This window comes from Acidaminobacter sp., assembly GCF_030247605.1.
Taxonomy (GTDB): domain Bacteria; phylum Bacillota; class Clostridia; order Peptostreptococcales; family Acidaminobacteraceae; genus Acidaminobacter.
On the sequence record NZ_JAOTSB010000018.1, the window covers coordinates 1 to 57,671 of the forward strand.

The 57,671-nt window shown below is 52.2% G+C and carries 52 protein-coding genes and 1 riboswitch (1 of these 53 running past the window's edge); of the genes, 6 read left to right on the forward strand and 46 right to left on the reverse strand.

The window, feature by feature from the left end; translation table 11 throughout:
• The first annotated feature begins 229 nt into the window (after positions 1-229).
• Complete coding sequence (gene lexA, locus OEL90_RS09455) at positions 230-880, forward strand: transcriptional repressor LexA (protein WP_414635021.1); 651 nt, start codon at positions 230-232, stop codon at positions 878-880.
• A gap of 269 nt (positions 881-1,149) precedes the next feature.
• On the opposite strand, the gene prxU is transcribed toward lexA, so the two are convergent.
• From prxU to miaB, 8 genes are all read right to left on the reverse strand, one after another.
• A complete protein-coding gene (gene prxU / locus OEL90_RS09460; RefSeq protein ID WP_291401380.1) occupies positions 1,150-1,866 on the reverse strand; it encodes a thioredoxin-dependent peroxiredoxin in 717 nt (238 codons plus the stop codon).
• A gap of 269 nt (positions 1,867-2,135) precedes the next feature.
• A complete protein-coding gene (locus tag OEL90_RS09465) occupies positions 2,136-3,542 on the reverse strand; it encodes a uracil-xanthine permease family protein (protein WP_291401379.1) in 1,407 nt (468 codons plus the stop codon).
• Between the two features lie 312 nt (positions 3,543-3,854).
• Positions 3,855-5,195, reverse strand: a complete 1,341-nt coding sequence (locus tag OEL90_RS09470) for an aminotransferase class I/II-fold pyridoxal phosphate-dependent enzyme (RefSeq protein ID WP_291401377.1) — start codon at positions 5,193-5,195, stop codon at positions 3,855-3,857.
• Positions 5,196-5,477: 282 nt separating this feature from the next.
• Positions 5,478-5,729, reverse strand: a complete 252-nt coding sequence (gene hfq / locus OEL90_RS09475; protein WP_291401375.1) for an RNA chaperone Hfq — start codon at positions 5,727-5,729, stop codon at positions 5,478-5,480.
• A gap of 4 nt (positions 5,730-5,733) precedes the next feature.
• Positions 5,734-6,735, reverse strand: coding sequence for a tRNA (adenosine(37)-N6)-dimethylallyltransferase MiaA (gene miaA / locus OEL90_RS09480; protein ID WP_291401373.1), 1,002 nt, complete (start codon positions 6,733-6,735; stop codon positions 5,734-5,736).
• A 24-nt stretch (positions 6,736-6,759) separates the two neighbouring features.
• On the reverse strand, positions 6,760-8,982 hold the full coding sequence (mutL, locus tag OEL90_RS09485) for a DNA mismatch repair endonuclease MutL (protein ID WP_300688192.1): 2,223 nt from the start codon (positions 8,980-8,982) through the stop codon (positions 6,760-6,762).
• A 2-nt stretch (positions 8,983-8,984) separates the two neighbouring features.
• Positions 8,985-11,651, reverse strand: coding sequence for a DNA mismatch repair protein MutS (gene mutS / locus OEL90_RS09490; RefSeq protein ID WP_291401369.1), 2,667 nt, complete (start codon positions 11,649-11,651; stop codon positions 8,985-8,987).
• A 17-nt stretch (positions 11,652-11,668) separates the two neighbouring features.
• The gene (gene miaB / locus OEL90_RS09495; RefSeq protein ID WP_331488126.1) at positions 11,669-13,141 is read right to left on the reverse strand and encodes a tRNA (N6-isopentenyl adenosine(37)-C2)-methylthiotransferase MiaB; all 1,473 of its coding nucleotides are present in this window, start codon (positions 13,139-13,141) and stop codon (positions 11,669-11,671) included.
• Positions 13,142-13,394: 253 nt separating this feature from the next.
• Here miaB and OEL90_RS09500 point away from each other — a divergent pair, with 253 nt between their 5' ends.
• Positions 13,395-14,819: an MFS transporter gene (locus tag OEL90_RS09500; protein WP_300688195.1), complete on the forward strand. Its 1,425-nt coding sequence runs from the start codon at positions 13,395-13,397 to the stop codon at positions 14,817-14,819.
• Between the two features lie 159 nt (positions 14,820-14,978).
• On the opposite strand, the gene rpsA is transcribed toward OEL90_RS09500, so the two are convergent.
• From rpsA to OEL90_RS09570, 14 genes are all read right to left on the reverse strand, one after another.
• Positions 14,979-16,145 (reverse strand): 30S ribosomal protein S1, encoded by a 1,167-nt coding sequence (gene rpsA, locus OEL90_RS09505; RefSeq protein WP_291401365.1) that lies wholly within the window; start codon positions 16,143-16,145, stop codon positions 14,979-14,981.
• A gap of 16 nt (positions 16,146-16,161) precedes the next feature.
• Positions 16,162-17,034 (reverse strand): 4-hydroxy-3-methylbut-2-enyl diphosphate reductase, encoded by an 873-nt coding sequence (gene ispH / locus OEL90_RS09510; RefSeq protein ID WP_291401363.1) that lies wholly within the window; start codon positions 17,032-17,034, stop codon positions 16,162-16,164.
• Between the two features lie 4 nt (positions 17,035-17,038).
• On the reverse strand, positions 17,039-17,629 hold the full coding sequence (locus OEL90_RS09515) for a lysophospholipid acyltransferase family protein (RefSeq protein ID WP_291401361.1): 591 nt from the start codon (positions 17,627-17,629) through the stop codon (positions 17,039-17,041).
• Positions 17,623-18,378: a (d)CMP kinase gene (cmk, locus tag OEL90_RS09520; RefSeq protein ID WP_300688198.1), complete on the reverse strand. Its 756-nt coding sequence runs from the start codon at positions 18,376-18,378 to the stop codon at positions 17,623-17,625. The genes OEL90_RS09515 and cmk overlap by 7 nt, the downstream gene beginning before the upstream one ends.
• A 287-nt stretch (positions 18,379-18,665) precedes the next feature.
• Positions 18,666-19,526 carry a MurR/RpiR family transcriptional regulator gene (locus OEL90_RS09525; protein WP_300688200.1) on the reverse strand — a complete coding sequence of 287 codons (861 nt, stop codon included), beginning with the start codon at positions 19,524-19,526 and terminating at the stop codon, positions 18,666-18,668.
• Between the two features lie 26 nt (positions 19,527-19,552).
• The gene (locus OEL90_RS09530) at positions 19,553-20,089 is read right to left on the reverse strand and encodes a 2-oxoacid:acceptor oxidoreductase family protein (RefSeq protein ID WP_291401355.1); all 537 of its coding nucleotides are present in this window, start codon (positions 20,087-20,089) and stop codon (positions 19,553-19,555) included.
• 5 nt (positions 20,090-20,094) lie between these two features.
• On the reverse strand, positions 20,095-20,919 hold the full coding sequence (locus tag OEL90_RS09535; protein ID WP_330583718.1) for a thiamine pyrophosphate-dependent enzyme: 825 nt from the start codon (positions 20,917-20,919) through the stop codon (positions 20,095-20,097).
• Positions 20,920-22,056 (reverse strand): 2-oxoacid:acceptor oxidoreductase subunit alpha, encoded by a 1,137-nt coding sequence (locus OEL90_RS09540; RefSeq protein ID WP_300688203.1) that lies wholly within the window; start codon positions 22,054-22,056, stop codon positions 20,920-20,922.
• On the reverse strand, positions 22,049-22,264 hold the full coding sequence (locus OEL90_RS09545; protein ID WP_291401351.1) for a 4Fe-4S dicluster domain-containing protein: 216 nt from the start codon (positions 22,262-22,264) through the stop codon (positions 22,049-22,051). The genes OEL90_RS09540 and OEL90_RS09545 overlap by 8 nt, the downstream gene beginning before the upstream one ends.
• A 325-nt stretch (positions 22,265-22,589) precedes the next feature.
• The gene (surE, locus tag OEL90_RS09550) at positions 22,590-23,345 is read right to left on the reverse strand and encodes a 5'/3'-nucleotidase SurE (protein WP_300688207.1); all 756 of its coding nucleotides are present in this window, start codon (positions 23,343-23,345) and stop codon (positions 22,590-22,592) included.
• Positions 23,346-23,385: 40 nt separating this feature from the next.
• On the reverse strand, positions 23,386-23,826 hold the full coding sequence (locus OEL90_RS09555) for a GNAT family N-acetyltransferase (protein WP_291401349.1): 441 nt from the start codon (positions 23,824-23,826) through the stop codon (positions 23,386-23,388).
• Between the two features lie 209 nt (positions 23,827-24,035).
• Entirely contained in the window at positions 24,036-24,761 is a 726-nt protein-coding gene (locus OEL90_RS09560; protein WP_300688209.1) for a pseudouridine synthase, read from the reverse strand.
• Positions 24,758-25,444: an SMC-Scp complex subunit ScpB gene (gene scpB / locus OEL90_RS09565; protein WP_300688212.1), complete on the reverse strand. Its 687-nt coding sequence runs from the start codon at positions 25,442-25,444 to the stop codon at positions 24,758-24,760. The genes OEL90_RS09560 and scpB overlap by 4 nt, the downstream gene beginning before the upstream one ends.
• A complete protein-coding gene (locus OEL90_RS09570; protein WP_300688215.1) occupies positions 25,444-27,561 on the reverse strand; it encodes a segregation/condensation protein A in 2,118 nt (705 codons plus the stop codon). Before OEL90_RS09570 ends, scpB begins: the two co-directional genes overlap by 1 nt.
• 585 nt (positions 27,562-28,146) lie before the next feature.
• Here OEL90_RS09570 and OEL90_RS09575 point away from each other — a divergent pair.
• The 3 genes from OEL90_RS09575 (at position 28,147) to OEL90_RS09585 (ending at position 33,333) form a co-directional block, all read left to right on the forward strand.
• On the forward strand, positions 28,147-29,505 hold the full coding sequence (locus OEL90_RS09575; protein WP_300688218.1) for a nucleobase:cation symporter-2 family protein: 1,359 nt from the start codon (positions 28,147-28,149) through the stop codon (positions 29,503-29,505).
• Between the two features lie 448 nt (positions 29,506-29,953).
• Entirely contained in the window at positions 29,954-32,506 is a 2,553-nt protein-coding gene (locus tag OEL90_RS09580) for an ABC transporter substrate-binding protein (RefSeq protein ID WP_300688221.1), read from the forward strand.
• Positions 32,507-32,508: 2 nt separating this feature from the next.
• Positions 32,509-33,333, forward strand: a complete 825-nt coding sequence (locus OEL90_RS09585) for a Na-translocating system protein MpsC family protein (protein ID WP_300688222.1) — start codon at positions 32,509-32,511, stop codon at positions 33,331-33,333.
• Between the two features lie 238 nt (positions 33,334-33,571).
• On the opposite strand, the gene OEL90_RS09590 is transcribed toward OEL90_RS09585, so the two are convergent.
• The 22 genes from OEL90_RS09590 to OEL90_RS09695 all read right to left on the reverse strand — a co-directional run bounded on the left by OEL90_RS09590 (position 33,572) and on the right by OEL90_RS09695 (position 53,916).
• Complete coding sequence (locus OEL90_RS09590; protein ID WP_291401332.1) at positions 33,572-33,790, reverse strand: SHOCT domain-containing protein; 219 nt, start codon at positions 33,788-33,790, stop codon at positions 33,572-33,574.
• Between the two features lie 224 nt (positions 33,791-34,014).
• Positions 34,015-34,506, reverse strand: coding sequence for a ferritin-like domain-containing protein (locus OEL90_RS09595; RefSeq protein ID WP_291401330.1), 492 nt, complete (start codon positions 34,504-34,506; stop codon positions 34,015-34,017).
• A gap of 146 nt (positions 34,507-34,652) precedes the next feature.
• A complete protein-coding gene (locus OEL90_RS09600; protein ID WP_291401328.1) occupies positions 34,653-35,978 on the reverse strand; it encodes a pyrimidine-nucleoside phosphorylase in 1,326 nt (441 codons plus the stop codon).
• A 19-nt stretch (positions 35,979-35,997) separates the two neighbouring features.
• Positions 35,998-36,822, reverse strand: a complete 825-nt coding sequence (locus OEL90_RS09605; RefSeq protein WP_291401326.1) for a purine-nucleoside phosphorylase — start codon at positions 36,820-36,822, stop codon at positions 35,998-36,000.
• 70 nt (positions 36,823-36,892) lie between these two features.
• Positions 36,893-38,110: a phosphopentomutase gene (locus OEL90_RS09610; protein WP_291401324.1), complete on the reverse strand. Its 1,218-nt coding sequence runs from the start codon at positions 38,108-38,110 to the stop codon at positions 36,893-36,895.
• Positions 38,111-38,399: 289 nt separating this feature from the next.
• The gene (gene xerA / locus OEL90_RS09615; RefSeq protein ID WP_291401322.1) at positions 38,400-39,287 is read right to left on the reverse strand and encodes a site-specific tyrosine recombinase/integron integrase; all 888 of its coding nucleotides are present in this window, start codon (positions 39,285-39,287) and stop codon (positions 38,400-38,402) included.
• Positions 39,288-39,625: 338 nt separating this feature from the next.
• Positions 39,626-40,417 (reverse strand): sporulation transcription factor Spo0A, encoded by a 792-nt coding sequence (spo0A, locus tag OEL90_RS09620; protein WP_300688233.1) that lies wholly within the window; start codon positions 40,415-40,417, stop codon positions 39,626-39,628.
• A 17-nt stretch (positions 40,418-40,434) separates the two neighbouring features.
• A complete protein-coding gene (gene recN / locus OEL90_RS09625) occupies positions 40,435-42,099 on the reverse strand; it encodes a DNA repair protein RecN (RefSeq protein WP_300688236.1) in 1,665 nt (554 codons plus the stop codon).
• A 10-nt stretch (positions 42,100-42,109) separates the two neighbouring features.
• Positions 42,110-42,559, reverse strand: a complete 450-nt coding sequence (locus OEL90_RS09630) for an arginine repressor (protein WP_291401317.1) — start codon at positions 42,557-42,559, stop codon at positions 42,110-42,112.
• Between the two features lie 267 nt (positions 42,560-42,826).
• Complete coding sequence (locus tag OEL90_RS09635) at positions 42,827-43,642, reverse strand: TlyA family RNA methyltransferase (protein ID WP_300688239.1); 816 nt, start codon at positions 43,640-43,642, stop codon at positions 42,827-42,829.
• The gene (gene dxs, locus OEL90_RS09640) at positions 43,635-45,578 is read right to left on the reverse strand and encodes a 1-deoxy-D-xylulose-5-phosphate synthase (protein WP_300688241.1); all 1,944 of its coding nucleotides are present in this window, start codon (positions 45,576-45,578) and stop codon (positions 43,635-43,637) included. Before dxs ends, OEL90_RS09635 begins: the two co-directional genes overlap by 8 nt.
• Positions 45,579-45,651: 73 nt before the next feature.
• Positions 45,652-46,095, reverse strand: coding sequence for a divergent PAP2 family protein (locus OEL90_RS09645; protein WP_291401311.1), 444 nt, complete (start codon positions 46,093-46,095; stop codon positions 45,652-45,654).
• 99 nt (positions 46,096-46,194) lie between these two features.
• Positions 46,195-47,091, reverse strand: a complete 897-nt coding sequence (locus OEL90_RS09650) for a polyprenyl synthetase family protein (protein ID WP_291401309.1) — start codon at positions 47,089-47,091, stop codon at positions 46,195-46,197.
• Complete coding sequence (gene xseB, locus OEL90_RS09655; protein ID WP_291401307.1) at positions 47,088-47,327, reverse strand: exodeoxyribonuclease VII small subunit; 240 nt, start codon at positions 47,325-47,327, stop codon at positions 47,088-47,090. Before xseB ends, OEL90_RS09650 begins: the two co-directional genes overlap by 4 nt.
• A 5-nt stretch (positions 47,328-47,332) precedes the next feature.
• Positions 47,333-48,544 (reverse strand): exodeoxyribonuclease VII large subunit, encoded by a 1,212-nt coding sequence (xseA, locus tag OEL90_RS09660; protein WP_291401305.1) that lies wholly within the window; start codon positions 48,542-48,544, stop codon positions 47,333-47,335.
• A gap of 148 nt (positions 48,545-48,692) precedes the next feature.
• On the reverse strand, positions 48,693-49,715 hold the full coding sequence (locus OEL90_RS09665; protein ID WP_291401304.1) for an O-sialoglycoprotein endopeptidase: 1,023 nt from the start codon (positions 49,713-49,715) through the stop codon (positions 48,693-48,695).
• Positions 49,705-50,124: a transcription antitermination factor NusB gene (nusB, locus tag OEL90_RS09670; RefSeq protein ID WP_291401302.1), complete on the reverse strand. Its 420-nt coding sequence runs from the start codon at positions 50,122-50,124 to the stop codon at positions 49,705-49,707. The genes OEL90_RS09665 and nusB overlap by 11 nt, the downstream gene beginning before the upstream one ends.
• A 257-nt stretch (positions 50,125-50,381) precedes the next feature.
• On the reverse strand, positions 50,382-50,771 hold the full coding sequence (locus OEL90_RS09675; RefSeq protein ID WP_291401300.1) for an Asp23/Gls24 family envelope stress response protein: 390 nt from the start codon (positions 50,769-50,771) through the stop codon (positions 50,382-50,384).
• A 191-nt stretch (positions 50,772-50,962) separates the two neighbouring features.
• Entirely contained in the window at positions 50,963-51,409 is a 447-nt protein-coding gene (locus tag OEL90_RS09680) for a CD1247 N-terminal domain-containing protein (RefSeq protein ID WP_291401298.1), read from the reverse strand.
• A gap of 105 nt (positions 51,410-51,514) precedes the next feature.
• Positions 51,515-52,072, reverse strand: coding sequence for an elongation factor P (gene efp / locus OEL90_RS09685; protein ID WP_291401296.1), 558 nt, complete (start codon positions 52,070-52,072; stop codon positions 51,515-51,517).
• A gap of 22 nt (positions 52,073-52,094) precedes the next feature.
• Positions 52,095-53,159 carry an aminopeptidase P family protein gene (locus tag OEL90_RS09690; protein WP_291401294.1) on the reverse strand — a complete coding sequence of 355 codons (1,065 nt, stop codon included), beginning with the start codon at positions 53,157-53,159 and terminating at the stop codon, positions 52,095-52,097.
• A 454-nt stretch (positions 53,160-53,613) separates the two neighbouring features.
• Entirely contained in the window at positions 53,614-53,916 is a 303-nt protein-coding gene (locus tag OEL90_RS09695; RefSeq protein ID WP_291401292.1) for a DUF5658 family protein, read from the reverse strand.
• Positions 53,917-53,935: 19 nt separating this feature from the next.
• Positions 53,936-54,018: riboswitch (cyclic di-GMP riboswitch) on the reverse strand.
• Between the two features lie 315 nt (positions 54,019-54,333).
• Here OEL90_RS09695 and OEL90_RS09700 point away from each other — a divergent pair.
• Positions 54,334-55,506, forward strand: coding sequence for an MFS transporter (locus OEL90_RS09700; protein WP_291401290.1), 1,173 nt, complete (start codon positions 54,334-54,336; stop codon positions 55,504-55,506).
• 196 nt (positions 55,507-55,702) lie between these two features.
• Here OEL90_RS09700 and OEL90_RS09705 read toward each other — a convergent pair whose 3' ends face one another.
• Positions 55,703-56,173: a hypothetical protein gene (locus OEL90_RS09705; RefSeq protein WP_291401288.1), complete on the reverse strand. Its 471-nt coding sequence runs from the start codon at positions 56,171-56,173 to the stop codon at positions 55,703-55,705.
• Between the two features lie 251 nt (positions 56,174-56,424).
• Positions 56,425-57,671 carry the 3' portion of an NADP-specific glutamate dehydrogenase gene (gene gdhA, locus OEL90_RS09710; RefSeq protein ID WP_291401286.1) on the reverse strand. The gene runs 91 nt beyond the window's last position, so only the last 1,247 of its 1,338 coding nucleotides appear in the window; its start codon lies beyond the right edge, outside the window; its stop codon occupies positions 56,425-56,427.

Consider the following 57,671-nt stretch of genomic DNA (forward strand, 5'->3'; position numbering starts at 1 on the left):
TGTTGCCATATCGCAAAAAATGGATTAATGATGAAGGATGCAGACAAGACTCATATTGTCTTAATCATGACTTAAACCGAATACGGATGAGCGATTCATCCAATGACTGAAGTCACGGGTGTTCTCGCCACACTTATAAAAAACAGAACTAATGTTTGAATTTTTACAATTGCTGTGTTATACTTGTTATAAATTAACGGGAATGGAGGGACTTGAAGTGAAAAATTCCATGTCGCCGCGCAGACGTGCTGTATATGATTTTATACGGCAAGAGATCAAGGCCAAAGGATATCCGCCTTCAGTCCGTGAAATATGTGAAGCGGTCAATCTGAAATCCCCTTCGACAGTTCATGGTTATCTTGGGGATCTTGAAAAAATGGGCATGATTCGTAGAGATCCAACCAAGCCCCGCGCCATTACTATTGTCGAGGATCATGACAATCGAAACAAAGAAAATGGATCTGCTGCGGAAGTCAGCGCGCAGCAAATCATGGATTTACAGCGTCACACCGCATTTGTACCGGTAGTTGGGCAGGTTACCGCTGGTAAACCAATTCTAGCCGTTGAAAATATTGAGGATCGCTTCCCTATCCCCTCATCGTTCATATCTGAAGGCGACTATTTTATGCTGCAGATTCAAGGGGAAAGCATGATCGACGCCGGAATTTTCGACCGGGATTACGTGCTCGTCAAACAACAGCAGGATGCGGCAAACGGCAGCATCGTGGTGGCATTGATTGACGACAGCGCTACTGTCAAAACCTTTTATAAGCAAAAGAGAAATTATCGCCTCCAGCCTGAGAATCCGGCTATGGAGCCTATTATTGTCGACGAAGTGTCCATTCTTGGGGTCGTCAAAGGCGTTTTTAGGAAAATGTAATTAGACATTCAGGCAAACCAAGTGGTCCGCTGCATGAGAGATCTTCTGCAGCGGACCTTTTATTTTGTGTAACAAAAATATAAGTGTCCCTCCCCAACCTGAAGTTGACTGCGACAAGCCACAAGCCACAAGCCAAGAGGACTGCAGTCATTGAGGCCTCTTATAATTTCTCCAAACAAAAATCCCCGAAGCACATCGCCTCGGGGATTTTTCACTTGTATAGCCACAGGTGCAAAAGAGCTGCAGATAACTCAAAGCGTCACAAAGTCCTACTTGCCCTCTTCGACTTTCCAAACTTTCCAGACGTTGCCCACAAGATCCGGACCCGGCTTGAGGGTAGCTCTGCCTGGCTGCCAGCCGGCTGGTGTTGCTTCTGTGCCTTTTGAAGCTCTGACAAGCTGGAAGGCTTGAATCTGACGGCGGGATTCTGCGACATTTCTGCCAACCGGAGGCGTCATGACTTCATAAGCCTGTACAATGCCATCCGGGTCAATGATGAAGCGTCCGCGCATTTGAACGCCGGCATCCTCATTGTAAACACCATAGAGGCGTCCGACATTGCCGTTTTGATCTGAGAGCATTGGATATGGGATCCCGCCCTCAACCATTTTAGACAACTCATGGTCTTCCCACATTTTGTGGACGAAGACGCTGTCGACACTGATGGACAGGACTTCTACGCCAAGCTTCTGAAGCTCTGGGAATTCGTCAGCGACCGCTGACACTTCAGTCGCTCAGACAAATGTAAAGTCGCCCGGATAAAAGCAAACAAACACCCATTTACCTTTATATTCTGAGAGCTTATAATTTGAAAACTGACCATTTAAGTATCCTGGCAACTCGAAATCCGGTGCAGGTGCGCCGACTTTAATCATAGATTGCTTGGCCTCCTTTTTCTCCAATTCCGTTATTTTTGTTTCCTCTGCGGCTGGTGCAAGTGAAGTGCCGGAAGGTCTTTGGCATCCGGCTTTGAATGGTGTTGGCACTGTTACATCTCCCCTTTCGCAGTTTTATAAAAAACATCAGTGCAAAAAGATCCTGGCCAGACTAGTCGGCCATAGAATTTGTTGATCAAGACTTATTTACCCATAAAAAATATTAATAATCTGTAATTATTACATTATTATACGGAATGTTGCCCCGCTGCATCTGAAGCACTTCAAGGCACGAAAAAGCCAGGTCCCGAAGTTTAAGGCGAATTGACGTTGCCCATAACTCCAAAGGACCTGGCTATATTAATCATTGTATGCCTTTATTATTTGCCTGCAGCTTTCGCTTCACGCTTTGATTCGATCTCGTCACGCTCTCTTTGCTCATCCGCAAGAGATTTCTTAGGAAGGATGATATTCAGCGCGAAAGCAACGATCGTTGCGATAACAACCGGGGAGCTGCCAAAGACCATGGAGACCCACTTTGGATAGTTCGCGAGGAACTGAGGAACTGCAGTGATGCCCATACCAAGTGCAAGAGCAAGGCCGACAATAGTCGTGTTTCTCGTTGTCATTTCCTGCTGGGTGATCAAACGCACACCAGACATGGTAATGATAGCGAAGACGCCGATGGTCGCGCCGCCGATAACCGCCTGTGGAATGGTCGTCATGAGTGCGCCAAACTTAGGAATGAAGCCTGCGACCAGAACGAAGACTGCAGCGAACAAGAAGACAACGCGGCTGACAACTTTCGTTGTGGAGACGATACCGACGTTCTGGCTGTATGTCGCAACTGGCAGACCACCAAAGAAAGCGCCAACTATGGAAGCCATGTTGCTGGCAATGATGCCGCCGCGGAGCTCAGTATCCGTAACTTCGCGGTTCATACCGCCAATAGTGGTAGCGGACAAGTCGCCGACTGCTTGGATCGAGTTGACAATAAAGATAACAGCCATGGAGACGATCGCTGCCGGGTGGAATTCAATTGGGAACTGGCCGAGAGCCGGAAGTGCAAACCAGGACTTTTGGCCGATGGCTGCGAAATTGACCATACCAAGCGGGAGCGCAATAGCATAACCGACGAGAATACCGATCAAGATCGAGGACAGTTTAACGATGCCCTTGCCAAATTGGCCGACGATCAATACTGTAATAAGTGTAGCGAAACCGACGATGAGCTGGTTAGGTGCGCCAAAGAGCTCAGGCGCTGTTGCTTTGAGACCTGCGCCGCCGCCAATGTAGTTGACAGCTGTCGTATAGAGGGAGAGACCGATACTCATAACGACTGTGCCCGCAACAATCGGCGGGAAGTATTTTCTGAGTGGTTTGATAAAGATTCCGACCAAGATCCCTATGACACCGCCGATAATCTGTGCGCCGAGGATCCCCGGGAGTCCGTATTGTGAGCCAATAGCGGTCATAGTAGGTATGTAAGCAAAGCTGACACCCATGATGACTGGGAGCTTGGAGCCGACGATCATGACTGGGAACAGCTGAATCAGCGTAGCAATAGCTGCGAGGAACATTGCACTTTGAACGAGTGTGGCGGCGTCTGCACCTTGGCCGGCGATGCCTGTTTTAGCAGCGAGGGCATTGACAGTACCTGAAATGATCAGGGCTGGCGTAATGTTGCCTACGATCATAGCAAGGACGTGCTGGAAAGAAAGCGGCAGTGCGGTCAGGAAATCAGGTTTGCCATAAAAATCAAAGATCGATGTGGACTTAGTGCTCATAAAATCTCCCCTCCAAAATGGTGTTGACATAGAATTATGAGTGCGTTTGCGTTAAATAAAAAGAGTCAGCATCAATGCGCGTGCATTAATACTGACCCTGTAAAGCCTGAATCTTTGCTGGGTTCCAGCAGTTTTGATGAAGTTTTGAGTGACAGATACCGCATCAATCGGTTTCTGCTATGGGGCTAGTATATCATAGCAACAAAAAGGTTACAAGATTATTTCACAGAAAAATGTGAAAAGTTCAAACGGAACGCGTATCACCTGCACGGCGGAAGGCTTGGAGGAACATGACTAAAGTTGAAATTGATCTTAAAGGACGCCGTCTTCCCTCATAGCCAGCAGGCTTCGAACCGCGCCATATTGAGAATGGGCGAAGGTCAGACCGCCCTGGAAGAAAACGTCGAAAGGCTCACGAATTGGCGCGTCAGCGCTGAGCTCAATCGAGGAGCCTTGAACAAAGGCGCCGGCAGCCATGATGACATCGCTGGTATAACCTGGCATGGCCCAAGGGAGCGGAACCACATGGGCATCCACGGGTGCCGCGCTCTGGATGCCGCGGCAGAAGCTGATGACCCGGTCGGCGCTGCTCAGTCGGACGGCTTGAATGATATCACTGCGGTTTGCGTCCCATTTTGGATTGACATCAAAGCCGAGGCGCTCATAGAGGCGGGCGCAGAAGACCGCGCCTTTCAGTGCGGAGGCAACGACGTTTGGCGCCATGAAGAGGCCTTGAAGAATAGTGCGGTTCTGTCCAAAAGTCAAGCCGCACTCTCCGCCTATGCCCGGGGTAGTCATGCGATAGGAGACGAGTTCTACCAAGTCTTTGCGTCCGACGATATAGCCGCCGCTGAGGGCCAGGCCGCCGCCGGGATTTTTTATGAGGGAGCCGGCCATGAGGTCCGCGCCAACGCTGGTGGGCTCCTGGGTATCAATGAATTCGCCGTAGCAATTGTCGACCATAACAATGACATCCGGATCAATGGCTTTTATATGACGAATCATGCCGGCGATTTCCGGCACGGTCAGGGAGCGGCGCCAGCTGTAGCCGCTGGAACGCTGGAGGTAGATCATGCGGGGGCGCTCGGCACTGACGCAGGTGGCGATACGCTCCAAGTCGAGGCTTCCGTCCTCCAGTAGGTCGATCTGGGCATAGCGGATGCCATATTCGGACAAAGAACCCTGCCCTCTTGCCGATGGCTGCCTGTCAGCAAAACTTCCGGCACCGGCAGCTTTAACCACTGTCGAATCATTTTTTGTCGTGATCCCAATCACCTGATCCAAAGTGTCATAGGGTTTGCCCGTGACGCTGATCATCAGGTCGCCGGGGCGCAGTGTTCCCTGCAGGCAAAGGGCCAGCGCGTGAGTGCCGTTGACAATGAGGGGGCGCACCAGGGCAGCCTCTGCGTCGAAAACGGTGGCGTAGATTTTCTCAACAGTTTCGCGACCAGGATCATCATAGCCGTAGCCGGTGTTCCAGGCGAAATGCATGTCACTTAAGCGGTGCTCCTGCATGCCTTTCAGGATTTTGATCTGATTATAGGACGCCTTCGCGTCGATGTCAGCATTCAGAGCGGTAATGTCCTGCTCCACGTCTTGGACGAGGGTCAGAACATCTTCCGGGATGCCGAGAAGTTCAAGATAATGTGGCAAAAGGCAGACCTCCCTTTGGGATTTTGTTATGCGAGGTATTTCTTTACGGGGTGAAGTGGACATGAAACGTTTTTGAGTGTCGTTTAACCTGGTTCAAAATATTACCCGAAAAATTACCTTCTTATTATTCACTTTTTTGTCACCGTCGTCAAGGCGCGGTCAATGACTTTAGGGACGAATTGGTTGGATAAACGACCATCGGCAAAAAAACATAAAAAAGAGCGCTCCATAAAGGAGCGCCCTTCAGAGTTATGCGCCACAAGAGATTAGGTTGCGGTTAAACTAATCAACGACAGGCGGGTCCTCCGGTCTGCCGGTATTGAAATTGACCGCACGGCTAGGGATAATGGTTGAAATGGCGTGTTTGTAGATCATTTGCTGCTTGCCCTCACTGTCAAGGACTATGGTATAACTGTCAAAACCTTTGACATGGCCCTTGATCTGGTAGCCGCTGATGAGAAAAATGGTGATTTGGGTTTTATCCTTTCTCACCTGGTTGAGAAAAATGTCCTGCAGATTCAATGAGACTTTCATACGATTAACCCTCCCGTGACAATTTTTGACGAATGGCTCTCTCTATCTGATCGATGACCGAATCGAGATCCGTCAGGCCGGCTGTGTCAAACCACTGAAGGGTCGGATATCGCTTGAACCAAGTGAGCTGACGCTTGGCGTAGCGCCTGGAGCTTTGCTTGATCAAATCCTTGGTCTCTTCAAGTGTTGCCAGTCCGTCTAGATATCGGAATACTTCCTTGTATCCTATACCCTGCATGGACTGACTTTTATCACTTAAACCCAAGTTTTTCAAAAAAATTATTTCGTCGATGAGGCCCGCCTCAAACATAAGGTCGACTCGCCGGTCAATCCGCTCATAGAGCGCTTGCCTATGGTCAGTGAGTCCGAGCAAAATAAAATTGAAACGCGGATTCGGAACGGGCGCGGTGTCGAAAGCCGGCGTCGCGGCACCTGTGGTCTCAAGCAGCTCCAGGGCGCGGACCACACGCCTTACATTATTGGGGTGGATTCGATCCGCAGCTTCGGGATCCTGGGCTCTGAGCCTATCATGGAGGGCATCCTTGCCCTCCTCTGTAGCTATGGCTTCAAGCCGTTTGCGCAGGGCGGCGTCCCCGCTGGCTCCGGAAAAATCCCGGTCAAACAGCAAAGCGTCGAAGTAGAGACCGGTGCCACCAACCAGAATGGGCAGTCTGCCCCTGGATAGAATGTCCTCCAGGCACTGCTCCGCAGCCGCTTTATAATCAGCGGCTGTAAATGGAAGATTGGGGTCCGCCACGTCCATCATGTGGTGAGGTACGCCCTCCTGCTCTTCTTTAGAAGGCTTCGCGCTGCCTATGTTCATGTGACGGTAAATCTGCATGGAGTCCGCAGACACAATTTCGCCGTCAAGCCTGTGACAGAGCTCAATGGAGATCTTCGTCTTGCCAACTGCGGTTGGGCCTGCGAGCATGACCACGTCTCTGGGGGATGCCGTGGGAGCTGGTTCGGCTGAATGGGCAGAAGTTTTTGAAAGTTGTAGAGTCATATCTCACCTGCTCACGTTAAGTTCTCAAGTTCTGAGGAATTTTTTCTCAATTTCCTGCCGTTCCATTCGCACCACGAGTGGCCGTCCGTGTGGGCAGGTATAAGGCGATTCAAGGGTTCTGAGCTCTTTGATCAATTGGGCCGCTTCAAAGGGCGTCAAGGCGTCGTTGGATTTGACAGCGGCCTTACAGGCCATGCTCATCAACCGGTCTTCAATGGGTTTCTGTGCGGCAGCGCGCAGTTCGTGGGCACTTTCTTTGTCCTTCAGCTGCTCAAAGAACCGCTTGGTACCAGGGACATCAAACAGCATTGGGACCTCTCTTAAGATGAAGTCCGTTTCGCCGAAAGGTTCCAGGGTGAAACCAATTTTTTCAAGGGTCTCACTTCTCTCGCCCAGGAGCAGCGCTGTCGCTTGGTCGCATTCAATCAGAATGGGTTCGACTAAAAGCTGCCTCACGACTTCGCGACGCTCATAGTCGCGTTTCATCTTGGCATAAAGTATTTTTTCATGGGCGGCATGCTGATCTATCAAAAGGATATGATTTTCCTTTTCATACATCAGGAAGGATTTGAAGAGCTGGCCAACATAGCGCGCGCTGTCATAAAGCGTCTCAGTGGGGGCCGTTTCGGTTGGTCTTGCGGCTTCTTCAAGTCCCGCAAATCTTGTCTCCGGGATCACGAGATTTTCGAGCAGCGTCGAGTCGAATCGGATGGGTTCGGAGTGCTTTGTAAAATCACGCCCGCCATAGCTGCTGCCCGACTCCCGGCTGACATTTGAGGTTTGTGTGACAGGCACATTTTTGGAGTTGGTGCCAGTCACGGAGATGGCGCTTGGGTCTGTCTCCGGATCTAAGTCGGTGCCCGTCACCGAGTCAGTATGGGTGCCTGTCACCAAATTCGTTTTGGTGTCTGACACTGATTCTGTTTTGGTGCCTGTCACTGAATTGAGTTTAGTGTCTGACCCCAAAGTGGATTCGGTGCCAGAGCTTGAACTATCTCGCCTTATATTTATGCCATTATATGGTGATTCCGTAGGGCTTTTTGGTCTGTTGAACGAATCCAGAGCAGGTACTGGTGCCGATGGTCCCGGTTCGAAGGCCGGTTTCGCCACAAAACTTTTAACGGGAACCTGCTGCCGCTGCTCAAGGGCCCGCTTCAACTCAACGGATAAAAAGTTCCGAAGGGCATCTTCCCTCTCGAACTTGATCTCCGTCTTTTGGGGATGAATATTGACATCACAGGCATCAGGCTGGATTTCCAGGTAAAGGAGCACCGCCGGAAACCGGCTTCCCGGAAGCAGTCCCTGATAGGCATATTGAATCGCGTCCAGCGTCATGCGGCTCTTCACGTAGCGCCCGTTGACAAAGGTCATCTGATAGTTGCGGTTGCCCCGTGTATAGTCAATCTTGGAGGCCCAGCCTGTCACTTTGACAAGCTCATTTTCAAAGCTGAACTCGAATAAAGAACGTGTCAGCCCACGCTCTAAAGTGGCGTAAGCCGCTGAAAAAACCTTATCATCTCCCGGCGTCTTGAAGACCAGCCTCTTATCGAGGACGAACTGAAAGGAAATCCCGGGATGGGACAAGGCCAGCTTGGTCATCAAGTCACTGATATAAGCGGCTTCTGAGGCCGCAGATTTCATAAACTTCAGCCGTGCCGGCGTATTGAAGAAAAGATCTTTGACGACAACGGTCGTACCGTGGGCCGCAGAGGTTGCTCTGCGGTCAGTCTCCCGGCCGCCGGCCAGGGTCATGTGAAGGCCTTCCTCGTCCTTTTGCCGCCGCGTGGTCAGCTCCAGATACGACACAGCTGCAATGCTGGACAGCGCTTCACCTCTAAAACCCAAAGTCCTGAGGGACACCAGGTCGTCTATGGAGGCGACTTTGCTGGTAGCGTGGCGTTCAAAAGCCAGGGGCACATCCTCCGGATTCATGCCGCAGCCGTTGTCTGTGACGCGAATGTACTTCTTCCCGCCCTGCTCGACCTCGACGACAATACGGGTAGACCCGGCATCAATCGCGTTTTCAACCAATTCTTTGATGACCGCCGCAGGGCGTTCGACAACCTCGCCGGCAGCGATTTTATCCGATACTTGAGGTGACAGTCTTTGGATCCGTTTGGGCTCGGGGAGGGTATGGGCTTCGGTGACCACTGGATGAATCTGTTCTGGTACGGATGAAGTCAAGACATCATCACCTTCATGTCCAGCGAGCTGTTCTTCATTCATTGATTTGTTTGGTTGGGTCATCCTCATCTCCCCTTTCCGCTGCTGCCGTTAATTCTTCGCGCCTCATTGATCAGGCGGTCCAGCGCGCCCATAGCCTCAAGGGGTGTCATTTTCAGCACGTCCAGGGTTGCCATCTCTGACACAAGGTTTTCGGCCTGGCCGGACGTCAGAAAGCTCAGCTGCTGCATCACAGGCGTTGGCTCAGAAGGCATAACCGGGTCGAGGTCATTTAGCTGCTGAATATTATTATTGATATCATTTTCCTCAAGCTTTTTCAGAATCTGTCTTGCCCGCGTCACCACAGCCTCCGGCAGGCCCGCCAGCCGAGCCACCTGAATGCCGAAGCTCTGATTGGCGCCGCCGCGGACGATCTTGCGAAGGAACACAATATCCTCTCCCTGCTCCCGAACGGCAATGCAGAAGTTCTTGACACCGCTGAACTTCCCTTCCAGCTCCGTCAGCTCGTGATAATGGGTCGCAAACATAGTCTTTGCGCGGATGCCGCTGCGTCGTGACAGGTGCTCTACCACGGCCCAGGCAATACTGAGGCCGTCATAAGTGCTGGTGCCCCGGCCTATTTCATCCAGCAGAATGAGCGACTGTGACGTCGCGTGGCGCAGGATGTGGGACAGCTCGATCATCTCCACCATAAAGGTGGATTGGCCCTGTGAGAGGTCATCAGAGGCGCCTACGCGGGTAAAGATCCGGTCTACCGGGAACAGTGATGCCCGGTGGGCTGGGACGAAGGAGCCAATCTGATACAGCAGCGTAATCAGCGCTACCTGCCGCAGATAGGTCGACTTACCGGCCATGTTGGGGCCGGTGATGATGTGAAATTGCTGCTCATCCTGGTCCAGGGACGCATCATTGGGGATGAACGGCACCTTGGGGAACATCTTTTCGATCACCGGATGTCGTCCGCCTTCAATGGTTAAAGCACCGGGCTCTCCAGTGAGGGGGCGGCAGTAATTCTGCACATAGGCCAGCTCCGCCAGACCCGTGAGGACATCAATGGAAGCCACTGCATCTGCAGTTCGTTTCAGCCGTGAGACTTCGGCCAGCACTAAAGTACGAATCTCGCTGAACAGCTCATATTCGAGGCCGGTGATGCGCTCCTCGGCACCCAAAACCTTTTCCTCCAGGGACTTCAGTTCCGGGGTAATATAGCGCTCGGAATTGGCCAAGGTCTGCTTGCGCTGGTAATCCTCCGGGGCCAGGTGACTGTTGGTGCGGGTGATATCCAGATAATAGCCAAAGACTTTATTGAAGCCCACTTTAAGGGATTTTATGCCGGTACGCTGACGTTCGCGGGTCTCCAGATCCAGGATCCACTGCTTCCCGTTTTGGACAATATCCCTCAGTTCAGCCAGGTCGGCGTTGTAATCAGAGCGGATCAAGCCCCCCTCTTTGACAGAGATGGGCGGCTCGTCCGCGATGGAACGGTCTATTAAATCATAAACGTCTTCAAGAGGATCAATCTCGCCCCTGAGTTGATTGAGCAGAGTCGCGTCCGCGTCGCTGAGGATGGCCTTGAGGTCCGGCAGAATAGCCAGGGAGGATTTCAGCGCCAGAAGGTCCCTGGCATTGACAGTCCCGAAGACCAGCTTCGAAGAAAGTCGTTCCAGGTCGTAAACGGACTTGAGGAGCTCCCGGACCTCACTCCGGAGGATCAGATCGTTGACGAAGAGGTCAACGGTTTCCAGGCGCTGCTCAATAGCCTCTGTATCCAGCAGTGGCCGTTCGAGCCATTGGCGTAGCCTGCGGCCGCCCATGCTGGTGGCCGTATGGTCCAGAACCCAAAGGAGTGAACCGCGCTTGCGCTTATCCCTAAGGGTCTCTACAATCTCCAGGTTGCGCCAGGCAAACTTGTCCAGCATCATGAACTGACCGGTCTGATAGACCAGGATCTGCTCAAAATGCCGGAGATCCACCTTTTGGGTTTCTTCAATATAAGCCAGCAAGCCGCCCACAGCGCCCAGCTGAGCACTGTCAGGAACGAGGCCCAGCCCTTCCAGGGACAAAACACTATAAACCCGACGAATCAATGGTGCAGCTTGATTAGGGTCGAAATAAGCATCCGGTACTGTGGTCATAGTGTAGCCTTCGGCCGTCAAGGTTGACATAATATTATTATGTAAACCGTCAAACCCTTTACTCACAATAATCTCACTTGGCTTAACTTTGAGAATTTCTTCCAGCACCCGGTCAACGCCTTTTTCGGGATCAAAAAGGGTTGTCTTCAGCTCGCCCGTCGTAATATCCGCGTAGGCCACAGACCAGGCATTCCTCTCATTCAGCGCCAGGACGTAGTTATTTTCCCTCTCATCCAAAAAGGCCGGATCAATGACCGTACCCGGCGTCAGGATCCGCACCACTTCACGCTTGACCAGCCCCTTGGCGAGGGCCGGATCCTCCACCTGCTCGCAGATGGCAACTTTGTAGCCCTTTTCCACCAGTCTTGAGAGGTACACATCCGCCGCATGATAAGGGACGCCGCATAGCGGCGCCCGTTCCTCCAGACCGCAGTTGCGGCCGGTCAGCGTCAATTCCAGCTCCCTGGAAGCGGTGACAGCGTCATCAAAAAACATCTCATAAAAGTCGCCGAGCCTATAAAACAGGATATAGTCCTGATAGCTGTTCTTAATCTCAAAATACTGCCGCATCATGGGCGTCAACTTGTCGTAGTCCACTTCAGAACCCCCTCAACCTAAGCCAGCACTTCCACTATATCCCCAACCAGGGAGAAATTTTTAGACTTCGTGATCTTGACCATGGCAAAGGCCCCGACTAAGTCCAGGGGTCCCTCAAACGCCACCAGATGATTATGGCGGGTGCGGCCAATCAGCGTGCCTTCCCCATCCTTGCCCTGCTGCTCAACCAGAACCTCGTATGTCTCACCCACGTGGACTTTGTTCTTCTCGATCACAATTTCGTTCATCCGCTTCAGCATCCGGTCAAACCGCGCGTGCTTCACGTCCTCCGGCACCTGGTCCTCACGCTCCGCAGCCGGCGTGCCCGTCCGGATGGAATACATAAACGTAAACGCCGAATCATAGCGGGCCTGCTCGATCAGTGACATGGTCTCTTCGTGGTCCTCCTCCGTCTCCCCGGGAAAACCGACAATAATGTCCGTCGTTACCGCAAGTCCAGGGATGCGCTTTCGCGCCCGCTCCAGAATGTCCAGATACTGCCCTTTGGTGTAGTGCCGGTTCATGGCCTTCAGCACCCGGTCGCTCCCAGACTGAACCGGCAGGTGCAGGTACTCGCAGATGTTTTCACAGCGAGCCATGACTTCGATCAGCTCGTCTGAAATGTCCTTAGGATGGCTGGTCATAAACCGGATCCGTTTTAGTCCTTCAATTTTGCTGACGCGCTCCAGGAGTGACGGGAAGTCTTTTACAGCCTCAAAGCCTTCTCCAGTGCTTTCTGCCGATGGTTCCAGCCCCCGCCCATAAGAATTGACATTTTGCCCGAGCAGCGTCACTTCTTTGGCGCCGTCCCGAACCAGTCCCTCGATTTCCCTGACTATGGACTCCGGCGTCCTGCTCCGTTCCCGACCCCGTGTATAAGGCACAATACAATAGGTGCAGAAGTTATTGCAGCCGTACATGATGTTGACATACGCCTTGATGCCCACTTTGCGCGTCACCGGAAGGCCTTCTATGACTTCGCCCTCCGAATCCCAAACATCCACCAGCAGATGTGAGGACGTATAGGTCTGTGACAGCAGATGCGGGAACTGATGAAGATTGTGCGTCCCAAAAACCAGGGATACATGGGCATACTTAGCCTTGATTTCCTCAACCACGTGAGGCTGCTGCATCATGCAGCCGCAGACAACAATACGCAGATCCGGATTCTTTTTTTTAAGCGGTTTCAGCGCGCCAAGATTGCCATAGACTCTGAGCTCAGCGTTTTCTCTGACACAGCAGGTGTTGAAAATTATGAGATCAGCATCTTCCTTCTTCAGTGCTTCCACATAACCCATTTCTCCGAGCATGCCCGTCAATTTTTCAGAGTCGTGCTCATTCATCTGACAGCCATAGGTCATGATCATGAACCGCCGCTTCCGGTCGTGGTCGACCTCGAACTGCGCATTCAGATTTCGTTGTATTTGAATATAATAGGACTGGTCTGCGTAAGCAGACGCAGAAAGTGGCGGCCTTTCAGTGCGTTTCAATGTGTTTCCTCCTCATAAAAACTTAAAATCAGCTATTTGAAGCGATAAAATTTCATCCCTTTATTATATCAGAAATTTTAGATGGCACCAACCTGAACGCTTTTCAAGTCAGAAGAAATAGTGAAAGATTTTATATGTAAACAATGTGTGAACACCATGACGCTTTTTCTCCTTTTAGGTGTATAATACTATTACTGAGTCATTCAAAACAGATGATGCAAAAAATCTTATTTAGGTGAGGGATCCCGTCCATATGCAATCGACTCTGAAGCAAAACACATTATGGGGTTATGGATTTGGAAATTTTGGCTATGGGGTAATCTCCCAGGCCGTTTCTACTTTTTTGATGTTTTATGCCACAGCAGTTCTCGGCATGAACGGCGCCTGGGTTGGGATGATTGTGAGTATAGGCGTGATCTGGGATGCCGTTTCGGATCCAATCATGGGTTATTTATCTGATCAGACACGCTCAAAGCGCTTTGGCCGGAGACACCTTTACCTTTGGATTGGCGGTATTGGCATTGCCCTCAGCAACGCGCTCTTATGGTACATCCAGCCGGAGATGAGCCTAACGGTCAAACTTATTTCCATGGCTACCTGGATCCTCGTACTTAAGACCTTTCTGACCATTTATATCACCCCTTACACTGCCCTTTCCGCCGAACTGACAGAAGGCTACGAGGAGCGCACGAAGATTCAAGCAGTGAAGACAGCCTTTTTTCTGATGGGAATCTTCTTCACAGCAGCACTTGGTTTGGTCCTCTTTTTCAAGCCCACCGCTGAATACCCGGTAGGACAGCTGAACCCGGCAGGCTACCAGGCTATGGGTACGGCAACCTCGATCCTCATGTTGATTTCCATGGCAGGTGTTATCCTGACAACAAAGCGCATGATCCCCTATTTGAATGGACGGATTCTCTCTGAAGGACAGGTTGGCATAAAGCACTTTGTAAAATCGATCCGACACGCTTTCACCAACAAAGACTACACTGCCGTTGTCATAGGCTATCTGTTCACCAACCTCTCCAGTGCCTTAATCAATACCATAGGCCTCCATGTCTTCACCTACACCTTTTCACTCAACAGCTCAGGAATAGCTATGATTATAGGCGCCCAGATCCTGATCAGCATCTTGAGTCAGCCTGTATGGGCAATGCTGTCAGACAAAATGGAAAAACGTGAATTGATCAAGCTGGGTCTTCAGATTTCAATAGTTGGCTGCTTATATTTTATGCTTATGGTCATTTTCAGAAATTATTTTGACTTTCAATTTTATCACTTAATTCCATTTAGCTTATTGGCTGGTTTTGGCACCGGCGGTCTCTATACCCTGCCCCAGTCTATGATTGCTGACACGGTGGACGTCAACGCCCTGGAAGTGGGAATGCGTCAGGAAGGCGTCTTCTTTGGCTGCATGACCCTTTCCTATAAATTGTCGCAATCCGTAGCTGTTTTTCTGCTCGGTTTTGTACTCGAATTATCCGGATTCAATGCAGAGCTGGGCGCCCAGTCGCCGAATACAGGCTTGGTGCTCGGGCTGGTGCTGGCCCTTGGCGGCATTCTCTTCTTTGTGTTCGCGTATTGGGCATTCAAACCCTATTCTCTTGATCGCGACAAAGTCAACGACGTGCATCGTGAGCTGCAGCGGCGCATAGCTGAAGGCAGAGTCAAACTTTAAAGGTGAGAAAAAAACAGGAACCGGCGTCTTTTTCGCGCCGGTTCTGATTTGTTTTTTGCATTAAAATAGACAGATGGTCATCAATGTGATTTCCATCTGTCTATTTTTGAGGGGCTGCGTTGCAGCAACCCCTTCATTATAATCTCCAAACTCGCTTAATTACTCTTCCTCAGAAGCCTCAACATCATCAGAGAACGCGCCGTCAACAGTTGCTTCGATAGTCTCGACAACTTCTGCTTCTTCCGCTTCCTCAGCCGCTTCTTCTTCAGCTTCCTTCATGGAAAGCTTGATTCTGCGGTTTTCGAGATCCACATCCAGGAGCTTGACGAGACGCTTCTCGCCGACTTTAAGCTCGTCAGAAGGCTTCTCTACACGCTTGCGCGCGATTTGAGAAACGTGGACAAGGCCTTCAACACCCGGCTCGAGCTCGACGAATGCACCAAAGTCAGTCAGATTGACGACTTTGGACTCGAAGATGCCGCCGATTGTGTAGTGATCCATGAACGTCGTCCAAGGGTCGCCTTTGAGCTGCTTAATGCTGAGGGAAATCTTCTCAGTTTCTTTATCGATAGAAATAACTTTGACTTCTACGACATCACCAATTTTGACAACTTCCTGCGGCTTGTTGATGCGGCCCCAAGTGAGTTCTGAAATGTGTGCCATGCCGTCGATGCCGCCGAGGTCGATAAAGACGCCAAAGCTTGTGATGCGCTTGACTTCGCCTTGAACGACAGCGCCTTCAAAGACTTTTTCCCAAACCGCTTCCTTCTTCGCAGCGTTCTCTTTTTGAAGAACAGTCTTGCGTGAGAAGACAGCGCGGCGCTTTTCGCGGTTGAACTCGATGATTTTGACCATCATTGTCTTGCCAACGTATTCCTTGAGATCGTTGACATAACGGGTAGAAATCTGGGATGCAGGGATAAAGCCGCGCGCTTCCTGATAGTAAGCGACGACGCCGCCTTTGACGGTTTCAGTGACTTTGACTTCAATCTCCTGCTCAGCAGCATAAGCTTCCTCGAGAAGACCCCAGTCTGCGTACATGCTGACGCGCTTGAGGGACAAGAGGACGTTGCCGTCGCCATTGTCATTTTTGATGACATAAACTTCGATTTCCTGATTCTCTTCGAAAACGCTGAGATCAGCTGGTGTTGCTGCGCTTGAGATCTCTTCGAGAGGAATGACGCCATCCGCTTTATATCCAATGTTGACGATGATCTCGTCACTTTTGACCTGGACAACTTTGCCTTTTACGATCGATCCGCTGCGCGGAGCGCGTAAAGACTCGTCAATCTGATCCATGAATTGTTCCATTGAGTTGTTTTCCATGTAGGTTACCTCGCCTTCAACTATTTGAAATTTTTTTTAACTGATTCAAGATGTCATCCATCACCCAATCCGGTGTGGATGCTCCAGCCGTTATTCCTATATTATCACAGTTCAACAAATTTATCATCTGTAAATCTGCCGCAGATTCAATAAAATAGGTATTTTCACAATTTTTTTTACAAATTTCGTAGAGTTTCTTTGTATTTGACGAATGGGGACCCCCTACCACCAGCATGCAGTCGACTTCGGAAGAAAGGGTCTCTGCGCTCGCCTGTCGTTCGGAGGTGGCTTTGCAGATCGTGTTGTGTGCGACAAGATGCATGGCGCGCTCAGATAGGTGTGCGTAAACCGAGTCCCACAGAGACAGGCGTATGGTTGTCTGTGCCACCAGCATGAGGGGGTGGGAGAAGTGACCATCGGCAGATATGTTCTGGCTCTCCCAAGCCACAAGCGCCTCCAGAGAATCCACCACAAACACCGGACCATGACACCAGCCGGCAATGCCGACAACCTCCGGATGCGTGGCAGTGCCTACAATCATTACTGCTGAACCATCCTGACTGAAGCCGTCCACGAGTCTGTGGATTTTTTTTACGAAAGGACACGTGCCATCCACCAATGGAATTCCAAGGGAAGCCGCCTCATCGTGAAAGGACTTGGGGACACCGTGGGAACGGATGACCACGGTTTTGCCGGTACCCTGAACCTCCTTCAGATCCTCAATGACGCTGACGCCTTCTTGTTCCAGCTTTCGAACCACATCCCGGTTGTGAATCAGCTCGCCATAGGTGACCGCGCCTGCAGGAGCCTTCCTGGCATCCAAAGTCAGCTCCAGTGCACGCTTGACGCCAAAGCAAAATCCGGAGGCAGAGGCTATTCTGATATTCATGGACCTATGCCCTCCCCTTGTAAAGCTCAATGTGAGCATAGACATTTTTTAGAATCTCAAACACCGCATTTTCATAATCCGGACCGGTGGGTTTGCCCTCAAACTGAAGGGTTACCAAGGGATGGATAATGATCCGCACTTTTGAGAAAAATTTATAGGTTGAATCTATGGTCACCGGCTGAATGGGTACCCCAGCCTTGTGTGCAATCATGCCCACACCCGCTTTGGGCGGCAGCGGGGTCAGACCCGGATTACGCGTTCCTTCCGCAAAAATCAGCACGCTTTCCCCACCTTTGAGAAACCGCAGCGCCGCCTTGACCGCGCCAATATCGTTGCCGGTCCGGTCCACGGGGAACCCGCCGCAGCCCCTGAAGAACCAATCGAAAAGCCGGTTGCTGAACAGCTCTTTTTTAGCCATGAAGCGGATGTAGTCCGGGATAAAGGTGCCAAACACCAGCGGATCTTTGTAATCGATATGATTGGGACAGACGACTTTGGGCTGAGCGGGGTCCCAGTTTTCGCGTCCAACGACCTCTACCCGGTAGATCACCCGGTAAAGCACATTGAAAATGAATTTGATAAATACCTTCAGCACGGAGGCGCCTCCCCTCTTCGCAACTTTTCTACAGCGTCGCAGATAGCTGCCACGACCTGGTCAATACTCTTTCCCGTGGTATCAATGCGAAACGCGTCCTCCGCCATGACCAGCGGAGAATCCTCGCGGCTGCTGTCCACCTGATCCCGGTGGGCAATGTCTTTAAGGATCGTGTCGAAGTCTGCGGAAAAGCCCCGGGCTTCAAACTCCAGGAACCGCCTGCGTGCCCGCTCTTCAAGGGAGGCTGTCAGGAAGAATTTGTAGCGCGTTTCAGGGAGCACCACGGTGCCAATATCGCGGCCGTCCATGACGACGCTTCGGCCCTCTGCCTGGGCGCGCTGCATTTTGACCAGGTGCCTGCGCACTGCCGACATGGCAGCTACCTGAGAGACCCGGCGGGTGACTTCCTGAGTCCGGATGGCCTCTGAGACGTCCCTTCCGTCCAGAATGACCTGTTCAGTGTAGAGCTCCAGGCCGGTGGTATCCAGAAGGTGATCAATTTCGAGGTCGAGTTCAGGGGTCAGTTCGGGGGTGCTTTGGAGTGTGTTTTCGCGACCATCGGCAAATCCATCCAGCTTATGAAAGAGGCCGGTTTCAATGAACTTCAGGGCAATGGCCCGGTACATGGCGCCGGTGTCTATATAGTCACAGCCCAGCGCTTTGGCCACCCTGCGGGCAACAGTGCTCTTGCCCGAGCCGGCGGGCCCGTCCAGCGCAATCTGGATTTTACTAGTCGAATCTGATTCCATATGGCAAAACTCCTTCGTTGAAAATGCTTATCATCTCATTATAATACAATATAAAAAGCGTCGCAAGGCCGGCGGTCCATAGTTTGCAAGGGACCCATCAGCGCGTGTCTGAATTAAACCACCTATACTGACTAAAGCGCGTAAATTGCCTAAACCGCCAGGGGAACCGAAAAATTTTCACAAAAAGCTTCTTGAACCAACACAAAAAGGAGGCCGCGTCTTTGGCTGGCCTCCCCCCTGCATTTCATGGATGACATGCGCACCGGCCTGAACAGGCGGTCACAGAATCACTTAGGGTTGTAGATCTTATATTCGTTCCAGATATTCTCGAGCTTCTCGAAGTTTTCTTCCACACGTTCCATTTCCTTGATCGAAACCATCTGGATCAGCGCGTTGATGAGGCTCATAGGCGCGACCAGGGAGTCGATAAAGGTATTCATGCCGTAGCGGGCGAAGAGTGAGTGCTTGACCATAGGCACAAGGGGCGCCATAGGGCTGTCTGTGATGCCTATTATAGTCGCCCCCTGAGTCGTCGCAAACTCAACGATCTCAAAGGTCCGCTTCGCGTAGCGCGGGAAGGAAATGGTGATGAGCAGGTCGTCTTTGGTGATATTGACGAGGTGGTCAAAGACATCCAGCGCGCCGGCAGTGACCACGACCACATCCTTCAGGATGAAGTTGAGGTAAAAGCCGAGGTAATTGGCCAGAACGGAGGAACTGCGCATGCCCAGGATATAGACGCGCCGGGCGTTGTGAATCTCCTCGACGATCTGGGGCATGGTCTCTTCATCCACGCCGTCCAGCGTGCGCCGGATGTTGTCCATGTCCGCGTTCATGACCTTTTTCGTATAACTGGATTCCTTCTCCAAATCCTTGGAAAGCTCAAAGCGCTGAACTGTGGTCAGCTTGGTCTTGATGGATTCCTGAAGACCCTTCTGCAGCTTGGGATACCCGTCATAGCCCAGGGCGTTGGCAAAGCGTACGACCGTGGATTCGCTCACGCCCGTAGAATCACCCAGGGTGGAAGCTGTCATAAACGCCACTTTGTCGTAGTTCTGGAGGATAAAGTCAGCAATCCGCTTTTGACCTTTACTCAGTTTAATATAATTTTTCTCTATGCGATTGAGTAAATCATTATGATCGGCCATGGCCAAGACCGCCCTTCCTGGGATAATTAATTGTTGACCAATGCATAGCCTTCAATGAGGGCTGAGCGGTTGAGGTCAATGGTGCCCTTTGGAACGCGGGCGAGGACTGCGCCTTCAACTTGCTCTCTGGTCAGAACGTCAATCAGTTCAGTGAGTACGCCGATGGCGACAATATTAGCAACAATGCCTTTGCCGAGCTTGTCTGTCGCCGTGCTGATGATTGGAAGGCTGTAAATCTTGCCAGCCTTCAGATCCGCAGGAAGCGTGATGGAGTCGTCAACGACGACAATACCATTTGGATTGATGCCTTTGATATACTTGTCGCAAGCGTCTTGTGTAAGGGCCAGGAACAAGTTGAGATCCTGAACCTTAGGGAAGTCGATCTCAGCGTCGCTGATGATGACTTCAGCCTTGGAAGCGCCGCCGCGGGCTTCAGGGCCGTAGCTTTGTGTCTGAATGGCATTGAGGCCGGAGTTGATGGCCGCCTCCGCCAGAATGATTCCTGCCAGGATCAGGCCTTGTCCGCCGGATCCGGAGAGTCTGAGTTCAAATTGGTTTCCCATGACAATTACTCCTTCCTCAAGCGGTCTACGATTTTTTGGTACTCAGCCGAGTATTCAGGCAGCTGCGTGTTGTGCTTGAACTCGCCCATCAGGAACTTGCCCTGGAGCTGTTCCGGCGTCATACGCTCAGCGGCTTTGACGTCGACGAAGGACTCTTTGAGGAAGTTCATCATAGCGACAGCAGAGCCTTTTTTGTTCTTACGGCCGTAGTAAGTCGGGCAGACGGAAATCGCTTCAACGAGGGAGAACCCTTCGTGTGCAATCGCTTTCTGGATGTAGTTCGTCATTTGAGTCGCGTGGAACGCTGTAGTTCTGGCAGCGTAAGTTGCGCCGGCAGCAGCAGCGAGGTTCGCGATGTCAAACGGACGGTCGATGTTGCCGTAAGGCGCGGTGGTGCCAAAATCGCCATGCGGCGTCGTTGGTGAGTACTGACCGCCGGTCATGCCGTAGATGTTGTTGTTAAAGACGATCGTCGTGATGCCGATGTTTCTTCTGGCAGCATGGATCAAGTGGTTGCCGCCTATAGCAGACGCGTCGCCGTCACCGGAGATGACGATGACTTTCATGTCAGGCTTCGCAAGCTTGATGCCTGTAGCAAACGCGAGCGCACGGCCATGGGTCGTGTGAAGCGTGTTGAAGTCCATGTAGCCAGGGGCTCTGGAAGAGCAGCCAATACCCGATACAATTGTGACCTTGTCTTTGTCAAGACCGAGGTTTTCAATGGCGCGGATGATGGAGTGCATGATGATGCCGTGGCCGCAACCCGGGCACCAGATATGCGGAAGGCGCGAGTCGCGCATATACTTGCTGACAAGTTCGCTGTTCTTCACTTATAAAACCTCCTTGACTTTTTTCACGATATCTGAAGGTACAAAGACATCGCCATCAGCACGTCCGAGGAAGTGAAGCTCAGCTTCCGATTTGACGACGCGCTCGACTTCCAGCATCAGCTGGCCAAGGTTGTGCTCAACGACGAGAACTTTATTGACTTGCTTGGCGCGGGCGAGGGTCGCCTCTACCGGATACGGCCAGATGGTGATAGGTCGCAGCATGCCGACTTTGATGCCTTCAGCGCGAAGCTTGTTGATGGCATTTTTTGCAGTTCTCGCTGTAGAACCGTAAGCCACGATCATGATTTCAGCGTCATCCATGAGGTACTCGTCATAAGAGATCAGGTCCTCGAGGTTGTCCGTGATTTTAGCCATGAGGCGGTTGATTTTAACGCCAGCCTTGACGGTGCTGTTCGTTGGGAAGCCCATGTCGTCGTGGAAGAGGCCGGTGATGTGGTAACGGTAGCCTTCACCGAAGCCAGCCATACGAGGCACGAGGTCGCCTTCGCGAACGCCGTAAGGAATGTAATCTTCACCTTCAACCGGCTTTAAGCGGTCAAAGATCTCAAGCTCGTCCGCGTTCGGGATCTCAATGCGCTCGCGCATGTGACCGACGACTTCGTCCGGCATGAGGATGACAGGTGTTCTATATTTTTCAGCAAGATTAAAGGCGCGAACTGTTTCGTAGTACATTTCAGTGACGGACTGCGGTGAAATGGCGATGACCGGATGGTCGCCGTGAGTACCCCACATAGCCTGCATGACGTCGCCCTGACCAGGTGACGTAGGAAGACCTGTAGACGGGCCGCCGCGCATGACGTTGACGATGACGAGCGGAATCTCAGCAAGCGCCGCGTAGCCAATGTTTTCCTGCTTCAGTGAGAAACCGGGACCACTTGTAGCCGTCATGGATTTGAAGCCGGCGATGCTTCCGCCGATCGCTGCAGCAATACCTGCAATCTCATCTTCCATTTGGATGAATTTACCGCCGACTTCAGGGAGCTTTTCCGCTGAGCCCTCAGCAATTTCTGTGGACGGTGTGATTGGATAGCCGGCGAAGAACTTCATGCCGGCAGCGAGTGCGCCAGCGACGCAAGCTTCATTGCCCTGCATGAGTTTGACGATGCGTTTACTCATTGTCTATACCTCCCAAAAAAATGGCGAAATCCGGGCAGCGCAGTTCACACTGACCGCACTTGATGCAGTTCTCACGATCATTCATGTTCACTTTGCCATTATCGTCGAATCCGAGGACTTTTTTAGGGCAGAACGCGATACAGATGCCGCAACCTTTACACCAATTTTTGTTGATCTTGATTTCCAGTTGCTCTTTACTCTTGCTCAAGTCAACGACCTCCTTAAGAATAACTACATTTCAATGATAACACATAGTCACAATTTTGCAAGATAGATTTCATCTTATTATGAAATCTTTCACAAAATCGCAAGTTGACGTGCATAAAGTATAATTGTGCGTGTGTATTTTGGTATACAAAAAGAGATTCTGCCGATGGTCACATCTTCTATCCCCTTCTCCAATCTGGGTTCGGGCGGGATGCTCACTGTGGTTTGGTGGTGGCGGGAAACCATCGGCTCAAAAAAGGAAAAAAACGCGTTTGTTTGTTTATTCATTAACAAACAATTGAACGCGTTTTTATTCATTATTTAGCCTACTCCAGTTTAAATTGATCGCTGTCTATCAGCGGCTCGTGGAAGTCGTTGAAATTGAAGCGGATAGGCGTGAGGCTCACCCGGTTCCGGGAAATGGCGTAGACATCCGTGTCGATCTGATCCGGCGGGATCAGGAGGTCGCCGGCGATCCAGTAGTACTCCCCGCCTCGGGGGCTGGTGCGGCGCTGGACGGAATTTTCGTAGACCATTTTTCCGAGCTTGCAGTAGGAAATGCCTTCGTAATCATCTGCCGGCGGGAAGTTGATGTTGACGGCGTTATAGTCCCATTTGAAGGCGGACAGCAAGGTTTCGAGGTTGTCGCGGATAAATTCGGCGGCTTTACGAAAACCGGATTCTGCGCCGGAATAATGGGAAATGGCGAAACTCGGGATGCCGTGGAAGCTGCCTTCCAGCGCGGCAGCGACCGTGCCGGAATAAATGACGTCGATGCCCAGGTTAGGGCCGTTGTTGATGCCGGAGAGGACCAGGTCGAACTTGACCTCTTCAAACTTGGCGAGACCAATTTTGACGCAGTCCGCTGGAGTGCCGTTGATGGCCCACTCTGCTGAGCTTCCCGGATAGAGGTGGGTCCGGCGGGCGTGGACGATGTCGTGCATGGTCAGCGCGTGACTCTTGGCGCTCTGCTGATACTCCGGCGCAGCGATATAGACTTGGTGATGGGGTATGAGGGCTTCGGCGAGGGCTTTCAGACCGGCGGCCTGGATGCCGTCGTCGTTGCTGATGAAGATGTTCATAGAGGGATCACTGCCTTTCAGGGTGTGACTGTTTAGGTTGTTAAAGCTGGACGGGGGCTTTTTTAGCGCTGTTGCAGCCTTGGCAGCCTCTGTCGAAGAACGGGTCGATTTCGAGGGCGAGGCGGTCCTTAACCTCCGGATCTGCTTCAAAGCCAAAGCGGGTCAGGTAGCCCGAGATTTCGGTATTGTTGTCAGCATAAACCCAGCCGAAGCCGCGGTTGAGCATGTAGAACATAATGGCTCTCAGGAGACCATCGGCAAACTTTTTGTTTCTGAGGGCAGGCGTCATATAGAGGTGGCGGATGGTGGGATCCAGAATGACGAGCTCCGCGGTGACAAAGCCGAGGACCTTTTCCTTTTCCCGTGCGACGACAACTTCGAGGTTTTGAGGGAAATTCGCAGGGACGGTGATCCCCTCTTCCTCTATGAATTTCTGAAGATCTGCGAAATCTTCTTTTTCAGCGGTTTTTAAAAGCATCATGATAGTCAGGCTCCTTTGTGTTTTGAAATTTTCGAACGGTTTTGATGGTAGGTGACAGGCGCCAGTTTGAAGTGAGTGTCTGACACTGAGTTGAAGTGAGTGTCTGACACTGAGTTGAAGTGAGTGTCTGACACTGAGTTGAAGTGAGTGTCTGACACTGAAATCGTTTCGGTGCCAGAGCTTGCGAGAATGTTTCTCAATAAATGTCGTTATTTAAGAGCTTTCAACGCTGCTACTTCTTCCGGGGTCAGGTGGCGCCAGGCTCCGGACTTTAAATCTCCGAGTTCCAGCGGACCTATGGACAGGCGGCGAAGGCGTTTGACATTGGCACTGAGCGCTTCGACCATTCTGCGGATCTGACGGTTCTTTCCTTCGCGGATCCCCACAATCAGCCCTTTGCCCTTCTGTCTTTCGACGAAAGCCGGCTGAGTGACGTAGTCCCCAATATCAACGCCGTCACGCAGCTTTGCAAGCTCGGTATCCGTCAGTAAGCGATCAGTCTCAACGTAGTAGCGCTTTTCGAATTCATGGCTCGGGTGGGTCAGGAGGTGGGTTAGGGCGCCGTCATCGGTTAAGAGGATCAGGCCTTCGGAGTCATAGTCCAGTCGGCCAACGGGATAAACCCGGCGGTCAATCCGGACCAGATCCAGTGCGGTGGGCCGGCCAAAGTTGTCCTTGACGGAGGTGATGTAGCCCGTGGGCTTGTTGAGCATCACGTAGACGTGATCGGCGGCTGTCTGGATCAGGGTGCCATCGACTTCAACCCGGTCACTCTCGGGTGAAATGGAGGTGCCAAGCTCGCGGACAACCTCACCGTTGACCTTGACCCTGCCGTCGAGGATCATCCCCTCCGCACTTCTGCGGGAGGCGACGCCGCAGTGGGCCATATATTTCTGAAGCCGCATCATTGTCTTCGAATCGGTTGTAGTGGTCATAGTGTTTCGTCCCTTTCGTAGGGGATGGTAACGTCATCCTCTTCGGACAAAGCGCTCTGTTCAGCTGCAGTCGTTTCTGAAACCGATCCGTCCGACCCATCCAACCCATCCGAACCATCCGTTTCATCCGCTTCACGGGCCTCAAGCAGGTTGATCAGACGCTCGGCGCCGTCAAAGGTCGTGAGATCCGGAAGCTCTTCCAGGGACCTCAGACCAAAAGTTCTGAGAAACTCGTCCGTCGTGCCGTAAAGCATCGGTCGGCCAATCTTCTCCAGCCTGCCCTTTTCTTCAATAAGCCCGCGCTCGATCAAAATCTGCAGGGGCTTGTCCGACTTGACGCCCCGGGTGTAATCGATCTCCGACCGGGTCACAGGCTGTTTGTAGGCGATAATGGCGAGTGTCTCCAGCGTCGCCGGGGACAAGCCTCTGGATTTAGTGGTCTTCATGACGCGCTCGATAAAGTCTGCATTTTCCGGTGCGCTGGCCATCTGAACGGCGTCGCGGATGAACAGCAGGCGCATCCCCCGCTCCCCGGACTCGTATTCCTTGCGCAGGGTTTCCAGCAGTTCCACGGTCCAGCTCATGGGTAGATCCAGGGCTGCCGCCAGCCGGTCGATTGCCACAGGCTCGCCGCTGACAAACAGAATGGATTCTATGGCGCTTCGGTAGGAACGTTCTTCCATCAGTCGGTCTCCCCTTCTTCATCGTAGTGGTCTTCTTTGTGGTTTTTGTTTTGGTTATCGCCGCGGGCTTGTGGGTTTTGGACCTGGGAACCATCGGCAGCGGTATTGGTGTCTTGGGACTGAGACGTCTCATACCAGTGCTCCAGCAGGGACTCCTGAATCAATTCCTCTTCAGTTTCCGATGGTTCCCTGCGCCGAATCAGGATGCCGCTGAACATCTCGTCCTGAACCACACGAACGCGCTTCAGCTTCAAAAGCTCAAGAAGGGCCAGAAACGTGGTTACAACGACGTTGCGGGTTGCGCCGCCCTCGAACAGGGCTTCAAAGGAAATGTCGTTCACTTCCTTGAGGCGGGCCGTCAGCGCCTTGATGGCGTCCTCCACGGCGTAGGGCTCACGGTTCAGGGTAGAGAAAAAATGCTCTCTGTGGGTATCGGTGCGATCCAGTTTGGTGAGCACCCGTTTTAGGGCTTCTGTGAGAAGGTCAATCTCGGTAGGCTCGTTGAGGGTTTCCGGATTCTGAGGGAGGATTTCAGAGAGATCTGAGGCCTCCCGAGTGAAATAAGCGCCGTCCTGCAGCTCGAGGCCACTGAGGAGCCTTGCGGCTTCCTTGTAGCGCTTGTACTCGACGAGTTTGGTGACGAGCTCCGTACGCGGGTCCTCGGCCACATCCCAGGCTTCGAAAATGCCCGCTTCACGGTCCGGCAGCAGCATCATGGACTTGATCTCAAGGAGCGTGGCGGCCATGACCAGGAATTCGCCGGCAATGTCGACGCGTGCCGTTTCCATATGGATCAGGTAGTCGAGGTACTGGGTGCAGAGGGTGGCCACAGGGATATCGTAGATATCGATTTCGTTGTCCTGGATCAGGTGGAGCAGGAGGTCCATAGGGCCTTCGAAGGCATCCAGCTTGACGGAGTAGGCGGCATTGCCGGATGGGGATGGTGAATGGGATTCGGGTTGGGTTGGGTGATCATCGGCATCTGGTTGGTCTTTTGGGGGTGTTGCAAGTTCGGGTTTATGTGGAAGGACCTCGTGGAGGTTCAGTTGCTGGGCCAGGGCGTCTGGGGACGTGGTGTTCAGTGCGCGGGCCGCATTTTTGAGTTTGCGGGGCAGCGAGCACTGTCGGAAGCGCTCTGCGAAGTCCGGGGAGGTTTGGGAAAAATAACCGAACAGGTGACTCGCCTTGTCGTCACCGCAGAGACCGGGGGCGTGCTCGACGACCCGGGCAAAGGCTATGGCCTGGATCAGGGCCTCAGAGGTTGGTGCTGTGTTGTCCTCTGTTGTGATCAGAAGACCTAGGTCGAGCATCAAGCGAACAGCCTCTTCGCAGTGGCCGTCACTGAAGTTGAGGAACAGCTCGCGCATAATGCGGTCATTGGTCAGGGTTTTCAGTACACCCGCTTCTATGGCTTCTTTCATTTGTTTTTCTGTTGTGTCCACCGGGGTCAGACCTACTCGGGCCATGTAGCGGACCGCGCGGTACAGACGGGTGGGATCGTCGTAAAAGCTCTGGTCATGAAGGACTCTAAGGGCTTGGGCTTTCAAGTCGTCGAGGCCTTTTAGGGGATCCAGCAGCTGGATCAGGATCGTGCGGGTGGTGCTTAAGTCGCATGTTTCAGGGTCCACATAGTCCAGGAGTTCCAGCTCGAGGGCCATGGCATTGACGGTGAAGTCCCGGCGTTTCAGGTCGTCCTCAATGGTGCCCGGCGTGACTGTGGGAAGCTGGCCAGGAGCTTCATAGCGTTCGCTGCGGGCGGTGATCAGATCGATCTCCCCTGTGTCCAGGATGCCTGAGGCGGTCATGAAGCGGTCGTAGTACTGCCAGTCAATGTTAGTGAGGCGGTCGGTTAGTTTGGTGATCTCGCCTTCTATCACCACGTCCAGGTCGCGGACGTCGCTGCCTAGAATCAGGTCACGGACAGCACCGCCGACGAGGAAGACTCTGAGGGTGGCGTTTGGAGTTTCGGATTTATAATCTTCAGCTGCGAGCAGAAGCTGGGTCAAAATGCCGTCGTGGGCGCGATTCAGTGCGTTGACCCTGTCTTCAAGGTGCGCAATGAGTTCTTCCAGCGGCAGTGCCAGCAGCGATTGAGTTTGAGTGATTAGGTCGGTCACCGGGACCCCTCCTTCTTTAACTCAATTATTATAACAAAAAGCCTGCCTTGGTCATAGTGCGGGGCTGGAAATTTTGCTTGACGCGGTGTTGGGGTTGTCGGGGTACATCATGGAGAAAGTGGATTAGGTTGTATGCAATGTAGTTTACTTTCTGTGGGATGTACTCTAAAACTTTGAAATATTTGCGACCATCGGCACAAATTTAGGTTATTGTCATTAATTTTCGATATTTATTGACAAAATTTCGAGCTTGATTTTGTGAACTTTTACAAATAGTCAGACTTTTAATTTTGTGATACATTTGTAACCAGCAACAGATCAAAGTGCCTGCACGCAGTCCGGAAACCATGGGTTCGCCAGACTGACGGCATTGAGACGCTGCGAAACAATAGCGCACTACATACCAGACACCACAACTTCATACACGTAGGCAATCGTGAAGATGAATCGCATTCAAGCTTCATACGGCCGGCAGTCAGGGGTTTACAAACCTCTGTTTGCCGGCCTTTTTTATTTCACAAGGAGGGATTCAACCTTAATTTTTTCAGGCGGCGCTACTCACCTACTTTTTGAGGAGGAACACACATGAGAGTCAAGCAAACTTCTGAAATCCTTTACAAGATCAATGACAAACCACCTATGCACATCAGCCTCGTCCTTGCGTTTCAGCACATTCTGGCAGCCTTCGGCGGGATCGTGGCCGTGCCGCTCGTCATCTCCGGCGTTCTGGGCGTCAACACCGCAGACACAGCTTACCTGGTCAGCGCGGCGATCTTCATGGCCGGCGTCACCACTTGGATTCAGGCCCGCGGCATCTGGAAAATCGGCGCGAAAGTGCCATGCGTCATGGGTACGGACTTTACGTTTGTGGGACCTTCCATCGCGGTTGGCTCCATGCTGGGGCTTCCAGGCATCTTCGGTGCCACGGTGCTCGGCTCCTTCATTGAAATCATCCTTAGCCGTTTTATTAAGCCCCTCAGAAAATTTTTCCCGCCGATTGTCACCGGTACCGTCGTCGCACTCATCGGGCTGACGCTCCTTCCTGTCTCCATTGACTGGGCAGCAGGCGGCTACGGCGCGGCGGACTATGGCAGTGTCCTCAACATTTCGATTGCTATGGCAGTGCTGGTCATCACAGTCCTCCTCAACCGCTATGGCAAAGGCTTCATCAGCTCTGCCTCCGTCATTATTGGCCTCGTCTTTGGCTACATCATCTGCTGGCCACTCGGTCTTCTCAATATGCAAGCCGTTGCGGACGCTTCTTTGTTCGCCATTCCAACGCCGCTCAAGTTCGGCATTACGTTCAGTATGGCTGCCGTGATCCCCTTCATCACCGCTTACCTCGTGACGACCATTGAAACGGTGGGATGTCTGATGGCCGTGGGTGAAGCTGCGGAGCAAGAGTTGACGGATGAACAACTATCGGCAGGGATTCTGGCGGATGGTGTGGGCAGCTTCCTCGCCGGTTTCTTCAACGCAGGTCCGAACACCTCCTTCAGCCAGAACGTCGGCCTGATCCCAATGACCAAAGTCGCCAGCCGCCACGTGGTTTCCCTGGCGGGCATTGTGCTGGTGCTCCTCGGCATCTTCCCAAAAGTCGGCGCGCTGATCGCGATCATCCCGAACCCGGTTCTGGGCGGCGCTGGCATCATCATGTTCGGCATGGTGGCATCCGCGGGCATCAAAACCCTGAAGGATGTGCCGCTCAACAACCGCAACATGATCATAATCGCGGTTTCCATTGGTCTGGGCCTTGGCGTCACGGTGCGTCCGGAGTTCCTCAGCCAGCTCCCTGACTTCGTCAAGAGCCTCTTCTCCTCCGGCATCAGCGCGGGCACCATCACGGCGCTCCTCCTCAACATCTTCCTCAAAGAAGAGGTCGAAGAGCAAGACTCTGCCGATGGTCACGACTACAACACCCAGGAAGCAAATCAAATCGCGTAGGTGTTGAGGATTGGTTTAAAACGATAATTATTAAAGGTAAACGCCTGAAGCCCCCTTTCGCGCCCGCGAAAGGCTGCTTCAGGCGTTTCTTCTTGGAAGCGTCTCCCACCGAAATTTTTGCCAATGATTACAAACGGTTTGAGATGGAAGGAGGTCTCTCTGACACCAATTTCCGTTTTGGCTGTAATTTGAGCCCACGCCCTCTCTGTGAAGTCGTTACATTGTTTGGGCATTGACATTGTGATAAAATTTACAAAGATAAATGGACTCTGAAAACAGGCTTCGAGGCGCATTGGCAAAATTTTGAGTTTGTGACGTGGACAACTTCAGAGTTGGTGACTCGGACAACTTTCAATCCGGTGCCAGAGCATGCGTGAATAGTTCTCAATTAGGTTATCAGTTGCTGTGTCCCTGTCTTTCTACGCCACCGCAAGAAAGGAAATCGCCTATGACTAAGCGTTTCAATAGATTGAGGTTTTCTATCTCTGTCCTTTTCTCATTGATCTTTGCATTGCTCTTTGCCCTGGGATGGAGCTGTCTCCCCGCTTTTGCGACTGCACCGGATACGGAGGTGGATGAAGGGACCATCGGCAGCGCACCGTCCTATACGCATTCCCAGCCGGGCCTGACAGAGCTCGTTCTGCAGCTGCGCTGGGACCACCAGTTCCAGTTCGCCGGCTATTACGCCGCCCAGTGGATGGGCTACTATGAAGAGGAAGGCCTGAATGTCGACATTCGATCTGCTTTCACGGCACAGAGTCCGGACATCCTGGATGCTGCCCTTGAGGTCGAGGAAGGACGCGCGGACTTTGGCGTGGGTGCCGCGAACCTCATGATGGCACAGGACGACGGCATGGATCTGATCCTTGTGGCCTCCATCTTTCAGCGCAGCGCTGTCGAATACGTCACCTTGCTGGAAGACCGCGGCAACACCGTGTTCGACCTGTCCCAGCTGCATATCGCCAGAAGGCCGGGGGATCTTCTGGACCTGGAGCTTCAGGCTCTCCTCGCGAGTGAGGGCATTGCGCCCTATGCCACCCGAACCACGGACATCACCAGGGACTTCACCCTGGAGGACCTGATCAACAAAACCTTTGACGTCGTTCCAGACTTCCTTGGACAGATTCCCTACGCCGCAGAAAAGGCCGGCGTTCCCGTTAAGGTGATCCGGCCGGCGGAGCACGGCATTGATTTTTATGGGGACACGCTTTTTACATCAGGGAAACTTGCCCGGAGCAATCCGGAGCTCGTTGAGCGGTTCCGGCGCGCGAGCATCAAGGGCTGGTTTTATGCTCTGGAGCATCCCATGGAGATCTCGGAGCTGATCGTGACGCGGCTGGCAGCCCCGGACGCGGCCCCGGAGAGGCAAGCCGCCCTCCTCGACTTCAACCTTTACCAGGCCGGGAAGGTCCTGGAGCTGACCCACTATCCCATTGTCGAGGTCGGCAACATCAACCCCTTCCGGTGGATTAAAATGGCAGAGGCCATGAAGAGCCTGGGCATGATTGAGGAAGTGCCGGACCTGGACGCCATGATCTTTGACTACGATCAGGTCAAGATGACTCAGCTTGAAAACACCCGTAAAAACCTGGCCTATGCCTTTCTGATCCTGACTGCCCTAATTACCTTTTTTTTCGTCGTTTACCTCAAGCGCCGCAATACCCTCCTCCTGAAGGAGATCGACGACCGCCAGCTCGCCGAGCGGCAGCTGGTCCTCAGCAACGCGCGTTATGAAACCATTTTCCGCAGCTCCGTTCTGGGGATCACTGTGACGGATTCGGAGGGCAACATCCGCCATGTGAACGACGCCTGGTGCAGCATGACCGGGTACACAGCGGATGAGCTTAGCGGCATGAATATCAACCAGCTGATCGCAGCCGACAGCAGGGACCTGGACGCCGGCCTGCACCGCGACCTTATGGAAGGCCGCATTTCCAGCTATTCCATGGAGAAAAAGTATCTCCGAAAGCCAGATCCCCAAAATCCTGACCAGGAAGACCACTTCCACGGCCGCATGGTTCTCACCTGCATCTGGGATTCCGGCGCTGACGCCATGCTCAATATGAGTATGGTGACGGACATCACCAAGGAAGTGAGAGATGCCCAGGCGGTGCGCCGGGCGGAAGAGCGCTTTCGGAAGATCATTGGTCAAGTCGCTCAGGAAATAGGCGGTTCAGCCGTGTCCCTCGTGGGAAGTCCGGTGGCCGGCGAGCTGTCCATGAATCTGGAGGAGATCAACCTCGAGCTGGAGCGGCTCTTTACCCGGGAGCTGGAGGAAAACCGGCGCAAGGACGCGCTGATTCGCTATCAGGGCCGCATGGCGGCCATGGGCGAGATGATTGGCAGCATAGCCCACCAGTGGCGCCAGCCCCTGCACACCCTGCGCCTGGTCCTCATGAACCTCAGGGATCCCGGGAACGATCCGGATTACGTGGAGTCCTGCTACCTCAAGGCGAACGCGCTGATCCGCCGCATGTCGGAGACCATTGACGACTTCCGGTATTTCTCAAATCCCCGAACTGAGCCCCGCGCCTTCACTGTGGCGGAGTCGGTGCGGCTGGTGCAGGGCCTGGTGGACGAGCAGCTGCGCGTGTCCGGCATCACCCTTTCGACCGAGAATTTAGAGAGCCTTCAGCCGATGGTCGGTTTCGACAACCAATTCTCCCACGTTCTCTTCAACCTGATCTCCAACGCTATAGATGCCCTGAAGCACAACCCGCCCGGGAAGCCGCGTACCATCCGCGTCGCTGGGGAACAGCGTGAGATGTTGCTGACCGTGCGCATTGAGGACTCAGGACCGGGGATACCGTCAACAGATGCGGACAGCGTTTTTGAAATGTACTATACGACCAAAGAAGCCCAGGGCGGAACCGGACTTGGATTGCCTATGGCCAGATCCATCATAGAAACCGCTTTTGGCGGACGCCTCACCCTGGTGCCTGCTGAAGCCGGCTGTGCGTTTGAAATTGAGGTACCGGTTAGTGGAAAGGTTGGTGAATGAGGATGAATGTCGAAAGAAAGACTGATGTTAGTGAAGCCGGTGTGCCCGGGAGCCCGGAAGCGCCGAGACCTGAGGCGCTCCTGAACACCCTGCGCCTGCTTTATGTGGAGGACGACCAGGAAGCCTTGGAAGAGCTGGCGCATTTTCTCAAGAAACGCGTCGCCTCCCTGGCGGTGGCTTCCAATGGCTTGGAAGCTTTGGAGCTGTGCAGGCGCCAGACTTTTGATGTCATCCTGTGCGACCTATGGATGCCCAAGATGGACGGCTTCACGCTGATTCAGACCCTTCGTGAAGAAGCCGTTTTGACTCCAGTCATCATCACCTCCGCGTTCTCGGACCTGGAAACGGTGCTGAAAGCGATTGATCTGGGCATAGTCAAGTACTGCGTCAAGCCTATAGAAGCCGATGAACTCCTGGACAGCCTCTGCCGAATAGCCCAGGACAAGCTGTCTTCTTCCGGGGAAGCTACAGGCCGACTGATGGACCGTCAGCAGCGCCTTGAAGCCGAAAAGGCTTTGAAAAGCGCTTTCGCCCATTTACTGAAGTCGCTGACGGGCAAAGGCCCCAGAGAAGTACACGTCTCACTGGGCGCCCATGATTTGGAAATCTGGGCGACGGAAGTCCAGTCGCCTTTTGAGACCTCACTGCTGGGGCTCAAGGAGCATTCAGGCGTCGTGCCCTATCTCAGGAAGTCCTTGTATACGGGCTATCAGCAACGTTTTGAAGCGCTGATAGCGGATCACCTGAAGGTGTCCGCTTCTTTGGAAGAGGTAAGGGTCGTGATTGAAGAAAATACCGATTGGCTGGTGTTTAAGCTGAGAGGGTGATTTTATGGATGGGGAAACTTCAAGTGAGTGACAGTCACCAAAGTTGAGTGAGTGACAGTCACCGAAGTAGAGTGAGTGTCAGACACCGAAGTAGAGTGAGTGTCAGACACCAACCCAAAACTAGTGCCAGAGCTTCACACAATTCTCGAACAATTTATTGGTGAGTCATCCAACACCACGCACACAAGCAAAAAACCGCCAAAAAGAGGCGGTTTTTTGCTTGAATTTTTCAATTTTCTCAACCACGCAAATTGCGCAGCATCCTCAAATAAGTGTCTTCGTCAATGTCGCCTTTAGCATACCTGTTCTTCAGCGTCGCCTCGGCATTGTATTTTGAATCGTTGTAGCCTAATCCCGACAAGCCGGTCTGAAAAACAGTCTGTCTGCCTGAAGTGTCATTGCCTTTTAACGCGAGATAAATAACATAGCCAATTATACCCCAAAAGATGATCATCATGATCGATCCCTCCCTTATTCTCCTTTTAGTTTAGCAAAATGGTGTGGAGGTTTAATGGAGGTGGGTGAAAAACGCACTGGTTGTAAGTTGCTCTGGCGCTCCCCCCGCAATTGCAAAACAAGCACGCTCCTATACTTACAAAAAAACGGACAGGAGATGTCTCGATTCTGCAACCGAGACGCCCCTGTCCGTTTCCTTTTTATCTCTTCAAGTTTCAGCAAGCCCTAAAACGGCGCAAACCCCTGATCCGCCCACCAGGTATTCTGGAGTTTATCATACTCCTTGGAGAACATATCCAGGTGGACCTGCTCCCATTTGGCCAGAGTGCCGAACAGCGAGCGAGCCGCAGTGATCTCAGAGCGCTTGGCAGCATTCTCATAAAATTCTACAGACATGCGCTCCATTTGGATGCCAATGCCAAAGACGGAAACGGCCAGGCTCGCGCTGGTTCTGTCGAGATTTTCCCACTGAAAGATATTTGGACTTGGCGGATTATCCATCATGGAAAGCTTGATGACGTCTTCTTCGCTGTCTCTAACCTTCTCAAACAGCTCTTTCAGCCACTCAATGTGCTTTCTTTCTTCCTCTGCCAAAGTCGAAAAAGCTTCTTTGACAGCAGGATCTGTGGTTTTTTCGTGGGCCATTTTGTAAAACTCATAGCCTTCAAGCTCGTTGATGATTGCCGTTTGAATGATTTTAAGCTCCTGATCCTTCAAAGTTGAACCCTCCCTATGGTGTATGATCTATAAACAAATTAATTCCAACTATTTCTTTTTCTTAGATAACCTTACCTTTTATCTTATTGCTTTATGACCCTATTACCTCACTACCTCACTACCCCACTACCTCACTACCCACTGCCTCAGTACCTCACAACCCCATCCTTGCTCACCACAGCGTGAATCAGCTTCGGTACGGTTACGTCCTCCTCCTGGATCTGATAAGCCCCCAGAAGTCTCTCCCTGGCCTCCTCCAGCCGCGCGTCGCTGTTGGTGTGGAGATAAGCCAGGACCTCGCCCTGCTTCACCGCGTCCCCGACCTTTTTGACCAGCACTATGCCGGCGCCGTGGTCAATAACGCTGTCCAGGGTCTCGCGACCCGCACCTAAAATAGTGGCGCTGATGCCGACCTCATCAGATTGTATATGGGCAATGTGCCCCCCGCGCACAGACAGAACCGGCTCAATGATCCGGGCCCCCGGAAGCGTCTCCGGCGCGTCAATCTGTGACACCTCGCCGTGCTGGGCAGCCACAAAAGCCTTCAGCTTCTCGTAAGCCGCACCGCTGCGCAGGGCATCCAGGACAAGTTCTGAGCCTTCCTCCGGAGATTTGGCCTTACCGCCCAGGTACACCATCATGCCGCCAAGTCTCAGGCAAAGTTCACGCAAATCCTGCGGCCCCTCTCCCCTCAGCGTCGCAATGGCTTCCTTGACTTCCAAGGCATTCCCTATCGCATAGCCCAGCGGCTGATCCATCCCGGTGACCACTGCAATGACTTCCCTGCCCATACCATCGCCAATATCCACCATAATCTGCCCCAGCTCAATAGCGCCGTCCACGGTTTTCACAAAGGCGCCGCTGCCCACTTTGACGTCCAGGACAATGGCGTCACTGCCCGCCGCAAGCTTCTTGCTCATGACACTGGCCGCAATCAGGCTGACGTTGTCAACTGTCGCGGTGACGTCCCGCAGTCCGTAAAGCTTTTTATCCGCCGGCGCAATGTTCTTCGACTGGCCAATAACTGCCAGCCCCACCTCATTGACCTGTCGGATAAAGTCATCTGAAGACACCTCGACCATCAGGCCGGAGATGGACTCCAGCTTGTCCAGCGTGCCCCCCGTGTGACCGAGCCCCCTGCCGGACATCTTGGCAACCGGCACGCCGCAAGCCGCGACCATCGGCCCAAGAAGGATCGTGGTCTTGTCCCCTACGCCGCCGGTGGAATGCTTATCCACCTTGATGCCGGCAATGCTGGAGAGGTCCACCGTATCCCCGGAATGCATGACGGCCTCGGTGAGATCTACCGTTTCGCGGCGATCCATTTTATTGAGGAAAATGGCCATCAGAAGCGCCGAAACCTGGTAATCCGGAATTTGGCCATTGGTGTAGCCCTCGACGAAAAACCGGATTTCCTCCCTGGTCAGCGTCCCGCCGTCGCGCTTTTTGTGAATGATGTCATACATGCGCATGGTTAATCCTCCTTGCTACTTACTTCAGTATCGGTACCACAGCCTTAACCAATGCTGTAAACGTTGATTTTACACGCTCCGCGGTCTCGACAACCTCGCTGTGATGCAGCGGCTGATCCAGAATGCCGGCAGCCATGTTGGTAATACAGGAAATTCCTACCGTTTTTATACCGCAGTGATTGGCAACGAGCGCCTCCGGCACCGTGGACATGCCCACCGCGTCCGCGCCAATAATCCGGGCCATGCGCACCTCTGCCGGCGTCTCGTAGGACGGCCCCGGCGACATGGCGTAGACCCCCCGCTGGAGGCGAATCCCCATGGACTTTGCCAGGGCGCGGATCTCGGCATTCAAGGCCCTGTCATAGACCTCTGACGCATCCGGGAACCTCGGCCCAAACCGCTCATCATTTGGCCCAATCAGCGGATTGTGGCCGGACAGGTTCAAATGGTCCTCAATCAGCATCAAGTCCCCCGGCTCGTACCCGGTGTTGACCCCGCCTGCCGCATTCGTCAGCAGCAGGTGCGTCACACCCAGCAGCTTCATGACGTAAACCGGCATGGCCACCGACCCAATGTCGTAGCCCTCGTAATAATGGAACCGCCCCTGCATGGCAATGACGCTGCGCCCTTCAAATTCCCCAATGACGAACCGCCCGGCGTGGCCCTCCACCGTCGAAACCGGGAAGCCCTCCAGTGTGTCGTAAGGGACGTAGACCGGGTTCGAGATTTCGTCCGCCAGTCCCCCGAGTCCGCTGCCCAGAATCAGACCCACTTCCGGCGCCTTGCTGATCTTACCCCTCAGCGCCTCCGCCGCAGCGGTCATCACGTCGTATGTCAGTTTCACAAAAAATCCCCCTCATAAAAAGTTCAAAAACTTTTTTTTAGCCGATGGTCACCCAAAAGCCCCCATCCCATTACGCCCTAAAGATCTCCCCGGCAAAGCTGCGTCCGTGATCCATGGGGGTCAGACCCAGAAGCTCAGCGGTCGTCTGCGCAATATCGGCAAAAGTCTCGCGTGTCCCTAAGGACACCCCTTCTTTGACATAATGCCCCGCCACAAGGAGCGGCACATATTCCCTGGTGTGATCCGAACCCTTGAAGCCCGGATCATTGCCGTGGTCGGCAATCAGGATTAAGAGATCGTCCGACCTCATGGTGTTCATGAGTTCAGGAAGTCGTTGATCAAAAGCCTCCAGAGCCAGTCGGTAACCCTCAGCATCTCTTCGGTGGCCAAACTTTGCGTCGAAATCCACCAGATTTGTGAAGAGGATGCCGGTCGAGTCCGTTTTCAAGTAGTCCAGCGTCTTGTCCACCCCATCCATGTTGTCCTTGGTGTGAACCTCCTCTGTGATGCCCTGGCCGTTAAAAATGTCGTAGATTTTACCCACCGCCTGAACGTCATAACCCGCCTCTTTGGCCTTGTCCAGTACTGTAGGTTCAAAAGGGTTTATGGAGTAATCCCGGCGGTTGGAGGTTCTGGTGAAGGCGCCGGGCGTCCCAATAAATGGCCGCGCGATAACCCGCGCCACCTGATCCTTGCCCCTCAAAATTTCTCTGGCAATGTCGCACATGCGGTAGAGCTCGTCCAGTCCCACGACTTCCTCGTGAGCGGCGATCTGAAAGACGCTGTCCGCGGAGGTGTAGACTATGGGATTGCCGGTTTCCATGTGCTCCTTGCCATAGGTTTCTATGACCTCGGTGCCGGAAGCCGGCTTGTTGCACAGTGCTTTACGTCCGGTCTGACTTTCGAAGGCGTCGATGATGTGGGGCGGGAAACCATCGGGATAAGTCTGGAAGGGCTCTGAAATCTTTAAGCCGGTAATTTCCCAATGGCCGGTTGTGGTATCCTTGCCGTTCGAAATCTCGCTCATGCGGCCATATGCACCGCGCGGCGCTTCCGTCCTGGGAACATAATCAATGCCCTCAATGTGCCCCAGGCCCAGCTGTACCAGATTAGGCAGATTCACGGTCGACCCTGAGCTCAGAATACTTCTCAGGGTATTCGCCCCGCTGTCGCCAAACTCAGCTGCGTCCGGCAGCTCGCCTATGCCAACGCTGTCCAGGACGAAAAGAATCACCCGCTTAATGGGTCCCGGCGGGACAGGCTTATTGGTCTTCGCAGAATTAGTCATCTAAACAAATCACCTCATTTTGAGATTGAACCATTTGGTGTTAACTGGACACTTTTAATCATACCCATAAAACGTCGAATGAAGACTTGAAACTGCAAAAAAATGATGCCGATGGTGGCGGGAATGGGGGTGACAAGCGCTGGCTGGAGACACACCTTTCCACGCAGCCCCTATCTCCACCCCTTTTTCTTCTTCCATTAAAAAAGACCCGCACACCGCGCGGGCCTTAAGTCTCAATCTCGATCTCATAATCTTAATTTTTACATATGCTTAATTCCAAAGTCAAAGACTACGACTTCCTCGCATTCTTCCTCGCGGTGTTCGCCATATCCTGCTTGACGGCGGTATACAGGTGCGTCGTCGTCAGATCCGAATGGCCCAGCATCTCCTTGACCGCCTTGAGCTCCACACCGCTTTCGATCATGTGGACAGCGAACGAGTGTCTCAGCGTATGCGGCGTGATGGTCTTTTTGATGCCCGCCTGCTCTGTGTACTTCTTGATCAGCTTCCAAAAGCCTTGACGCGTCAGACGCTGTCCGGCGTTGTTGACGAAAGCGGATTCATCACAAATTACACCCCGGCGACAGATTTTCTCGCGGCCGACTTTCAAATAATGCTCAAGGGCTTCAATGGAGGATTTCCCAATAGGGACCACCCGTACTGAATTTCCGGTGCTGCAGCGTATGTAACCCAGGCTGAGATTGATGTCCTCAATATTCAGGGACACGAGCTCAGACACCCTGAGGCCGGTCGAATACAAGACTTCAAGCATGGCTTTGTCTCTGAGGCCAATTGGAGAATGATCCGACGGTTCTGCCAGCAGCCGTTCAACCTCATCTACCGTCATAATTTCCGGGAGCTTCTTCTCAAATTTGGGACGCTTCAGCTTTTTTGCCTGATTGTGCTCCACAATCTTCTGATCTTGTAGATAGTCAAAAAAGGTGCGCAGCGTCGCCAAAACACGTGACTGTGTTGCAGCGGACTTGCCCATCTGATCCAGATGCTGAATGAAGGTCTGCATGTCGTGGGTTCTGACCTCGGAGATTTCACTTACGCCTTTGGTCTCAAGATAGTCCACCATGTCCCTAAGGTCACGGGTGTAGGCTTCCAGAGTATTGCGGGAAAGTTGCCGTTCGTTTTCAATATGATGGATAAAGTGCTGAACATATTTTTTCATAGCTACCCCTCAGACCTGTCGCTGACGGCGACGAATTGGATAAAGCGACATAGTGTGTATGACATAAAATTTTTTGCTGTGTTGGGCAGTCTAAAGCTGCCCAGATGCAAATGACGGGATCATAATACTTCAATTTCCGGATGTTTGAAGGGGTTGATGCCTTGGTTCCTTTTCAGAACCTGTCTATGTGCTGCACAAAACCTAAAGTTAAGAAACTAAACAAACCTTTATAAAACGTTTTAGCGTACTATACCAGTATAGCCCTCAAAACCGTCGAGTTCAATAGCCCAGGCGCTTTTTCCCCGGATATTTGATCACAGTGAACTACCGTACGCCCTTTAACTGCTGGCCTCGTGATTGACCTCATTTCGAACATGGTGGGCAATATAGGCAATAAATTCGCCATTGGTGATCCTGCCCTCGCTGAGTGGCATATTCAAATTGAAGAAATTGGCGAACAGCTCTTTGGAGCCACGCTGGAAAGTCAGCTCCACCGCGTTTCGGATCGAGCGCTCCACTCTCTGAGAGGTAGAATCGTGCCGCTTCGCAATGCCGGGATACAATGTCTTCGTAATTTTCATAAGATGGCTCTCGTCCTCATAGACCATGGCCACCGCGTCGCGGAGATAGACAAAGCCTTTGATGTGAGGCGGCACCCCAAGCATTTGCAGAACCTCGGTGATGACGCGCTGCACTGCGAAATCATCTCCTGGCGAAGCCGCTGGTGTGACAGAGAGGTTCTTTGACTCTTCCTGGATGATTTGCTCCAGACGTTCAATGAGAAGGTCAAAATCAATAGGCTTGACCATGTAATATTTTGCACCAAGACCAATTGCCTGGCTGGTCAGTGAATCCTGACCTATGGCAGAAAGAATGATGATTTTAGGGTGATAATCTTTGACCCCGGACTGGTTAAACCGCTCCAGAACCCCAAGGCCATCCAGCATAGGCATGATCATATCCAGAATGACAAGATCAGGCCGCATGGAGAGCATCAGTTCGAGCGCTTTCTCACCATTATTGGCCTCACCAATAACCTCAAAAGTATCGCTGAATTCAATCCTGTCTTTCAGAAGTTCGATGAAATTTTGATTGTCGTCTACCAAGAGGACTTTAACTTTTTCTGTCATACGCGCCAGGACTCCTTTTAAGGTTCATTAAGCAAGGATCTTGCGTGTTCAAGTGCGGTCTCGTTGATTTCGCCGCCGCCAATCATGCGCGCGATCTCTTCCACGCGGCGATCGCCAGAGGCGCTCAGAACTTCTGTATAAGTACGATCCTGATCGACTCTTTTTTCTATAACAAGATGACAGCTGCCCTTAGAGGCAATTTGAGGCAAATGGGTCACCAGAATCACCTGGTTGTCATCCGCGATCTGAACCAGCTTTTCAGCCACACGGGACGCCGTTCTGCCGCTGATGCCGGAATCGATTTCGTCAAATATCTGAGTGCTGGCATAGCGGGCGCGGCGGTTGATGAGCTTCACCGCCAGCATGATGCGGGACAACTCGCCGCCGGAAACAATTTTCCTGAGCTCCTTCATAGGCTCCCCCGGATTGGTGGAGATCAGCCACTGGATGTGAGCACTGCCCTCAAGCCTGACAGAAGTCCCTTCAACCACAGTGAGCGCCTGCTTAAGGCCTTCAAAGCCCAGACTGGAGAGTTCTTTATGGAGAACTGCGGCGAAACGGTTGGCAACCTCCTGACGGGCCTCTGAAAGTACTTTGTCCTGCCGATGGTAGGCTGCCAGCGCCTTGTCAAGTCGTCCGATGATCTCTTCTTTTTCTTCTGTATAGCTTGCCAGGGACTCAAGCTCTTTTTTCATAGACTTATAATGTGCCAGAATATCCGGAATCGTTCCGCCGTATTTACGTCTCAAATCGAAGATCAACGCCATTCGCGCTTCAATTTTCGCGATTTCGTGTTCATCTGGCTGATCTGAGGCATCAAAGCTGCCTACAAGGTCATGAATGGCACTTTCCAAAGTCAGATACCCTTCCTCCAGCTGATCCGCCAAAGTGCCCCAGCGGTGCTGAAGCTGGGAAAGTTCAGAAAGCTGACGGCGCGTCTTTGAGATCTGGCTTAAATAACCGTCTTCAGATAGAGCATCTGCCTCAATCTGGGAAACCAAGGCTGCAATGCGTTCAAAATGCTTAAGTGCGCTGTAAGTCTCTTCAAGGGTTTCTTCTTCGCCGTCTTTCAAAGCAGCGTCATCCAGTTCATCCAGCTGAAACTGGAGAAAATCCATGCGCCGGGCCACTTCAGCAGGATCCATGGCAAACTTTTCAAGGCTTTCCTCGAGGGCAAACACCGCTTTGGCAGCGGAAGCCACCTCGTTCAAAGGTGTACTCAGCTCTTTGTGACCAAATTCATCAATGAGTCCCAGATAGTTGGAAGGCGTGAGCAGCATCTGATGTTCGTGCTGGCCGGAAATATCCACCAGACCAGCCGCCAGCTCTCTGACTACAGCGGCGGGCACCATGCGCGCGCCAAGTCTGTAGACCGACTTTCCGGAATCAGTGATTTCTCTGGAAAGAAAGAGATCCCCTTCCTCAAGGCTGTAGCCCAGGGACTTGATTTGTTCAGCAAAGCCCTCAGAGCGCACCTCAAACACACCTTCCAGAAGGAGCTTGTCAGCTCCGGTTCTGAGAAAGTCACGTCCTCCTTTGCCGCCAAGCAAAAGTCCAATCGCTTCAAAAATCATGGATTTGCCGGAACCGGTTTCGCCCGTAATGACATTTAAGCCTTCGCCAAAGTTGACGGAGGCTTGTTCTATGATCAAAAAATTTTCCAGATAGAGCTGTTTCAGCATCTGAAAACCTCTACTTTGTCATATTTCTAAAAACTTCCAGGGCTTCGTCCATTTCAAAGCCATCTCTGATGACGAGGAAAATAGTGTCATCCCCGGCTATGGTGCCGGCGACCTCTTTGAGATCCACAGCGTCAATGGCAGCGGCAGCTGCATTGGCGGCGCCTATCAGTGTTTTGATGATGATCATATTGCCGGCATGATCAATAGAGAGGACAGAATCCTTGAACAGCTTCATAAAACGATCTGTCACGACGCTCTCCTGCTGCTTGATAGTAGCGTACTTGTACTTGCCCTCGCGGGTGAGCACTTTGATCAGCCGCAGCTCCTTGATGTCCCTGGATACCGTAGCTTGAGTGACATTGAAGCCGGACTGTCTCAGACTGTTGGCGAGATCCTCCTGGGTTTCAATTTCGTTGTTTTCGATCAATTCCAGAATTTTAGCATGTCTTGAATATTTCAATTCAAGGCCCCCCTATCAGTGTGTCACACAAAAACCTCTGAAAACTCCGCTTTTTATGGAAAGCTTTTACAACCATAAGATGGCCTGCGTCACCGGTGACTTTTTCCGGTGATGCTGATCCGGACGGCCTTTGACAGCTCAGGTTTTCAGCGGTGTCGTTGGTCGTCGACATCTTCAGTGGTTTCAGGATGCAATTGGATATTCGCTATTAACGTATAATTTTCCTTCTTTTGCATAAAATATTTTTTAATTTTTTTGAAATTTTTTTTAGCCAAGAGACTGATGCGTTTCAGCCACTAGGTTTGAAACATAAATATCATCAACAATCAGACGGTCTACTCTTGCTTCGTCGCGGGTCGCATAGCATAAAAACTCAACATTTCCCTTAGGCCCTTTAATAGGCGAGTAGGTGAGTTTGACCGTATAAAGACCCGCTTTTTCAGCCTCGTGAATGACGCTCAGCAGCACCTGTTTGTGAATCTCAGGATCTCTCACTACCCCGTGCTTGCCCACGGATTCCCGTCCGGCTTCAAACTGGGGTTTAATCAGGTACACGGTTTCACCCTGGTCAGCCAACAACACTTTCATGACAGGAAAAATCAGTTTCAGTGAAATAAAAGCAACATCGACGGAGATGAAATCCACCGGGTTGCCCCCGATACTTTCCAGGGTCAGATGCCGGGCATTGGTTCGCTCCATATTCACAACCCGTTCGTCACTGCGAAGTTTCCAGTCCAGCTGGCCATAACCGACGTCTACAGCATAAACCAATGACGCGCCGTTTTGCAGCATGCAGTCTGTAAATCCGCCTGTGGAAGCGCCAATATCCATACAGCGCTTACCTGTCAGATCGAGGCCATAAGCTTCAACCGCTTTTTCAAGCTTTAGTCCGCCCCGGCTTACATACTTCAGTGCAGCGCCTTTCATTTCCACCACAGAGGTTTCTTTAATCAGCGTTCCTGCCTTGTCCACGACCTGGCCATCCACCAGGATGATCCCTGCCATAATGGCGCCCTTAGCTTTTTCTCTGGACTCGAAAAACCCGTCTTCGACAAGTCGCACATCCAATCGCGCTTTACTCATAGTCCACCCCGTTCGCCTCCGCCGGATGCGATGAGATTTTTCCCGTAGTTCCCTGATCCGGCTCCTGAGTTATTCCCCGCTCTTTGATCAAAGCTTCGCCAATGCGCGCGGCGACCCTTTTGCCGGATAGCCCCAGCTGTTCATGCAGCTGAGGTATGGCGCCATGCCCCACGAAGGTATCGGGCACTGCAAAGTTGATGACTTTATAGTGTCCGGCGTCCAGCGCCAGTGTAATCCGTTCGCCGAATCCGCCGGTCAGGACGTTGTCTTCCAAAGTGAAAACCGCCCGCGCTTCTCCTATACATTGGGTTACAGCATCCACAGATAAGGGCTTTAAGCGCCTAGGATTGATGAGTTTGCCGCGATAGCCCTGCGCGGTGAGGGTTTCAAAGGCCTCGAGGGCATTGGAGAAGACGTTGCCTACGGCGATCAGGGCAAAGTCGTCACCTTCGTACCGTTCGACGAATGGCTCGTCCACGCTGCCTTTGAAAGGCAGCAAAGTTGATGCGGCGCCCCTTGGATAGCGGACAGTCACCGGGCCGGATTCGCGTTTCATGACAAAGGCCAGTGTCGCTTCCAGCTCATCCCCGTCCTTAGGGGAATAAATGGCCATATTTGGGAGGGGCTGCAGGAAGGACAGATCGAACATCCCGTGATGGGTTTCACCATCCTGGCCGACCAGACCAGCGCGGTCCACCGCTAAGGTTACGTTGGCGTTCTGGATGCACACATCGTGGAGAACCTGGTCATAAGCGCGCTGCAGGAAGGTGGAGTAGACCGCGAACACCGGTTTCATGCCGGCGGCAGCGAGTGACGCAGACAGGGTTACGGCATGCTGTTCTGCAATGCCAACGTCAAAAAACCGTTTAGGATGCCGGGCTCTGAAGCTTTCGAGGCCGGTGCCGTCACACATGGCGGCTGTGAGGGCGACGATGCGCTGATCATCGGCCGCAAGGCGCGTCAATGTGTCCCCAAAGGTTTGCGATAAAGTTTTGACTGCAGGAAGCTCGGAGACCCCCTTGGAAAGTGAAAACTTTCCAACGCCATGGTATTTGTCCGGATCCAGCTCAGCAGGCAGAAAGCCCTTGCCCTTCTTAGTCAGGACGTGGATCAGGATGGGGCCGTCATGGGCTTCCTTGGCGCGATTCAGTGAAAGGGTCAGTGCCCTGAGGTCATGGCCGTCTACCGGTCCAATATAGGTGATGCCAAGATCTTCAAACAACATACCAGGCACAAAGAAATATTTGACGGAGCCTTTTAGGCGCTTGAGGCCTCGGGCCATAGCTTCACCGACACCCGGGACTTTACCCAGGATGGATTCGGTCTCGCCTTTGAGCCAATAGTAGTTGTTGCTGGTACGAATTCGATCGAGATATTTTGACAGACCCCCGACGTTTTCGGAGATCGACATTTCGTTGTCATTGAGAATAATGATGACCTTTTCGCGGTCGTGGCCAATGTGGTTCAAGGCTTCGAAGGCCATGCCGCCGGTGAGGGCGCCGTCACCGATTACCGCTATAACGTTCTCTTTAGTGCCTTTCAGCGAGCGCGCCTTGGCAAAGCCGAGGGCTGCGGACAGCGAAGTGCTGCTGTGACCGGCTTCAAAGGCGTCGTGCTCGGATTCTGAGCGCTTCAAAAAGCCGCTCATTCCGTCCAACTGACGCAGAGTTGGAAACTGGTCCCGTCGTCCGGTCAGCAGCTTGTGGACATAGCCTTGGTGGCCAACGTCAAAAATGATCTTGTCCTCCGGGGAGTTAAAGACCTTGTGCAGTGCTATGGTCAGCTCGACAATGCCCAGGTTGGAGGCCAGGTGGCCGCCGGTTTTCGACAGGGATTCGAGTAGAAATTGACGAATTTCTATAGCTAAAATTTTGAGTTCCGCCTCGGAGAGCTTTTTCAAGTCCGCCGGGGACTGGATGTGATCCAGGTGTCGCATGGACTTCCGACCTTTCAGATAAGACAGAATTTGCCAGGACGAGAGGTCCTGGCTTGAGGTTGAATAGTTTTCATCAAATCATCACATTTGCCACGACAATGCCCAGTATGGCACCGGCAAAGACTTCGTAAGGCGTGTGTCCGATCAGTTCCTTCAGCTTGTCCTGGCTGAAGGGCTTATGCTGGTAAGCGTCTTCGATGATCTGGTTGAGTATAGCTGCCTGTATGCCCACCGAGCGCCTGACGCCGCTGGCATCATACATTACCACCAGGCTGGTGACCAGCGCTACAGCATATAATGGCGAATCCCAGCCCATATGAAGTCCCACCGCAGTGGAAAGTCCCATTACCAGTGAACTGTGGGAGCTTGGCATGCCCCCGGATCCGATCATCCGGTACAAGTTGAGTTTACGGTCGGTGATCAGCGTCAATATGACCTTCAGTGCCTGAGCTATGAACCAGCTGATAAATGCCACCTGGAACATTCGGTTGTTGACGATGCCTGGAAAAAAGGACATGGACTCACCCCTCTTTGTCACTTTTCAGTTGTCACGCTTTAGTTTACACTTTTCGTTAATTGTTCTCTTGGCGCTTCCCTGATGACTCAATAGTTCCCTTTATTTGTCCCTGTAACACAGATATTTGAACAGCGCCTCAAGGAACGCCGTATCGCCTTCGAATTCATTCAGAATTGAAATGGCATGATCTACCCGCTCTTTGACAATTTTCTTTGAGACATCAGAACCAAGCAGCATAGGATAGGTGGTCTTGTCATTTCGCAGGTCGCTGCCCCGGGGCTTGCCCATTGCGGCTGAGGAGCTCTCAATATCGAGGATGTCATCCACGATTTGGAAGGCCATGCCAATATTAAGTCCTATGGTTTCCACCTTGCCCAGGGCTTCTTTTCCGGCGCCGCCAATAATGGCGCCCGCCATCATGGCTGCCTTGATCAGATCCCCCGTCTTATGTAAATTAACGTAGTCCAGGGTTTCGACGCCAATAGCCTCACCCTCGCACATAATATCCGCTACCTGTCCCAGGATCATCCCCCGGCACCCGGATTTCTCCGCAATGATTTTTGCCGCGTGAACGTAGCGCTGCATTTTGGCCGGATCCTGTAGTGCCTTGCTGAGCATATTCTCGTAGGCGTAGTTCAGAAGCGCGTCCCCTGCCAGAATGGCCGTTGCTTCACCAAAGACAATGTGATTCGTCGGTTTGCCCCGGCGCAGGTCATCATTGTCCATTGCAGGGAGGTCGTCGTGAATCAGGGAATAAGTATGGATCATCTCAATGGAAGCCGCGAAGTCCACAGCATCCTCCTCAGTGCCTCCAAAAAGCTTGCAGAACTCCATGAGGAGCAGCGGTCTAAGCCGCTTGCCGGAAGCCGTCAGGCTGTATCGCATGGCCTTGTTGATCTTCTCAATAAATTTATTGTCACTGCGGATGAAATAGCCGTTCAGGTAGGCGTCCATCTGCTCCGCCTTCAATTCAAACTGTTTCAAAAACTGAGTCATTCCTCCACCTCCGAGGTTTGATCAAAGGGCTTCAGTTCCTCCCCGGTGAGAATCCTGACGCGGCGCTCGGCGTCTTCAATCATGCTGAGGCAGTCACGGTAAAGGGCGACACCCGACTCGAACTCCGCCAAAGCTTTGTCAAGAGGTTGGTCACCTTTTTCCAGTGTCGCGGTAATTTTTCTCAGAGTCTCAAGTTTTTCCTCTAGGGTTTGGTTGGCTTTCGCTGCTTTAGGCATGGCTTCTAGAGAGCCTCCTTTGTAATGGCTTCGACGGTGACGTCCAGGACGCCGTCTCTGAGTTTGGCCTTCAGTTTCTGGCCGGGTTTAGCTTTGGAAACCTCATCCACAGCATGTCCGGACGCATCCGTCAAGACTGCGTAGCCCCTTCCCAGGACACCCAGCGGCGACAGCGCGTTCAGCGCTGCCCCAAGCTCTGACAGAGCGGTTTTTTCGCGCCTGAGGCGGTTCTGAAGGCTCTGATCCAGGTGATCCCGTTCGTAGTCCAGGGTCATGCGTTTCTGATTCAGGCCGTCCTGCAGCCGCTTCAACTCGGACTGGGGCGAGTGACGCTCAATTTCATGCCGCAGTGTCATGAGCCTTGCGGCAATTTTGGCGTGCATGCGGTTTAAGCTGCCTGCGAGTTCGCTGACCAGCATTTTGTCGCTGGGGAATAAAAGCTCAGCCCCTGCCGATGGTGTCGGCACCCGCTGATCGCTCACAAAATCCGATATGGTAAAGTCCGTCTCATGCCCTACGGCCGAGACAACTGGAATTTCAGAATCATGGATGGCTTCCGCCACGACGCGCTCATTGAAGGCCCAGAGCTCTTCAATGGAACCGCCGCCTCGGCCGATCAGAAGAACATCGGCCAACTTCTTTTCGTTGGCATAGCGGATAGCTTTGGCAATGGACGCAGCAGCGCCTTCACCTTGAACCGCTGCCGGCAGAAGGATGACCTCTGGGAGGCGGGAACGCCTGAAGCCCACGTTGAGAATGTCCTGGATGGCGGCGCCGGTAGGTGATGTGACCACGGCAATGCGCTCCGGAAGCTCGGGAATGGGCTTTTTGTGTTTTGGGTCAAAATAGCCAAGGGCTGCCAGTTCTGTCTTCAAGGCTTCGAAGCGCTGATAGAGGTCGCCTACGCCCAGGCGCTCGACGCTTCTGACATAGAGCTGGTAGCGGCCGTCGCGTTCGTATATGGAAATGTTGCCGGTGCAGGATGCCATCATGCCGTCTGAGAGGTCAATCTGGCTGAGAATCGTATCTGAGCGGAACATTACGCAGCTGAGGCGGGCCTCGCCGTCCTTCAGCGTAAAGTAAAGGTGTCCGCTGGAATGTTTTTTGAAGTTGGAGATTTCCCCTTCCACCGTCAGGTGGTGCAGGATGGGATCACGGTTCATGAGCTGCTTGATGTAATTGTTGACTTCAGCGACCTTAAGGGGTCTGAGCTTCATAGGGGAATGGCCACCTCCGTCTGAATGTGGATCAGGAAATCATGGGAACTAGCGAGATATCGTGGAAACTCGTGAAAAGTCAGGCTTGCGTAATAAGCAGGTTTTCTGCCGGGGTTTAAGCTGGCGCTTGATAGTCTGGTCCATTTGGCTATTCAACAGCAGTCTGGCCGCTGTTCCGGCTCCCCTGCTGATAGCATGCCTTCGCGATCAGCGCGACGCCAACGGCATTGTCGCTGGAATCCGCCACGCTGGCGTAACGAGCGGTTAAAGGCTGCGGCAGTGCGTTAAAGCCCTGCTCAAGCGCAGCTCTGAGTCTCAGGTTAGAGGCAACGCCGCCTATGATCAGGATATCTTTTATGGCAGTCAGTTCTGGATCCGGATCGCTTTCAAGGGTCTTAACGGCCTCGAGGAGTGTTCTGGCCATACAGTCTATCAGGCCTGCCGCCACATCTGCGGGCTGTTTTCCTGCTTCGATCAGACTGTAAGCCTTGTTTTCAAGGCCGGAGAGATTGAACCAGGCAGCGGACTTAACTTTGGGAAAGGTGCAGGGCTTGAGCGTTTTCTTGTCTTCAGCATCCAGAATCAAGGCTTCCAGTGGTTTGCCAGCGGGAAAAGACAGGCCGAGGTGAACGCCGATCCGGTCGATCAACTGTCCAAAGCTGAGGTCTTTAGTGCCCCCAATGAGCACTGCCTGAAATCCCGTGCCCAGAAAGCGGCAGCTTAAGATTTCCGTGGTCCCTCCGGACAGATGGACAGCGAGAAACGGCCGTTCCAGAAGCGTCGGGTGCGTTTGGCAGCCTGCCATAATATGACCGTCCTGATGGGTCGTCTTATAGAGCGGAACGCCCAGGGCGACAGATAAGTTTTCTGCCAGACGGACGCCAGCTTGAAAGACTGGCATATAACTGCCCTCTACGTCTCTTGGAGCGGCGCTGACGGCTATGGCAGACAGCTTTGGATGGCCGGCCTCAGTCAGTGCGTGTTCAAGTCGCTCAGGGAAGTGATTGACATGCTGAAAAAAAGCCTCGGATTGCCTCAGCCCACGTTCGCCGTCTTTGACGTCCAGCAGTCTGCGCGCGTCAGAAAGGCAAACCCCTGTCTCGTCCACGACTGCGACAGAGGTTGTATAAGCACTGGTATCGATGCCCAGGAAGAATTGTTTAGTGCTCATGAGGTGTCACTTCTTCGTGACGGACCATTTCTCCCAGGACCCCGTTGACAAAACCCGGCGTCTCGTCGTCAGAAAAGCGCTTGGCGAGATTGACGGCCTCGTTGATGGCGACTGCCGTGCTGACTTCCTCAATAAATAAGATCTCGGTGGTGGCGAGTCTCAGAATAGAGACGTCGAGCTTCGCGAGGCGGTCAAATGTCCAGCCCTTGAGGTATTTGCCTATGGCGATGTCGATGGTTTCACGATTATCGGCAAAAGCATTGACGACACTGTGGACATATCTGAGGTCGTCAGACTCCGTCATGTTGTCGCTGATATAGTTTTCAAAAGATTTTGACGCGAAATCCTCATGAATGGCCATTTGATACAGGACGTTCATGGCGATTTCACGCGCGAGTTTTCTGCTCATAAGCTGATTAAGCCCTCCGTATTGTCACACGAGTTGGGACGCCGCTGAATCTGCGGCGATAACGGCGATAAGGATCGTCAAAGTATGGCGGCAAAAATTCGCCTGAAGCTTCCTTTTACTGATTTGCGGGAAACTATGGCGAATTTTGTACGTGTTCTGCACGCCTGCAGTATGTCGACTTCTGTCTGGCAGCGGACATCAGTGTGTTGTAACTGATCCGCTGCTGCCTACCCGGTGATCAAGCTTCATGTATTTTCTTATTCGGCTTTCGCCGGTGCTTCTTCTTTTTTCTTGAGGTTGATGCCGTTGACGTGAACGTTGACAGCCAGGACCTTGAGTCCGGTCATGGATTCAACGGCCGTTTTGACGTTTTCCTGAACCCTCCAGGAGACATCCGGAATTTTGACGCCGTAATCGACGATCAGGTTGAGGTCGATCTCGACTTTGTCGTCTTTGACCTCGACTTTGACCCCTTTGGAAAAATTCTTCTTGCCTAGCATTTCCACGAGGTCCTCGGTGATCTTGCCGCTGAGGCCGCTGATGCCGGTGATTTCTGCTGCTGCAATGGATGAAATGATGCCTATAACGTCATCCGATATATTGACATTGCCATATTCAAGTTCGTCAAGCTGAGTGTTTTCAGTCATGTTCAAACCTCCAATCGTATACGTCCTCATTATACCAAAAACGCATAAAGAAGTACAAACAAAAAGGCCGCGGCGCATCAGCCCACGGCCCCAAGATTTTAATCTTGCAAATGCTTTCTTACGTCGAGTTCGACGTCCTTTTGTGACATACCCTGGGATCTGGTGAATCTGTTGGAATGGATCAAGCGAAATTACTCGCTTTCCACCTCATCGATTTCTTCCATGTCGTCGTCTTCGTCTTCGTCATCGTCGCAGCCGCAGCCACAGCAGCTGTCGCACTCGTCTTCGTCACAGACAACAAATTCGTTGCCGCAGCCTGGGCAGACAATTTCTGCGCAGCCATTGTCGTCGAACTCTTCCTCAGCGATCAGGATTTCCTCGCCGCAGTCCGGGCATTCGAAGGAGTCGAATTCGTCATCATAGTCCTCGAGGGTTTCCTCGATGTCCGCAACGTCATCGCTCAGCGCTTCGACAAACTCGTCGATCTCGTCGACGTTTTCCTGGATATCGTCAAGTTCGTAGACGATGTCCTCAAGGACGCTTATGATCTCCTTCAGGAGCTTGCCTTCCTTCGAATTCTTCTCGATTTCGAGGCCTTCCGCGAGTCCTTTCAAGTATGACACTCTTTCAAACAGCATGCTCATAAACCTCCCTGTGAAATGGATAAGTGGTGGACGTCAAATGCCTTTGGTGCTTTTGCTTTGTTGCTTTTGCACGTGCTTGCGCAGTGCGGTGTTTATAGGTTACGCTCTTGAGAGGTACTCGTCAGATCGTGTGTCGATCTTGATCTTGTCGCCTTCCTCTACAAATAGCGGAACGTCAATGTAAGCGCCAGTTTCAACTTTGACCTTTTTAGTCGTATTGGAAGCCGTGTCGCCTTTGACACCCGGCTCAGCTTCAATAACTGCGAGAATGACAAAGTTAGGTGCATCAACCTGGAAGCATTTGCCCTTGTAAAACTTAAGGGTAGCAGAGTCGTTCTCGCGAAGGTACCGGATGGCGTCCTCAACTTCTTCGTGGTGAAGCGGAATCTGGTCGAAGGTTTCATTGTCCATGAAGTAGTACAGCTCGCCGTCTGAATAAAGGAACTGCATCTCTTTCGTTTCGATATGCGCTCTCGGGAATTTCTCCGATGGATTGAACGCCTCCTCGCGGATCGCGCCAGTAATCAAACTCTTATACTTCGTGCGAACGAAAGCTGCGCCCTTGCCAGGCTTAACGTGCTGGAAATCCACGACGACAAACGGCTCGCCGTTGATCTCGAAGGTCATTCCTTTTCTAAATTCACTTGCTGATACCATGAACATTTCCCCTTCTGAAAAATTAAAGTTCCATCAATTGTTTTGGCGAATGACTCAAGACCACGCAGCCGTCTTTTTTCACAACGACCAGGTCCTCGATTCTGACACCGCCGAAGCCAGGAATATAAATCCCCGGCTCATCTGTCACTACCATGTTCTCCAGCAGCGTCTTCGTGCCGGTTGGCGACAGTCTTGGTTCTTCGTGAATTTCGAGCCCCACCCCGTGACCGAGGCCGTGACCGAAATATTCTCCATATCCCCTAGATGATATTACATCTCGTGCTATTTTGTCAACGTTTATGCCGTTAATCCCTTCACGAATTGCGTCCAAAGCTTTCTCTTGGGCTTCCAGAACCGTATTGTAAATTTCTTTCTGCTTTTCAGAGGCTTTGCCGACCACCACTGTTCTGGTCATGTCTGAGCAGTAGCCTTCGTAGACGCAGCCAAAGTCGAGCGTAAGAAAATCGCCGTCCTCAATGAGCTTGTCTGAGGCAACGCCGTGAGGCATTGCAGACCTCAGCCCGGACGCCGCGATGGTCTCAAAAGACAACCCGCTGGCCCCAAGTTTTTTCATGTAAATTTCCAGCTCCAGTGCTACTTCACGCTCAGAAACCCCTGGCCGGATGTAGCCTGTAATGTGCTCAAAAGCCTTGTCTGCAATTTCAGCAGCTTTCGCGATCTTCTCGATCTCCCAATCTTCCTTAATGAGTCTCAGTGCCTCTATTTCCGCGCCTGCAGGGATCAGGGTGATCTCAGGCAGTTTTTCTGACAGATTTTTGTAAAACTGATAGGTCACATAGTTATCTTCGAAGGCCAGTTTTTGAATTCCAGCTTCCTTCAAAACTGCTTCAAGGGGTCGATCCGCATTGTGGAGCTGGACTTCAAAGTCAGGACACTGTGCTTTGGCTTGCTCTGTGTATCTAAAATCCGTGATGAACCACTGGGTCTCAGGAAGGATTAAAACGTATCCGCTGGTACCGGTGAAACCCGAAAAATAGCGACGGTTTTCAGGTTTAAAAGACAGGAGTGCATCTGCGTTCAAACTGGATAAAAGCTTACGTGAACTGCTTAAGAGATGATTAGACAAGGACGTCACCTGCTTTGTGAGATTTTTGTTGTTGGCTGATGTGTCATTGATTTAAATGCCATCCCTATCATATCACATTTTTTATATGGTTAGAAGAAGTTGGTGACGCGGACAGAATTTGATTTAGTGCCAGTCACTGAGTTGAGGTTGGTGTCTGACACTCAGTCAAGTTTGGTGTCTGACACTCAGTCAAGCTTGGTGTCAGGCACTCACTACAATTCAGACACAATTCGTGAGGCATTCCCGGTCCACCGAATCAAAAAACTGCTGCAAATGGTCATTTTACAGACCATCGGCAGCAGTAGTTTCGCTTTCCTATAAATTACTTCACCTTCATATTAAATAACATCTCGCTGACTGAGCAGCAAAAAGAGATTCAACAAGAGAAAGAGCAGATTCGCGATCAACATAGCAAAAAGAAGAAATTTTCTTTTTTTCATGGGTTTGTTCATCTCTAGAACAAAATCATTCGGTGATACAGCACCACCGTCGAATACGCTGCAAACGGCACCCAGGCCAGCGTCACCAAAGACCGTCCGATCTTATGCCGCAGCTGCCACAGGAGCACGAGAAGAAGCGGCACAAGAAACAGCTTCACAAGCGGAAACTCGAATGTGCCCACCATAGGCGCCAAAAACGGATTGGCTTCCTTAAACCCCCGCTCCAAAGCTTCAAGAGTCATCAGGTAGTCCACTTTATTAAACGCCGCAATTCCAATCAACTGCAGCCACAGCAAACGTTCCATTGATTTCGGCATAACCTCATCCCCAAACTAGAAAATGATCAGCCGGTTACGCCACTGGATCCCTGCAGCCAAAGCGTCCAAATGCAGCTGCAGCTCAACTCCTCTGATGGCCTATTAATACCCAGAATGGCTGCGCGGAAAACAATCAATTGAGAATAATTATCGATTGAAAAAGATTTTAAAACATATGCCGATGGTCACCCCACCCACCATCAGCGGTTATGTAAATGTGAAACTTGGTGTCATGTGAAACTTGGTGTCAGACACCCAGTTTCACATCCATCCCCGCCCATCCAACAACACTCTCGAACTTTGACCCCTAGATATGCTATACTGACCCTAAGCCAAAATCGGCCTGAGCCCGGCCCATTAAACCCATGACCGGCAATCAATCCCCAACCCCACAACGACATTTTTCAGGAGCGCAAGATGACACGAGAACCCCTTTGGACACGAAACTTCATCACTATTTCCATAGTCTTTTTCCTAGTCGCCCTGGTCTTCTACCTTCTCATGGTAACCATGGCCTCCTACGCCGCCACGGCCTTCAACGTCACTGAAAGCATGGCGGGCCTCGTCACGGGCATTTTCATCATAGGCGCCCTGACCGGCAGGATCTTCACCAGCAAACTCATGTCCCAAATTGGCAGCAGACGCACCCTGCTGATAGGGCTTGGCCTGTTTACAACAGGTTCAGGGCTTTATTTTTTCGCGGTCAACATTCCGCTGCTGCTGACCATTCGCTTTTTCCACGGCATGTCGACGGGGATCACCCTCAATGCCTCCGCGACCCTGGTCGCCCTCATGATCCCCTTCGCCAGGCGGGCCGAGGGGATTGGCTACTTCAGCACAGCCTCCGTCCTTTCTACAGCCCTCGGGCCGTTTCTCGGCATCTTTCTGCTGGAAAAAGCCGGCCTCCATTTCATATTTGGCTTTTGCCTGGCAATCAGCCTCATCAGCTTCGTCTTGTCCCTGAGGATCAGCGCACCGGCAGCGGATGCCGCTTCCAGCCCCACCCAAAAAGGCTTCAGACTCTCCGACACCTTTGAAATCACAGCGCTCCCCATCTCTTTGATCACAATGTTGTTAGGCTTCTCCTACTCCAGCATCTTGTCCTTCATCACCCTCTACGCCAAAGCCGTAGACCTCGTCTGGGCCGCCAGCTTTTATTTCGTCGTTTATGCCATCACCATCATCCTAACCCGGCCCTTCACCGGCCGCCTGATGGACCAGAGGGGCGCCAATCTCGTCGCTTACCCCACCCTCCTGACCTACGTCGCTGGTATGGTCCTGCTGAGCCAGTCCCGTCACGGGATTGTACTCCTCCTCGCCGCCGCCATTATAGGTTTGGGATACGGCAACTTCAACTCCGTCGCCCAAACCCTCTCCATCAGCAGGGTCCCAAGCGCGCGCATCTCTGTTGCCACGACCACGTATTTCATTTTCCTGGAGCTGGGCCTCGGCCTTGGCCCGTACCTCCTCGGCACCCTGATCTCGCTGACCGGCTACCGCGTTATGTATCTGAGCATGTCAGGCGTCATCGTGGTCGCGGCGGTGCTTTATCATCTGTTTTATGGAAGACATGAGCACAGGCAAGAATGAGTCGATTCAGCAGCTCTTACAATGGAAATTTCCCAAAAACCCAAAACGTCTGCCGATGGTCACTTAACCCACCATCGGCAGATGTTTTTAATTTTGGATTAAAAGAAGGAAGACGGTGTCAGCTGCTAGCATCTATCAACCCCTTCTTCCTTCCATTTAGCACCAAAATGCTTGCTTCTTGAAACCAAAAACGTTGCTAATCCCCATTCTCAATCACAAAGTACAACGGGTCTCTCTGTTCAATCTCAAGACTCGTCTCAAACATCACTTTGCCGGTGTCGAGTTCTTCAACAGTTAAATGCACCTCAAAGGATTCCGCCTTAATTTCGTGATCAGGATCCACCGTCCAGTAAATTTTGTGCTCGTTCGTCATCACGTCGCGCCCCAGAACCTCTATACGGCCCATCCCACTGGCGCTGCCGTGCCACTTGAGGAAAGCACCCTCCTCCGCGATCCAGTGGTAGACATAATTTTTATTCTTGAGTTCCCGGGTAAACACCGCAACCAGAGGGATTCCAGGCGTTGTGGACATGTATGGAGAGTATTCAAAGAGTTCCGGTTTGATGGTCAGGCTGGAGTCATCCGCTGAGCAGCCTGGGAGAGAAAGGATCATGGCCAATAACGCCAGAATCGTCAACGCAGCTTTTAGGACATTCCTTGATTTCATGTTATGGCCACCTCTCATACGAAAACGTTGTCTGGTGCTGCCCACTATTATTCTAATTCATTATCTATATACCACTTGTCCGACATGACAATCTTTCAAGTTCTCTTGAGGACTTCAAATACCTCCACAAGAAAAATTTCTGCCGATGGTCACATAATCAACCATCGGCAGAAATTCAATTATAGTGGAAGGCGGGGTTGACAGGCGCTAGCCGCAGACACCAATTTCCAGCTTCATATTCCTTACCATTATCAATAATCCCCCTGCAGCATCATGGCCTCCGCAACCCTAATAAAGCTCGCGATATTCGCGCCAGCCACGAGATCATGGCCAAAGCCGTACTTCCTGGAAGCGGCCAGACAATCCTTGTAAATGTTGTTCATGATCACCTTTAGGATCGCGTCGACTTCCTCGAAGGTCATGCTCTGGCGCATGGAGTTCTGGGTCATTTCCACCGCGGAAATCGCCACGCCGCCCGCATTGCTGGCCTTCGCAGGCGTCAGCAGGATGCCCTCGTCCATCAGGAATTTCATGGCGTCATAAGTCGTTGGCATATTGGCGCCCTCACAGACGGCCAAGACCCCATTGGTTACCAGCTTCTCCGCGCTCTTAAGATCAATATCATTCTGCGTCGCGCACGGAAACGCGATATCACACTTGAGATTCCATATGTTTCTGAGCCCTTCGACGAACTCTGCCTTTGGATGATCTTTCAGGTACTCCTTGATCCGTCCGTGCCGGACTTCCTTCAGTTCTATCATGGCTGGGACGTCTATACCGTCCGGGTCATAGACGTAGCCGCTGGAATCGCTCATAGCCAGCACCTTGATGCCAAACTCTGTCGCTTTCACCGCCGTATACAAAGCCACGTTGCCCGAGCCGGAAATGACCGCTGTCTTACCCGTCAGCTCAATGTTGTTCTCCTCAAACATGGCCTTCGTGAAATAGAGCAGCCCGAATCCCGTCGCTTCCTTGCGGCCGTGGGAGCCGCCATAAATAATATGTTTGCCGGTCAGGACGCCGCTCTCATGCGCCCCGGTCAGACGCCGGTACTGGCCGAACAGGAACCCGATTTCCCTGGAGCCCACACCTATGTCTCCCGCAGGCACGTCAATATCAGGTCCTATGTGTCTGTAAAGCTCGCTCATAAAGCTCTGGCAAAAGCGCATGATCTCCGCGTCGCTCTTACCTTTCGGGTCAAAATCCGCGCCACCCTTGGCACCGCCAATTGGCCGTCCGGTCAGGGAATTCTTGAAGGTTTGCTCAAAGCCCAGAAACTTCAGGATACTGAGATTCACGGTAGGATGGAATCTGAAACCGCCCTTGTACGGTCCTCTGGCCCCGTTGAACTGAATTCGGAAGCCTCTGTTGACAATGAGTTCCCCTTTGTCGTTGACCCACGGAACCCTGAAAATGATCGTCCTCTCCGGCTCTGCTATTCGCTCAAGGATATTGGCCTTTTCAAACTCCGGGTGCTGCTTGATGACCGGCGCCAAAG

Coding starts and splice junctions, on each gene's coding strand:
- lexA (WP_414635021.1), top strand. CDS start 230: ATGTCGCCGCGCAGACGTGCTGTATATGATTTTATACGGCAAGAGATC.
- OEL90_RS09465 (WP_291401379.1), bottom strand. CDS start 3,542: ATGAGCACTAAGTCCACATCGATCTTTGATTTTTATGGCAAACCTGAT.
- hfq (WP_291401375.1), bottom strand. CDS start 5,729: ATGAAAGTCTCATTGAATCTGCAGGACATTTTTCTCAACCAGGTGAGA.
- miaA (WP_291401373.1), bottom strand. CDS start 6,735: ATGACTCTACAACTTTCAAAAACTTCTGCCCATTCAGCCGAACCAGCT.
- mutL (WP_300688192.1), bottom strand. CDS start 8,982: ATGACCCAACCAAACAAATCAATGAATGAAGAACAGCTCGCTGGACAT.
- OEL90_RS09500 (WP_300688195.1), top strand. CDS start 13,395: ATGCAATCGACTCTGAAGCAAAACACATTATGGGGTTATGGATTTGGA.
- rpsA (WP_291401365.1), bottom strand. CDS start 16,145: ATGGAAAACAACTCAATGGAACAATTCATGGATCAGATTGACGAGTCT.
- ispH (WP_291401363.1), bottom strand. CDS start 17,034: ATGAATATCAGAATAGCCTCTGCCTCCGGATTTTGCTTTGGCGTCAAG.
- cmk (WP_300688198.1), bottom strand. CDS start 18,378: ATGGAATCAGATTCGACTAGTAAAATCCAGATTGCGCTGGACGGGCCC.
- OEL90_RS09525 (WP_300688200.1), bottom strand. CDS start 19,526: ATGGCCGATCATAATGATTTACTCAATCGCATAGAGAAAAATTATATT.
- OEL90_RS09530 (WP_291401355.1), bottom strand. CDS start 20,089: ATGGGAAACCAATTTGAACTCAGACTCTCCGGATCCGGCGGACAAGGC.
- OEL90_RS09540 (WP_300688203.1), bottom strand. CDS start 22,056: ATGAGTAAACGCATCGTCAAACTCATGCAGGGCAATGAAGCTTGCGTC.
- surE (WP_300688207.1), bottom strand. CDS start 23,345: ATGAACATCTTCATCAGCAACGACGACGGCATCCAGGCCGCCGGTCTG.
- OEL90_RS09555 (WP_291401349.1), bottom strand. CDS start 23,826: ATGATGCTTTTAAAAACCGCTGAAAAAGAAGATTTCGCAGATCTTCAG.
- OEL90_RS09560 (WP_300688209.1), bottom strand. CDS start 24,761: ATGACCACTACAACCGATTCGAAGACAATGATGCGGCTTCAGAAATAT.
- scpB (WP_300688212.1), bottom strand. CDS start 25,444: ATGGAAGAACGTTCCTACCGAAGCGCCATAGAATCCATTCTGTTTGTC.
- OEL90_RS09575 (WP_300688218.1), top strand. CDS start 28,147: ATGAGAGTCAAGCAAACTTCTGAAATCCTTTACAAGATCAATGACAAA.
- OEL90_RS09580 (WP_300688221.1), top strand. CDS start 29,954: ATGACTAAGCGTTTCAATAGATTGAGGTTTTCTATCTCTGTCCTTTTC.
- OEL90_RS09585 (WP_300688222.1), top strand. CDS start 32,509: ATGAATGTCGAAAGAAAGACTGATGTTAGTGAAGCCGGTGTGCCCGGG.
- OEL90_RS09590 (WP_291401332.1), bottom strand. CDS start 33,790: ATGATGATCATCTTTTGGGGTATAATTGGCTATGTTATTTATCTCGCG.
- OEL90_RS09600 (WP_291401328.1), bottom strand. CDS start 35,978: ATGCGCATGTATGACATCATTCACAAAAAGCGCGACGGCGGGACGCTG.
- OEL90_RS09610 (WP_291401324.1), bottom strand. CDS start 38,110: ATGACTAATTCTGCGAAGACCAATAAGCCTGTCCCGCCGGGACCCATT.
- xerA (WP_291401322.1), bottom strand. CDS start 39,287: ATGAAAAAATATGTTCAGCACTTTATCCATCATATTGAAAACGAACGG.
- spo0A (WP_300688233.1), bottom strand. CDS start 40,417: ATGACAGAAAAAGTTAAAGTCCTCTTGGTAGACGACAATCAAAATTTC.
- recN (WP_300688236.1), bottom strand. CDS start 42,099: ATGCTGAAACAGCTCTATCTGGAAAATTTTTTGATCATAGAACAAGCC.
- OEL90_RS09635 (WP_300688239.1), bottom strand. CDS start 43,642: ATGAGTAAAGCGCGATTGGATGTGCGACTTGTCGAAGACGGGTTTTTC.
- dxs (WP_300688241.1), bottom strand. CDS start 45,578: ATGCGACACCTGGATCACATCCAGTCCCCGGCGGACTTGAAAAAGCTC.
- OEL90_RS09645 (WP_291401311.1), bottom strand. CDS start 46,095: ATGTCCTTTTTTCCAGGCATCGTCAACAACCGAATGTTCCAGGTGGCA.
- OEL90_RS09650 (WP_291401309.1), bottom strand. CDS start 47,091: ATGACTCAGTTTTTGAAACAGTTTGAATTGAAGGCGGAGCAGATGGAC.
- xseB (WP_291401307.1), bottom strand. CDS start 47,327: ATGCCTAAAGCAGCGAAAGCCAACCAAACCCTAGAGGAAAAACTTGAG.
- xseA (WP_291401305.1), bottom strand. CDS start 48,544: ATGAAGCTCAGACCCCTTAAGGTCGCTGAAGTCAACAATTACATCAAG.
- OEL90_RS09665 (WP_291401304.1), bottom strand. CDS start 49,715: ATGAGCACTAAACAATTCTTCCTGGGCATCGATACCAGTGCTTATACA.
- nusB (WP_291401302.1), bottom strand. CDS start 50,124: ATGAGCAGAAAACTCGCGCGTGAAATCGCCATGAACGTCCTGTATCAA.
- OEL90_RS09675 (WP_291401300.1), bottom strand. CDS start 50,771: ATGACTGAAAACACTCAGCTTGACGAACTTGAATATGGCAATGTCAAT.
- OEL90_RS09680 (WP_291401298.1), bottom strand. CDS start 51,409: ATGCTGTTTGAAAGAGTGTCATACTTGAAAGGACTCGCGGAAGGCCTC.
- efp (WP_291401296.1), bottom strand. CDS start 52,072: ATGGTATCAGCAAGTGAATTTAGAAAAGGAATGACCTTCGAGATCAAC.
- OEL90_RS09695 (WP_291401292.1), bottom strand. CDS start 53,916: ATGCCGAAATCAATGGAACGTTTGCTGTGGCTGCAGTTGATTGGAATT.
- OEL90_RS09700 (WP_291401290.1), top strand. CDS start 54,334: ATGACACGAGAACCCCTTTGGACACGAAACTTCATCACTATTTCCATA.
- OEL90_RS09705 (WP_291401288.1), bottom strand. CDS start 56,173: ATGAAATCAAGGAATGTCCTAAAAGCTGCGTTGACGATTCTGGCGTTA.